The organism is Pseudobutyrivibrio ruminis, from assembly GCF_015057245.1.
GTDB classification, from domain to species: domain Bacteria; phylum Bacillota; class Clostridia; order Lachnospirales; family Lachnospiraceae; genus Pseudobutyrivibrio; species Pseudobutyrivibrio ruminis_E.
Genome location: NZ_SVET01000020.1, coordinates 1 through 45824 on the forward strand (window position 1 = coordinate 1; position 45824 = coordinate 45824).

The 45824-nt window shown below is 40.8% G+C and carries 38 protein-coding genes and 1 pseudogene; 3 read left to right on the forward strand and 36 right to left on the reverse strand.

Features of this window, described 5'->3' with window-relative positions; all coding sequences use genetic code 11:
- Positions 1-102: 102 nt before the first annotated feature.
- Genes E7274_RS12600 through E7274_RS12610 form a run of 3 tightly spaced genes read right to left on the reverse strand, consistent with a single transcriptional unit; the run spans position 103 to position 1995 of the window.
- The gene (locus E7274_RS12600; protein ID WP_304176351.1) at positions 103-990 is read right to left on the reverse strand and encodes a DUF362 domain-containing protein; all 888 of its coding nucleotides are present in this window, start codon (positions 988-990) and stop codon (positions 103-105) included.
- A 47-nt stretch (positions 991-1037) separates the two neighbouring features.
- Positions 1038-1658, reverse strand: a complete 621-nt coding sequence (locus tag E7274_RS12605; protein WP_304176353.1) for a TetR/AcrR family transcriptional regulator — start codon at positions 1656-1658, stop codon at positions 1038-1040.
- A 10-nt stretch (positions 1659-1668) separates the two neighbouring features.
- Positions 1669-1995, reverse strand: a complete 327-nt coding sequence (locus tag E7274_RS12610) for a putative quinol monooxygenase (protein WP_304176354.1) — start codon at positions 1993-1995, stop codon at positions 1669-1671.
- A gap of 199 nt (positions 1996-2194) precedes the next feature.
- Here E7274_RS12610 and E7274_RS12615 point away from each other — a divergent pair, with 199 nt between their 5' ends.
- On the forward strand, positions 2195-2908 hold the full coding sequence (locus E7274_RS12615; RefSeq protein WP_033151870.1) for a zinc metallopeptidase: 714 nt from the start codon (positions 2195-2197) through the stop codon (positions 2906-2908).
- Here the strand turns inward: E7274_RS12615 and E7274_RS12620 are convergent.
- Positions 2905-3765: a YitT family protein gene (locus tag E7274_RS12620; protein ID WP_304176356.1), complete on the reverse strand. Its 861-nt coding sequence runs from the start codon at positions 3763-3765 to the stop codon at positions 2905-2907. The two genes, E7274_RS12615 and E7274_RS12620, sit on opposite strands and share 4 nt — an antisense overlap.
- 92 nt (positions 3766-3857) lie before the next feature.
- The gene (locus E7274_RS12625; protein WP_304176358.1) at positions 3858-4859 is read right to left on the reverse strand and encodes an alpha/beta hydrolase; all 1002 of its coding nucleotides are present in this window, start codon (positions 4857-4859) and stop codon (positions 3858-3860) included.
- Positions 4860-4986: 127 nt separating this feature from the next.
- On the opposite strand from E7274_RS12625, the gene E7274_RS12630 reads away from it, so the two are divergent.
- Positions 4987-5430, forward strand: coding sequence for a MerR family transcriptional regulator (locus E7274_RS12630; protein ID WP_033151876.1), 444 nt, complete (start codon positions 4987-4989; stop codon positions 5428-5430).
- Positions 5431-6032: 602 nt separating this feature from the next.
- On the opposite strand, the gene E7274_RS12635 is transcribed toward E7274_RS12630, so the two are convergent.
- The 14 genes from E7274_RS12635 to E7274_RS12700 all read right to left on the reverse strand — a co-directional run bounded on the left by E7274_RS12635 (position 6033) and on the right by E7274_RS12700 (position 27199).
- Positions 6033-7277 (reverse strand): nucleotide sugar dehydrogenase, encoded by a 1245-nt coding sequence (locus tag E7274_RS12635; protein WP_304176360.1) that lies wholly within the window; start codon positions 7275-7277, stop codon positions 6033-6035.
- A 1-nt stretch (position 7278) separates the two neighbouring features.
- Entirely contained in the window at positions 7279-9744 is a 2466-nt protein-coding gene (locus E7274_RS12640; RefSeq protein WP_304176362.1) for a glycosyltransferase family 2 protein, read from the reverse strand.
- 37 nt (positions 9745-9781) lie between these two features.
- Complete coding sequence (locus E7274_RS12645) at positions 9782-13312, reverse strand: rhamnan synthesis F family protein (protein WP_304176364.1); 3531 nt, start codon at positions 13310-13312, stop codon at positions 9782-9784.
- Positions 13312-13800: a hypothetical protein gene (locus E7274_RS12650; protein WP_033151882.1), complete on the reverse strand. Its 489-nt coding sequence runs from the start codon at positions 13798-13800 to the stop codon at positions 13312-13314. The genes E7274_RS12645 and E7274_RS12650 overlap by 1 nt, the downstream gene beginning before the upstream one ends.
- 12 nt (positions 13801-13812) lie before the next feature.
- The gene (locus E7274_RS12655; protein WP_304176366.1) at positions 13813-15096 is read right to left on the reverse strand and encodes an ABC transporter ATP-binding protein; all 1284 of its coding nucleotides are present in this window, start codon (positions 15094-15096) and stop codon (positions 13813-13815) included.
- Between the two features lie 127 nt (positions 15097-15223).
- A complete protein-coding gene (locus E7274_RS12660) occupies positions 15224-16045 on the reverse strand; it encodes a glycerophosphodiester phosphodiesterase (RefSeq protein WP_304176367.1) in 822 nt (273 codons plus the stop codon).
- A 119-nt stretch (positions 16046-16164) separates the two neighbouring features.
- A complete protein-coding gene (locus tag E7274_RS12665; protein ID WP_033151887.1) occupies positions 16165-16974 on the reverse strand; it encodes an ABC transporter permease in 810 nt (269 codons plus the stop codon).
- Between the two features lie 7 nt (positions 16975-16981).
- Entirely contained in the window at positions 16982-18757 is a 1776-nt protein-coding gene (locus tag E7274_RS12670) for an HAD-IIIC family phosphatase (RefSeq protein ID WP_304176370.1), read from the reverse strand.
- A 15-nt stretch (positions 18758-18772) separates the two neighbouring features.
- The gene (locus E7274_RS12675; protein ID WP_304176372.1) at positions 18773-20764 is read right to left on the reverse strand and encodes a hypothetical protein; all 1992 of its coding nucleotides are present in this window, start codon (positions 20762-20764) and stop codon (positions 18773-18775) included.
- The gene (locus E7274_RS12680; protein WP_044935422.1) at positions 20764-21345 is read right to left on the reverse strand and encodes a thymidine kinase; all 582 of its coding nucleotides are present in this window, start codon (positions 21343-21345) and stop codon (positions 20764-20766) included. The genes E7274_RS12675 and E7274_RS12680 overlap by 1 nt, the downstream gene beginning before the upstream one ends.
- 88 nt (positions 21346-21433) lie before the next feature.
- Complete coding sequence (locus tag E7274_RS12685) at positions 21434-23041, reverse strand: GGDEF domain-containing protein (protein ID WP_304176374.1); 1608 nt, start codon at positions 23039-23041, stop codon at positions 21434-21436.
- Between the two features lie 150 nt (positions 23042-23191).
- On the reverse strand, positions 23192-24046 hold the full coding sequence (locus E7274_RS12690; RefSeq protein ID WP_304176376.1) for a VanW family protein: 855 nt from the start codon (positions 24044-24046) through the stop codon (positions 23192-23194).
- Positions 24047-24162: 116 nt separating this feature from the next.
- Positions 24163-24645 (reverse strand): hypothetical protein, encoded by a 483-nt coding sequence (locus E7274_RS12695; protein ID WP_074789896.1) that lies wholly within the window; start codon positions 24643-24645, stop codon positions 24163-24165.
- 304 nt (positions 24646-24949) lie between these two features.
- Positions 24950-27199 (reverse strand): glycogen/starch/alpha-glucan phosphorylase, encoded by a 2250-nt coding sequence (locus E7274_RS12700; RefSeq protein ID WP_304176378.1) that lies wholly within the window; start codon positions 27197-27199, stop codon positions 24950-24952.
- A 123-nt stretch (positions 27200-27322) separates the two neighbouring features.
- On the opposite strand from E7274_RS12700, the gene E7274_RS12705 reads away from it, so the two are divergent.
- Entirely contained in the window at positions 27323-28192 is an 870-nt protein-coding gene (locus E7274_RS12705) for an AraC family transcriptional regulator (protein WP_304176380.1), read from the forward strand.
- Positions 28193-28229: 37 nt separating this feature from the next.
- Here E7274_RS12705 and E7274_RS12710 read toward each other — a convergent pair whose 3' ends face one another.
- The 17 genes and pseudogenes from E7274_RS12710 to E7274_RS12790 form a co-directional block, all read right to left on the reverse strand.
- A complete protein-coding gene (locus tag E7274_RS12710; RefSeq protein WP_304176382.1) occupies positions 28230-30458 on the reverse strand; it encodes a zinc ribbon domain-containing protein in 2229 nt (742 codons plus the stop codon).
- A 15-nt stretch (positions 30459-30473) separates the two neighbouring features.
- On the reverse strand, positions 30474-31595 hold the full coding sequence (locus E7274_RS12715; RefSeq protein ID WP_304176384.1) for an ABC transporter permease: 1122 nt from the start codon (positions 31593-31595) through the stop codon (positions 30474-30476).
- Positions 31596-31597: 2 nt separating this feature from the next.
- On the reverse strand, positions 31598-32839 hold the full coding sequence (locus tag E7274_RS12720) for an ABC transporter permease (RefSeq protein WP_304176386.1): 1242 nt from the start codon (positions 32837-32839) through the stop codon (positions 31598-31600).
- 4 nt (positions 32840-32843) lie between these two features.
- Positions 32844-33509, reverse strand: a complete 666-nt coding sequence (gene ccmA / locus E7274_RS12725; protein ID WP_304176388.1) for a heme ABC exporter ATP-binding protein CcmA — start codon at positions 33507-33509, stop codon at positions 32844-32846.
- On the reverse strand, positions 33509-34582 hold the full coding sequence (locus E7274_RS12730; protein ID WP_304176390.1) for a hypothetical protein: 1074 nt from the start codon (positions 34580-34582) through the stop codon (positions 33509-33511). The genes ccmA and E7274_RS12730 overlap by 1 nt, the downstream gene beginning before the upstream one ends.
- An 8-nt stretch (positions 34583-34590) precedes the next feature.
- Complete coding sequence (locus E7274_RS12735) at positions 34591-36114, reverse strand: MBOAT family O-acyltransferase (RefSeq protein WP_304176392.1); 1524 nt, start codon at positions 36112-36114, stop codon at positions 34591-34593.
- Between the two features lie 130 nt (positions 36115-36244).
- On the reverse strand, positions 36245-37522 hold the full coding sequence (locus E7274_RS12740) for an O-acetylhomoserine aminocarboxypropyltransferase/cysteine synthase family protein (RefSeq protein ID WP_033151909.1): 1278 nt from the start codon (positions 37520-37522) through the stop codon (positions 36245-36247).
- Between the two features lie 116 nt (positions 37523-37638).
- Complete coding sequence (locus E7274_RS12745; protein ID WP_304176394.1) at positions 37639-38256, reverse strand: superoxide dismutase; 618 nt, start codon at positions 38254-38256, stop codon at positions 37639-37641.
- A 116-nt stretch (positions 38257-38372) separates the two neighbouring features.
- Positions 38373-38630 carry a DUF2442 domain-containing protein gene (locus E7274_RS12750; protein WP_304176395.1) on the reverse strand — a complete coding sequence of 86 codons (258 nt, stop codon included), beginning with the start codon at positions 38628-38630 and terminating at the stop codon, positions 38373-38375.
- 630 nt (positions 38631-39260) lie between these two features.
- Complete coding sequence (locus E7274_RS12755; RefSeq protein ID WP_330598849.1) at positions 39261-40436, reverse strand: DegT/DnrJ/EryC1/StrS family aminotransferase; 1176 nt, start codon at positions 40434-40436, stop codon at positions 39261-39263.
- 194 nt (positions 40437-40630) lie between these two features.
- On the reverse strand, positions 40631-42163 hold the full coding sequence (murJ, locus tag E7274_RS12760) for a murein biosynthesis integral membrane protein MurJ (RefSeq protein ID WP_304176398.1): 1533 nt from the start codon (positions 42161-42163) through the stop codon (positions 40631-40633).
- Between the two features lie 12 nt (positions 42164-42175).
- Positions 42176-42547, reverse strand: a complete 372-nt coding sequence (locus E7274_RS12765; RefSeq protein WP_074789868.1) for an EamA family transporter — start codon at positions 42545-42547, stop codon at positions 42176-42178.
- A complete protein-coding gene (locus E7274_RS12770) occupies positions 42540-42932 on the reverse strand; it encodes an EamA family transporter (protein WP_304176400.1) in 393 nt (130 codons plus the stop codon). Before E7274_RS12770 ends, E7274_RS12765 begins: the two co-directional genes overlap by 8 nt.
- A gap of 74 nt (positions 42933-43006) precedes the next feature.
- On the reverse strand, positions 43007-43495 hold the full coding sequence (locus tag E7274_RS12775; protein WP_304176402.1) for an antitoxin: 489 nt from the start codon (positions 43493-43495) through the stop codon (positions 43007-43009).
- 10 nt (positions 43496-43505) lie between these two features.
- A complete protein-coding gene (locus E7274_RS12780; RefSeq protein ID WP_304176404.1) occupies positions 43506-44360 on the reverse strand; it encodes a DUF3990 domain-containing protein in 855 nt (284 codons plus the stop codon).
- A gap of 121 nt (positions 44361-44481) precedes the next feature.
- Positions 44482-45525: a polysaccharide biosynthesis protein gene (locus E7274_RS12785; RefSeq protein ID WP_304176406.1), complete on the reverse strand. Its 1044-nt coding sequence runs from the start codon at positions 45523-45525 to the stop codon at positions 44482-44484.
- A 2-nt stretch (positions 45526-45527) separates the two neighbouring features.
- Positions 45528-45824: pseudogene (locus E7274_RS12790) on the reverse strand (UDP-N-acetylglucosamine 2-epimerase (non-hydrolyzing)); the annotation flags it as partial.

Below are 45824 nucleotides of genomic sequence, written 5' to 3' on the forward strand. Positions count from 1 at the left end.
AATGAAAACTCCCGCAAAAATCTGGCTTCGCCAGATACGCCTTTGCATAAATGCAAAGCCTAGTCAAATACGATTATTGAAAAACTGATGTTTTTCAATAATCTATAATTCAATTAATTCATATTCAAGACTTCCTACGCCAAGCTTTGCAGCTGTAGCAGGTGTGTGCTCACCATTTCTGGATGTAACTCTCTCAAGGAAGTGGTCACGTCCAACATCCTTTGAAGCGTATACCAAATCCAGACAAGCTCTATCGATTGCAACCGGATCCAAGCTTGCAAGGATACCGATATCCTTAAGGCATGGGTCCTCAGCTACTGCACAACAATCACAGTCTACTGACATATTTGCCATAACATTGATAAATGCAATGTTCTTGCCAAAGTGGTCTACTACTGCAGATGCAGCCTCTGCCATACTTTCAAGGAAAGCGTTCTGCTCTGGCAAGTCGTTCCAAACAATATCCTGCTCACTGGCTTTATTGTATTTGCCAGCTGAGTGGATTTGTACCTTGCCTGCACATGATGCACAGCCAATTGAAAGCTGCTTTAAAGCTCCGCCGTAGCCTCCCATTGGATGTCCCTTAAAATGAGAAAGTACAAGCATTGAATCGTAATTAAGGAAGTTCTTTCCCATTATATCAGTCTTAAGATGGGTACCGTTTTTGACTGGAATTTCAATATCTGGTCCTTCAGCATCCATCAAATCAACATCAAAAAACTCATTCCAGCCATGTCTCTTTAATAATTTGATATGCTTATCTGTGTAGTTTCTTTCACCTTCGTAGGCTGTGTTGCACTCTACAATAGTGCCTTTCACATGCTCTACCATTGGTTTCCAGAATTCAGGCTTTAGATAATTCTGATTACCTTCCTCACCAGAATGCACCTTTACGGCAACCTTACCTGGTAATGCGATTCCAAGCTTATCGTACATTTTTACTACAGCTTCTGCTGTAACGTCTTTAATAAAATAAACTTTAGATGCCATAGATACCCTCCTATAAATCATTTTATATTTTTATTTTAGTTTATTATTTATTCAAAAATCAATTTCAAAAAATCGTATGACATGTTGTAGATGGTAGTCTTTGCATATGACAGCTTTACCTGGTCCATAGCCTCCATCTGCTTGTCCGTAGGGTAAACATAAGGATATATGCCATACATGTAAGGGAAGAATGCATATCTAATCTGCTCGCATTTTTTCTTATCAATCCCCTCTAAATTCTTTGCCAGGCACTCTTCGAAAATATCTACAGATTCCTTGAAAGCACTTTTAAACTCTGCCAATAATTCCAATCTGCTGTTATCCTCAATCTCATAGAGGTTCATTGCAGATATCTTTAGAAGTGTTTTTCTATCCTCCATTGTCTTTGCAATGGCCTTAGCCAAATTATCTGCATCAAGCTTCTTGCCGCCGTCAATAATTTCCCTCAAGGCTTCGTTCCATTTTGAATATTCCCTAGTGAGAATCCCTAAGAAAATCTCTTCCTTAGTTTGGAAATAATTATATATAGATGGACGAGAAAAACTGGTCTCTGTGCTAATGTCCTTTATGGTGATGCTATGAAAACCTTTTGTTTCATAAAGCTTCTCGCAAGCATCCATTATTTCTTCTCTTCTTTTATCAATAGTTTCTTTTAATTCAACTGCCATTTGGCCACCACTACTTTCTTATAAATGACTGATCATGCTCAGGAAGCTCATCTGAAGTAAAACGCTCCACTGTCATATGCAAATCATATTTTTCTCTGAGCTCTGCAATTTTAGCCATCATAGGTGATTCATGATGCACATCAATTGCTTCCTGGTTCTCCCAGCTATCTATCAACAATACTGTCTCTGGGTCATCAAATGAAGTGTAATATTCGTATCGAAGATTACCAGCTTCCTCCCTGATTTTCTGAACAGTACCACTATTTATCATTTCCTCAGCAAACTTCTTTGCTGCACCATTTTCACCTTTATATCTAAGATTTACTGCAATACTCATAGCACCCCTCCAATCTGATGACACCATGTCAATTATCTATACTATAGCATCACGCTGACACAATGTCAATTCAAGCAACCAAAAGCCTTTCATTTTCCTGACATCCTTTAAATTAATAATCTTTTTAGACTTTTTAATTAGTAAAAATCAGTGGATAGATTTATACTAATAAAAAAGATTATTAATAGGAGGAATAATAATGTACTACGGATATGGATACGGTTATGGCATAGATCCAACACTTATTCTTGTATTGATAGGTGCTGCTATCAGTGCGCTTGCATCTATGAATGTTCAGGGCACATTTAGCAAATACAATAGAATTAGAAATTATCGAGGACTTACATCTAATCAAGTGGCAGAACATATACTTCACTCCGCTGGTATCTATGATGTAAAAATAGAACGTATAAGAGGAAATCTGACTGATCATTATTCACCAAATGAAAAAGTACTTCGTCTTTCCGATGCCACCTACGGGCAGACAAGTGTCGCTGCAATCGGTGTAGCCGCACACGAATGCGGTCATGCCATTCAACATAAAGAGTCATACGCACCACTTAAACTTCGCGCCCTTTCAGTGCCGCTAGCGAATATTGGTTCAAAAGTTTCATGGCCAATTATTCTCATCGGTCTTTTACTAGGATACTCTACAATTGCAGAACTTGGTGTTTACCTTTTTTCATTTGTAGTTATTTTTCAGTTGATTACTCTTCCAGTGGAATTTGATGCTAGTGCTCGTGCACTTAGAATTCTCGATGAGGATAGATTATTAGAAGAAGATGAGCATAGAGGTGCAAAAAAAGTGTTGAAGGCAGCAGCGCTTACCTATGTGGCAGCTTTATTTACTACTATCCTTCAACTACTTAGATTAGTTTTGATTGTAAGCAGAGTAAGTCGTGATGACGACTAAAACACTCTTTCCGGCATACTTTTTGATTGATATTGCATATAGCTAACTTTATAAACAGTAACGAATGCTTTTGGGTCTACCTTATCTATATAGGCCATGAGCTTTTGGAATTCGCCTTTATCAACAATAGTGATGATTTCATCGTGCTCTTCCATTCTGTAAGCTCCTGTCACCTTGTAAACGCTGGCACCACTGTGAAGCTCATTTAGAATGTAATCTCTAATTTGAGCTTCATATGGTGAAACTATACATACACGTCTTTTTAATTTCTGGTCAAATATAAAATGATCAAGCACCATTCCATTTAAATATGTTCCAAGTATACTTAAAACAACTGTCTTTGAATCATAAGCCAGTGCTGAAGACAATGCTATGCATAGTCCCGCAATAGACATGGCTTTTCCAATATCAATTCGGAAATATTTATTAAGAATCTTTCCAACTATATCAAGTCCACCCGATGATGCATTTCTATTAAATAAAATTGCGCTACCAATACTAACCACAAATATGTAGCAAACAACATCAAGAGTAGCATCACCTGTGAGAGATGTGTAATCTGGCAACATTTTTTCAAATACACCAATTACAACAGGAAGTAAAATTGATGTATATACTGTCTTGTAACCAAATTCTGGACCGCAAGTGATAAAGCCAATTATGAGCAATACCACATTAAGCACCATAGTGATTTGTGACACTGAATATGGAATAAAATTTGTCAGCACAATGGCAAAGCCTGAAATACTGCTGACTGCTGCATGACTTGGCATCATAAAAAAGAATACAGCCGAACCTATAATTATGCTGGCAATTGTAAGAATGAAAAGTTCTTTGATAACGGATTTAACATTCATATTGTTTACCTACCCTATAATATTAATCCTTGTTTTAATTAACTAGGCGACTAATAGAGTACGGCTTGTATTCCCAAATGTCAATATGATAATTACTTCAAATTTTCTTCGAAGAAACTCTGTAACTTATCAAATGGGATATAGTTGTTATCGCCACCATCATAAAGATCTGTATGGCTTGCATTAGGAATAATCATGAGCTCTTTGTTTGCAGTATATTTACTGTCTTTTGTCATGTTCTCATATGCATCCTTGCCGAAGTAAAGGGAATGAGCTTTCTCTCCATGTATAATTAGAACTGCGCTTCTGATTTCATTTGTATACTTTAGTATTGGCTGATTCATGAATGATTCACATCCAATCACATTCCATCCACCATTAGAATTAAGGCTACGCTTATGGTATCCTCTGTCAGTCTTGTAGTAATCATAGTAATCCTTAACAAAGAATGAGGCATCCTCTGGAAGCGGATCAACAACTCCGCCACCAAGCTTATACTCTCTTGCTTTCAAATCCTCCAGACGTTGTGCGCACATGGCAGCCTTTTTCTGATATCTAGCTTCTTCATTATCCTCAGAATCGAAGTAGCCATTTGCATTAACTCTTGTCATGTCGTACATAGTAGCGGCTACAGTTGCTTTGATTCTGGTATCAAGAGCTGCTGTATTAAGTGCCATTCCGCCCCAACCACAGATACCTATGATGCCGATTCTATCAGGATCTACCTTTTCATTTAATGAAAGGAAATCTACTGCAGCCATGAAATCCTCTGTATTAATATCAGGAGACGCCATGTATCTAACATTTCCGCCAGACTCACCTGTAAATGATGGATCAAATGCAATTGTAAGAAATCCTCTTTCTGCCATAGTCTGAGCATACAAGCCTGAACATTGCTCCTTTACAGCACCAAATGGGCCAGATACTGCAATTGCTGGAAGTTTTCCCTCAGCATTCTTAGGTACATACATATCTGCCGCAAGAGTGATGCCATAGCGGTTTACAAATGTAACCTTCTCATGGTCAACCTTATCGCTCTTTGGAAATGTCTTATCCCAATCTGTTACTAAATTTAAACTCTCAACCTTAATCATTTTAAATACCTCCATTTGCTATTATAAATTGAATTTATTTCAAAATCGTGATACGATGGTTGTATGTTAATACCTAAAGTTAACTTTAAGTCAAGCTTTAATTTTAAAAAATTTTGGAGGAAAGTTTATGTACTCAATTGGACAAGTTTCAGAAATGTTTAATATACCTGTATCCACACTTAGATACTATGACAAAGAAGGCTTCTTCCCTAACATGGAACGCCAATCTGGAATCAGGAAATTTTCAGATAGAGAAATTGGAGCTCTCCACATCATCGAATGTCTAAAAAGCTCCGGCTTAGAAATAAAAGAAATCAAGCAATTTATGGAGATGACCACCAAGGGTGCCGAAACCTACGCCGACAGAAAAGCTCTTTTTGAAGCCCGCCGTGATGCAGTAGAAGCCGAAATAGCCAACCTTCAAAAGACTCTAGACATGCTTAAATACAAATGCTGGTACTACGAGCAAGCCATGGCCGACGGCAGCGAAGACCGCATCAATGCCATGCTCCCCGACAAGCTTCCACCAGAAATCCAAAAACTCTACGATAGCGGAAACGGACGCCACTAGGCGTCCGCCAGTATTCGCGATTGTATACGTGGTATCCCTTACTAGCCAATACAATCGCAGATTTAGGATTACCTAAATGTGTAGTCGCCCATACTTATTAGTAGGTGTTCTTACAAAGTTTTACAATTCTATCGGTAAGGTATGGGTGGGACGGACAAACACTACACTAAGTAATCATCAGTCTTAAACTAGCTTTGTATTATTACTATTTGCTTTGGAGCGAACTTAGAATAATAAAAACAGGTTTTGTAATAGATAAGCATGAGGCGCCAAGGACGGCGCCGAGAGCCCGACAACGAAATGGACTGAGTTTAAGGGCGGTGCTTATGTATACAAAACCTGTTTTTTAATTATTCTTGGTGAACGGAGTAGCAAAAGTAATAATACAAAGACTAGTTAAGACAAGATGATTATATAAACTACATTGTCCGTCCCACCCATACATTACCTTCGAATAGTAAAAGCTTCATAAGTACACCTACATATGGGCGACTTTACACATTAAGGTAATCCAGAAATCTGCTCAAATGATATTGGCTAGCAAGGGATACCACGTATACAATCTCCCTACATAAAAAGGACGCCGTGTGGCGTCCTTTCCTTTAGTCTCTAGAGAATACGTCTCTGGTGTATACTTTGTCTTTTACGTCGTCTAGGCATGTGTCGTAGCGGTTTGCAATGATTGCATCGCTCATGGCCTTGAACTTTGAGAGGTCGTTAACGACCTTTGAGCCGAAGAATGTTGTGCCGTCTTCGAGGGTTGGCTCGTAGATTACTACTGTGGCGCCCTTGGCTTTTACACGCTTCATAACACCCTGGATTGATGACTGACGGAAGTTGTCTGAGTTAGACTTCATTGTAAGGCGGTAAACGCCGATTGTAACTTCCTTCTCTGCTTCCTTGCTGTACTGGTTGGCTTCTTCGTAGCCATAGTAGCCAGCCTTTTTAAGAACCTGGTCAGCAATGAAATCCTTACGTGTACGGTTTGATTCTACGATTGCTCGAATAAGCTCCTGTGGAACATCGTTGTAGTTTGCAAGAAGCTGCTTTGTATCCTTTGGTAAGCAGTATCCGCCGTAACCGAATGATGGGTTATTGTACTGGTCTGTGATACGTGGATCAAGGCATACGCCCTTGATGATAGCCCGTGTATCAAGGCCCTTTGTCTCTGCGTATGTATCAAGTTCGTTGAAGTAGCTAACACGAAGAGCAAGGTATGTGTTAGCGAAAAGCTTTACAGCCTCTGCCTCTGTAAATCCCATAACGAGTGTGTCGATGTTTTCTTTGATTGCGCCTTCCTGAAGAAGTGCTGCAAACTCGTGAGCAGCCTTAGTAAGCTCAGCATCACTTTCGTCTGTACCAACAATGATACGGCTTGGATAAAGGTTGTCGTATAAAGCACGAGACTCGCGAAGGAACTCTGGGCTAAATAAGATTTTGTCTGAGTCCATCTTTTCACGGATGCGCTTTGTATAACCTACAGGAATTGTAGATTTGATAACCATGAATGCATTTGGATTTACTTTCTTAACAAGCTCGATAACTGCTTCTACTGCAGATGTATCGAAGTAATCCTTTGTGCTATCGTAGTTTGTAGGTGTTGCGATAACTACGAATTCTGCATCCTTGTATGCAGCCTCTCCATCGAGAGTAGCTGTTAAATCAAGCTCCTTGTTTGCAAGATAATCTTCAATCTCTGCATCAACGATTGGGGACTTTCTATTGTTAATTAATTCAACCTTTTCTGGAATAACATCTACTGCTGTTACATGATTGTGCTGCGCAAGCAAAGTAGCAATTGAAAGACCTACGTAGCCTGTACCAGCCACTGCAATTTTTCTATTCATTTTATTCCTCCTTTAAGCGATACCAGCCATCCAAGATTGAAAGATTTGGATTGTAATATGGATCGCCTTTTTCTAAAATATCAGGCCAAAGCTTTTCAAGCTTTTCTACTTCTGAATTGAAACGAGCAACCTTCTCGCCTGTGTCCTCGTATCCACGAGATTTTGACTCGTAGTGATAAAGCTCTGCGTGAGGATTGTAAACTACTAAGTATCCTTTATCGCGAACCTTCATACAGAAGTCTACGTCATTAAAGGCAACTGCCAATTCTTCAGTAAGTCCCCCTACCTCTTCAAATACATCTTTGCGTACCATCAGGCAGGCTGCTGTAACTGCTGATAAATCCTGAGTAGTTACTGCACGGAACATGTATCCTGGCTCGCTTCTTTCAAGGCCAACAAATGTGTGACCTGCGATACCGCCGATTCCCATAACAACACCGGCATGCTGCACTGTGTTGTCTGGATAATAAAGGAGTGAACCACATATACCAACATCAGGGCGAAGGCAAACATCAACCATTTCCTTGATGCAGTTTTCATTGATAATCTCTGTATCGTTATTTAAGAGCAAATACATCTCACCGTTGGCTGCCTTGGCACCGCAATTGTTGATTGCAGAGAAGTTGAAGCCTGGTGTTTCGTAACGAACGATTTTAACATCAGGACGATTCTCGATGCTCTTGTAATATTCGAAAGTTTCTGGCTCTGTAGAATTGTTTTCTACAATGATGAACTCAATATTTTTGTATGAACTACGGGCATCGATTGATTTGATGCACTTATCCAAATCATCTGTATGATCCTTGTTTGGAATGATGATAGAAACAAGTGGTTCCTTGCCCCAGTTATATACTGTGCGATATGTGCCATAGAAGGTATCCTGCTCAACCTTTGCAGGGATGCCCATTCTGTCGTAGTGAGCTTGCACAGCCTTGCAACCAGCATCGAAAGCATAAAGCTTGCTCTCTGCGCTCATGGCTGTAGATGCTGCATGACTACGCCAGTGATAAAGGGCTTTTGGCACGTGATGGATGTTCTTTGCGGCCTCGCAATATCTCAAAATCAAATCGTGATCCTGAGCTCCATCGTACTCTTTATTAAAGCCGCCAACTGTGTCATACAAGCTGCGCTTGAAGATGAAAAGATGGCAGATGTAATTTACTGAACAAAGTAAATCCAGATTGAAATCCGGCTTAAAGACTGGCTCAAAGTATTCCTTAGAATCCATTGAGATTTTGTCCTCATCAGTGTAGATAACATCTATGCTGCGGTCTTTGTTGATTGCAGCAACACACTCGTACATTGCATTTGGAGCAAGTGTATCATCGTGATCTGAAAGGACGATGTAGTCACCTGTTGCAAGTGCAATTGCGGCATTAGTGTTTTCAGAAATACCAAGGTTGTCATCTAGGTGTGTGTATTTAATTCTGCTGTCAGAACCGTATTTTTTATTAATGAACTGGCCCAGTGCATCATCAGGGCTTCCATCAGCAAGACAAAGCTCCCAATTTTGATATGTCTGAGCAACTATGGAATCAATGAGCTCCACAAGGAATTTCTCAGGAGTCTGATACATTGGAATTACAATACTCATCAGTGGATTGTATTCGAATTTCTCATCTCGCTGACGCTGAAGCTCTACCTCTGTAGGACCAAAGCTTGTAAGGAAATCCATGTATGTGTATTTAGGAGCATCTGCATCCTTCAGCTTATCAATGGCATGCTTGATAGTAGCCCCAAGACCGTTGTCCTGACGGTAAAGCTCGATACGCTCCCAAAGAGTCTTCTTTGGAAGAAGGTTGCCTCCAGTAAGAACGTGCTCTGTATCAACCTTGCAATCATAAACCTGACCATTTGCAGTGATTGTCATACGAAGCTTTTTATAGTTGCCTTTGTCAAAAACAATCTCAAGACCAGAATCACATTTTTCTGTAAGCTCAGGATAAACTCCATAAACATCCTTTCTGAACATACGCTTAACAGAGATTGGAATCTCTTTATCCCCATCATAAAGATGGAACTCCTCTGGAACATTTCCGATTGCCCATCCAAGGATTTGAATCTTGTCGTCTGTGACTGCTGCACGCTCAAGATTGTATTCGTATTCTTTTTTAAGCTTTATTAAGTCCTTGCCAGTAGCCTTGTAAACCACTGAACGAACCTGATTTTTATCGCCTGCCTCTCCAAGAACACAAATAAGCTTCAAGCTCTTTACCTGTCGCAAATCCTCTGGCAAGTTAATCTCACCAACGTATTCCTTGGAAACACTTTTGTGAGCGGCAATGTATCTACGACGAACTTCATTGCCTTCGTTGATGGTCAAATCCAAATCATATGGCTTGCCATTCATCTCACAAACAAGACTATATCCCTTTGGATTATCAAATGGATAAAAGCCTTGGAATAATAATGTATTTTTCTTTAATAGGTGATATCTGATGAATACCACATTAAAAGTATCTCTCAAAATATATTTCCTTCTAAGTAATTATTTGGTGCAGGGATTATTTAACAACCCAGGTACCAGTTTTTACATCAAATGTCTGGACGCCACCACGGCTGTAACCATCCTCAACTGTAAGTGTGGATACAATCTCTTCTGTTAACGTACCGTCTGCAATTATATCATAGAATAAATCTTCTACAAGTTTTGCATCAGCTAAAAGACCATCTGACAGATTTCTGCTGGCATTTGCATACTGCTTGACGAAGTCCAGAATACCAGACTGAAGCATTTTCACATCGTCGCTGACATAATCGTCGTCCTTGAAATGAGGAGTAGGTACGCCATTTTCCATTGTGAAATTGATAAGCTGACCAAATGGCGCTGACAAAGCGCTCTCCAAAAACAGTTGATATTTAAGAAGCTTGCTATTTGGAATCTCCTTTGGATCAGTGATGGTGTAGATAGCATCTGCTCTTCCACCGATTCTCTCAGGCTTATTTGAATGTAGTGCCAAATAATGACCTGCTATATCTCTGCCTGTAAGCTTCATCAAAAAGTACTGAATTGTACCTGAGAATCCCACATCAACAACAGCTAAATCAGATGATGTTGCAAGGAATTCACTGGCATAGTTCATGTATGCGTTCTTTTCAGTTTTGCTTCTTTCAAAGATTTCTTCTTTGTATGGCTGAATAGCCTTCATAAGCTCGTCTGTGTCTGTCTCGTAATCGAACTGCTTATCCTCATCACCCTCATGAAGCTGGATACCAAATCTTTCATTCAAAAGATTGCTGAAGCTTCCCTGATATTTCTGAGAAAGGAGCTCTCGAATATCCTCGTCATTTTCAAGAGCAGGCACTGCGCATGCTCTTCTGGATGTAAGGAAGTAATGGATATCAGGAAGTGCCTCACCCTTCTGATTGCAGTATTCCTTGATGAGCTGTTCAAGCATGTAGCCCTCACGAGATAACAGAAGAAGGCTTTCTTTTTCGCTGGCATTTTTATTAACCAACCACTGAACAAATCCTGCCATCAATGGTCCCATTGTTGAATAACCGAAGTCGTAGTTATTCTTGAAATGGAGGCCTCCCTTTTCATCAAAGGCAAATGGAGAATTGAAGATTCCTCCATTGATAACCTGGCCTAACACAAGTGAGTTTGCTATGCTCTTGCTAGCATATTCTTTCAAATAGTCGAAGTCTGAAAGCTCAAGCATAGCCATTGGATTGAGAACGATATGGCTAGCCACGCCCTTATCCATAAGGATTTGTGAATCAGAACAGAAATTGTCTCCAACGTGAATAAAGCTTGAAGGGTTTATGCCTGTCAAAAGCATATTCCACATTGAGCCATCGTCTTTTCTGGCACCTACTTCGCATGAGATGAAGAGCTCGTCATATCCACCAATTCCGCACTTGTGAAGAAGTCCAACGACCTGTGCACGATTCAGATACATATCGCTGACAAGGATAACATGACGTCCCATGGATTTTACTGCGTTGAACACATCCACCATATCTTTACGAGGGACGCAAAGTCGTGTTTCGATGTCCACCTCAAGCTTTTTAATATCCATAGCGAAATCGCCGAGAGTTCTGTCCTTTGCCACCTCAACATAAATTTTGTCCAAAGTAGTCATAGGACCAAACTGAGCTGTTGCAGCTGCCTCAGCATTTTTTCGAATCTTAAGGAAATCAACTTTCTTGCCGTACTTTTCAAGAATAATACGGCTCATAAGATTGAATACATCATCTGGCTTGAAGATGGTGCGTGTAATCAGTGTATCGAAAATATCGAAGGATACCACATCATATCCACCAAGCTTCATTGCAAGAAGCTCTTTATCCACCTTGAATGTGTTGAAAAATGGGCGAAGGCTCTTGTTCTTAACAGTGTCCTCCGAATCAAGATAAAGGATGAAATCATCATATCCCTGCTTTCTTGAAACGAATGGAAGAATACGCTCCAAGGCGTGAGCAAATGTACCATCTGTCTGGCCCTGCTCCCTTGGGAAATCATCGTATGTGTATCCCTTTTCAAATAGTGGACGAAGTGCATCTGTTCTAGCCCAGAAGAATGAACCGGCTGGGTAGTTGAATACAGATGGCATATCCCCTAGATCAAACTCTTCAAAAAGTTCCTTGGCAATGTCTGCATTTTTCAACCATGAGTAAGCGATGGTTGGAACCTCTTCCTGAATGTCAGGATAGATAAGACCAGCATTGCTGTTTTTGAATAAATCAAAAATCTGATTAATCTTGTCTGGAGAACCAAGTAGTAGCTCAAGAGAAAAGCGTCTCCATCCTCCCTTTTCCTCACCTGAATACAAAGATTTCTTTGAATGGATGTGAAGGAAATAATCGTGATTCAGAATCTCTGGGCCAAACTTAACATACAAAGGTGCAAGATCTCGGCCTCTGTTTGGAAGGTTACGGATATCGATTTTCTGAACCTGCTTAAGTTCCTTTAAGCCTGCCTTGATTGCATTTACATCTGCATCCTCCTGGCAGGAAATATATAAATCAAACTTGAATGGGATGTTTGCAAAATAGCTAACAAACTCTGGCAACAAATCTACATAGAAAAGATGAAGATGCACTGCCACAGATGGCATTGGCTCGCCCTGAGCAGCACGTCGCTTTGCTTCTTTGGCTGCTGCCTTGGCACGCTTTGCCTCCTCTTTGGCTGCACGCTTTGCCTGTCGAGCAGGAGTATCCTTGCCTGTCAAAAATGATTTGAAAGCACGGATATTTTCAAGGGTCTTGTAGCCTCTAGTATTAACTGTATTCTCGTAAATTGTACGAAGCTCGGCATTTACAGCCTCGATGTTTCTGATGTGAACATCCTTTGCTTCGATTAATTCCTGAAGCTGCTTAATCTGATAATCACGGCTGGCAATGGCAAAATCTGCACCTGTCTTGCTACGACTGTTTGCATGCTCTCTAAGCTCGTGAAGATTTTTGACATCCTTAAAAATATATTTTGACTGGAAGTGGTCTTCCATCTTTTGATATGCTTCTCGTTCTGCATCTGGAATGTCTACCAAATGCTCTGGCAAATCGCTGAACTTGCAGGCTCTATAGAACACATAGTTGATTGGTACCAAAAAGTCGAAAGTCCACTCATAGTCGATAATCTCCCAACCCTTGGCTGTCTTGATAACATTGTCAAAAATCAAATCAACATCAAGGTATTTTGCTGCAAGAACACCTCGTGGCAAATCAACATCTCCAAAGACCTCTCTGAAGCCATCTGAAATAGCAAATTCCTTTGCATTTTTCATGTAGGCATTTTTGACAGCCTCAATAAACTGCTGAGCATCGGCTGATGTGAGATGCTCACCTTCAAGGAATTCACTTTCGATTTTGTCATCAACCAAACTACTTTCGTTAACGCAAAAATCAGAGCCTTGCAATGCATCCTGCAAGCCTCTGTAACTATCAAAAACTCTTTTTATATGTGCTATTCCTTGTTCATCGTAAGGGCGTTTAATTACTACCTTTCGTCCATCCCTTTCCACGATATCAGTGATGATATTGTACTTTGGGTTACGCTCGTTCGAAAGCTTTTCATATAGTAGTCTATCCATTATTTTGCAATGAGCAGATAGTCACCTGCTCCTCCCCCTATATAATCCTCAGCATAAATCTCTGTTGTAAACAAATAATCTGGGCTGACGCGATATGTGGTGATTTCACTGAAGCCTGCTTCCTTTAAAAGGCGCTTTGTGAAATCTGCAATTCGATCCTTTTCTGGCAGGGCATATACCAATCTGCCATCCGCTGAAAGCATCTTTTTAAGAGTGGCTGGTGTTTCGTTCAAATGACCAAGGCTTATTATGATATTAAATGTACCTTTAATATCCGAAAGCATTTCTGTAGCAACCTCAGTAACCTGTGTTGCCTGCTCCTTTAGCCATTCAACCAAAGCTTCGCTATCTGGATCAATGATGAGCACGTTGTCTCCTTCACCTATTCCTACTGGCGACAAAACATTGCTTCTCAGGTGAGAAAGCCTAAGGATGGCATCCTCTGTTCCCTCATCAAAAATCCTTCTATTGTACTTTTCCTGAATCATAGCCGCTCCCCTTTACTTAACCTGGCTTACGCTAACTTTTGAATTCATATCATAAAAACCAACAGTGTTTTTAGTGCTAACAACTGTGATATTCATTACATCGTACAATCTATGATAAGCAACAAAATCAACACCATCAAAACCAGTACAGCTAATAGACATCAGGTACTCGCCGCCCTGCATATCCATTTTCTGAGTAAATGTAGCAACGTATTCGCTACCCTCTTTGCAAAGACCCACATCGCACTTTTCGTACATGGTGTTTGTGCCAGTAACATCAATACCCTTGAGTGTCTTGAATGTAAGTGTGAAGATAGGATTTTCAATATCTGTATTGAAGTGCACCTTTGACTTAACAGTAAATGTGCTGCCCTTCATAATCGCATTTGTATAATTACCGCTATCATCGATAACTGCAAAATCTACGATAGTAGCACGGCCATCGCCATACTCGTTAACATTAGGATTGAGCTGATAATTAGACTTCCAATTATCGCCAGAATTATCATCTGCCCCACTGAATGAAGCAAGTGTATCTACCTTGCTATTAAGCACAGGCTCCTGGCCAACCAATATCTTTTTATAGATATCAATCATATCCTTTGGAGCACCCTCAGCAACCTTATCACCTTTATTGATAAGCACTGCTCTATCGCAATACTTACTGATGGCACCCAAATCGTGGGAAACGAAAAGAATTGTCTTTCCGGCTGCCTTGAACTCTTCGAACTTTTTATAGCACTTTGCCTGGAAGAAAACATCACCAACAGAAAGTGCCTCATCAACGATGAGAATCTCTGGATCGATGTTGATAGCCACGGCAAATGCAAGTCTAACGAACATACCGCTTGAATATGTCTTCACTGGCTGGAAAACGAAATCTCCGATATCAGCAAATGACAAAATATCATCAAGCTTCTCATCAATTTCCTCTTTGGTATAGCCAAGCATGGTACCATTCAAGTAGATATTCTCCATACCTGTATATTCCTGATTGAAACCTGCACCAAGCTCCAACAAAGCAGAAATACGGCCGTCCACTGTAACCTCACCTCTAGTAGGTGAAAGCACACCAGTAATAATCTTTAAAATGGTGGACTTTCCCGAACCATTAGTACCGATAAGTCCAACACACTCGCCCTGCTTCACCGCAAAGCTCATATCCTTCAAAGCATAATGCTCTCTATAATTCTTCTTTCTAGTAAGGCCCAGTGTATCAGCCACCCTAGCCTTATTGCTATCGTAGAGCTTATAGACCTTGTCCACATGCTCCACATTTATAACGTAATCGCTCATAACGTCTCCTAAAAAATCTTGCCTTTTATCCCAACATTTTACCATAAAACCCCGCATCCGCAAAGTCCGAAGGGGATGGTCGCGGGCATAAAAAAAGCACCGCGGATGCGGTGCTCGGATGTTTTTGTTAGATTGCGGATAGGTCGGCGAAGTCGGTGATGACGCCGTCCACACCTAGGCGCTGGAGCGAAAGCATTTGGCCCTTGGTGTCTGGAGTGTAGCAGTAGACCATGGCCCCGGCTTCGTGGATAGCGCGAACAGTTTTAGGTGTGAGGGTCTTCATGTTGACTCCGTAGTATTCGGCTGGGTATCGGGTTGGTAAAGTTGATTTACCGAAGGATGCCAGCATCATGATTGGTTGATCAGGTGCGATCTCCTTGATTTGTGAGAGGTAATCGTACTTGAATGAAAGGAATACTACGCGGTCTAGAAGATTATATTCTGCGCATTTTTCATAGACTTCGTTGGCGAAATCAGGATCCTCACCGATGTCTTTGAGTTCGCAAAAAATCCGCATGTTAGTAGCTTGCAAAAGAGCTAGGGTTTGATCCAGGGTTGGAATGCGCTCGAGGCGGTATTCTCTGCCGAACCATTCTCCTGCGTCAACTTGCAATAGTTCTTCGTATGTATAATCAGCGACTGTTTTATCGTCGCCTGTTAGTCTTTCAAGAGTGTCGTCGTGGTAGATAACCAGCTCTCCGTCTTTGGTTTTTCTGACGTCAAATTCAACTGTTTTGGCGCCACATGCGTAGGCTCCAGCGAAGGCACTAAGGGTATTTTCGGGGTACATACCTGAGTAGCCTCTGTGAGCTACTACCTGCACCACAATATCCTCATCAGCATTTGCTGGTAAATAATAGAATTCGTTTAAGAAAACCAGAGACAATAGCAAGGTCACCATGCTGACAGCGACGGCTCTTCTTGCTTTGAAAAAACGTGGTATTTTCATATTCAGGCCCCCTTCATCAAGTTACTTATATTTTACCACTAATTCAATTGTCTGACAGTAGGCCTTGAACAAAAATATTATCCGAAATCTGTCATTATAATTTATACAATTTGTAGTCTTTACAAAGCGTCTGCAAACTGAGGCTGGAGCTTCTTAAATACGTGTGTTCCAAGAAGGAAAACAACGATTGTAAAGCACCAGAAATAAAGTGTTAAGCCCGGCTTTTCCCAAAATCCTATCTGACCAATAAAGCTGTCACGATAGCCACTTGTGATGTAGTACATTGGGTTGAGCTGGAGAACAATGCTTAACCAGTTTGGAATTTTGTCTACCATTGCGTCAAAGTTCCACATGATTGGTGTTGCCCAGATACCTACCTGCAAAAGTATGTTTACAAGCTGAGCCATATCCTTGAAGAATACGCAAAGTGAGCTTGTAAGATAAATTAGTCCAATTGTAAGTACCATCATGGCACATGAATAATAAAGGGCCTGTAAAATATATGGTGTAATTGGAAATCTGTATAACAGATAAACAAGCAAAGTAAATAATACAAAGAAGCCGTGTACAAAAAGGGATGACACTGCTTTTACAACAGGCAAAACGTTGATAGGGAATACAACCTTTTTAACAAGATAATTGTACTCATGAAGAACAACGGTACCTGCTGAAAGTACCTCGCTAAAATAGAACCATGGAACGATACCAGCTGAAAGCCACAGTACAAATGGAGCGCTGATGCCAGCCTTTGTGCCCTGTGTTCCTTGATTAAGAGCCTTATCAAAAACAATCCAGTATACAAGGATTGTAATGATTGGCTGAACGAAAGCCCAAATAACACCAAGTGTTGAGCCTGCAAACTTTTGCTTGAAATCGTTCTTAGCAAGTTTCTGTATTAATTTTTTGTTTGTTAAAATGTCTTTAATCATAATATTCCTAATTCATTTTTATGTGCTTATTCTGATTCTCGTAACCACTTAAGTCAAGAGTCCAATCTGATGAGCCATCTTCCTTTTCTTCCACAAGTGTAAATCCCATATCTCCATAGAAGTTCTTAACCATTTTGTTTTTAGCTGTTGGAAGATAATGACCTCTAAGCTCCTTAACTCCTCTAGCCTTAAGGCGTGCTACCAATTCGTCCATCATAGCAAACTCCATGTCTCGCTTAAGTACGCGACAGCTCATAAGCCAAAGATCAATATCACATGCCTCTCCATCAACATGGCCAATAGCAACAGTAACAACACCATTGTCACCAAACTTATCAATAAGCTTTCCGTAAAGAGTGACATAGTTTGAATCAGCTGCAGTCTCCTCGATTTCAGTTTGAGTGAAACGCTTTGTTGTAAGGTTGAACTGATTTGACTTGTTTGTAAGTTGAGCAATACGAGCCATATAAACTGGCGCAAAGCTATCTATTTCTGCCTGCATCTCTAATGAGTCAAGATACTGGCCATAATCAGTGAAGCTGCTCTGAAGCTTAGCTCTTGCAGCGTTCTCCTGATACATTTCATTTCTCTTTAAATCGTCTGCGGAAATGTTTGTTGCTTCAAAGAAGCCTGAGCGGTCGATTGTCTGGATATAGTGAACCACATTATCAAGCTCTGGTGCGCATACACCCTTAAGCTGTTCTGTTACAATGTGGCGCTCTGCTGGATTGTCATCAACAAATACCAAGCTTTCTGGAAGAAGGGTAAGCTCTGATGCAATGTCTGCAAAGTTTTTATCCTTTGGATCCCAGTTGGCCTTGATTGAAATGAAATCCTTTTCCTGGAATTCACTATCCGGATGGTTAATGCCAGCTATAGCGTTTTCCATATCATTTTTTGAATCTACATTTAATATTATACCAAGCTGCTGATGTGCCTTAAGGTAACGCTGGAACTCTGTGTATGCCTGTCCCTCAGCTTCCTCTGGGCCAAGGACAATGCCATCAACACCATCGTCACCAATAACGCCGCCCCAAAGAGTGTTGTCCAAATCAAGAACAAATCCCTTTTTGTTCTTTCCAAGAAGTGACTTGATAATATTGGCCACATTGAAAGAAAGTGATGGGATTGCTGGAACGCACATAGCGTATTTGTACATGTACCAGTAGAATGGATCAGACCATTCCTTTAAACCGTAATCTGCTGAGATGTAATTGATATCGCAGATATAAAAATTCTCTGTAGACATGGCGTAGTCATACATGCGCTGATTTAAGCGTGTGATGAAGTTCATGGAACCACGGTAATCGTATGCATCTCTGTTGCCAAGAAGTCTAAAGAGAGGCATTTCGAAATTGTTCTGGATGATTGGGCAATTGTACTTTTCAGCAAGTGTCTTCCAGATTGTTTCGAACTTTGCATACTGTGCATCTAAAAGCTCATCAACTGCCGCCCTATCCATTGCAAGATTTGGGTAGCTTGTGATGTTGCGATTGCTAGTGCACACATAAATAATATCAGGTGCAAACTCTTCCAATTCAGGATTAGGAAATACAGCATCCTCGTAATACTTGTTGTATTCACTCTCGTAAAACTCTGGACGAATGCCATTGTTAAGCAAGAACAATTCAAGCATAAGAATAATATTGGCAGTAGTACCTCCACCAAGAACAGCTATCTTCTTGTCTATAAACTTTGTATCTGTAGCAAGAAGCTCTTTTTTAATTCTCTTTTTCTTTGATAGTAAATAATCGCTATCAAATGGATACTCTAATTCCTTCATAAGCACCTCTCATAATTAATTGTTAACAGCAGACATGCCGCCGTCAGAATAATATCTATAAATGCTAACATCGTCATTTGTAAAAACTAGTTTTAACTTTGGGCTGTTTTCCCAATAGTCCGGATGATTTAATTCGGTAACAACCAGATAATCAACACCACTCATTTCCATAGCCGCTTCTGCAACTGCAGTATCCTCGCTATAGAATTTTTCATTGATGGAAAGCATGGCCTCAACCTGCTTTTCTGTGATGTCAGAATAGTCGTAGCCTTCTATATATACCTGACGTTCAGAAAAAGCACTGCAATAGAAATAGATACTTCTGTAATCTAAATCCTCTGTAAATCTATCAACAGCCACCATCGCATCCTCTGGTGTGTTGTCTCTGAGCCATAGATAAGCTTCCATGGTACCTGCAGATACCAAATCCTGACGGTCTCCTGCCTCCGATTCATAAACAGCCTCTTGCTTGATATCGTCGTAGCAAAAATATCCAATATCGATTATTAAAAATGCTGTTCCAACACCAAAGAAAAGATATGTGACATATGAAATCAATGTCTTTTTGTTTTCTATGAGATATTTCATTGCACCATAGAAAATGAATGCCGCATTTGTAATAACGAAATATCCCTGAGACAATCCTGGCACGCTAACTGAACAAAAGGCAGCAACGCCAATAATTACAGAGCCTATTGCGAACCAGTCAAATATATCTCCAATAACTTTTTCTTTGATAAGTGTTCTGAACTTGCTGTATGCAAAAGCTGTGAACGCTAAAATGCAAGGACCAACAATACATACAATGCAAAGAAGAACAGCAATAATCACCCATGGGAAAGCCATGTAATCAAGGCCAAGCTTTGTAAACACCTGACCTACACGACTGGCATCAAGTGTGCCTGCTGGTGTAACTTCCATTGCTCTGTTGTTTGAGCCAGATGGATTTAAACCTACTGTAACTATCAAGTAAGTAAGAACAAAACCTAGTGATGCACAAAATACATAGAAGAATCTAGGCATGTGAATCTTTTTAACCAGGATTGACTCAATAATAAATACTGACCAGGAAATTGTCACAAGGACGATTCCTGTTGTCCCCTTGAAACCAGTGGCTGTAGCTGCTAAAAGATAGATTGCTATCATCACTCTGACAGAGAACTTGTCGTACCAAACATCTACTAAAACATCTACCAAAAGGACTGTGATAGAAAGAGCAAGCCCCATGGCATTGCCATTTCCAAACAAATGATTATTCAACCATGATGTTGGAAGCTTTGCTCCCACAACATTTACAGGAAGCAAGCAAATGCAAGACACAAGCATTCCTGCATAGTAAGAATAATATCTAACGCCACGAATGCTTCTGTCACCGCGAAGTCTCTCGCCTACAATCATCATGGCAAGAGTAAGTGGCCAAGCACAAATTAACGCATTGCCATTCATGTATACTCTGAAGGCATCCATGCCAAAGATGTGCTTGCACATGGCAAAAATAAGCTCATAAAAATAATGATAATAAAATGTAAGGCCAGAGATTCTAATATCTCCATTTGGGAAAGAGCGACTCAAAGATACAATATTTCCTGTATGGAAAAGGAAATCATGGTAAACCTGAGTAGTCTGTCCTGATAAGGCGCCTGCATATTTAAGCTGAAAATTGATAGTAGAAACTATAAAAATAAATCCAAATATAATTATTCCAAGCCATTTAAAATGTTCGTAGGCATTGTAAACTGAAGGGCGTCCCTTTTTGAAATAACGGATAAAAGCTATCACAGAAAGTACTGGACCAGCTATGGCAATAAGGCCATTAACGCCGATTATTGACTCGATAAAATAAATGGTAGCAAGACAGATGAAGCCTAGAAAGAATCCAGATAAAAGTCTGGTGTATGCCTTTAATCGTCTAGGCAAAAGAAAGTCCACAAGGAGCATTCCTGGCACCTGTATCCAAAAAATAACATATAACCAAAATATTACTGTAATTGTAAAGCTAAAAGTCATTAACTCTCCTCTTTCTCATCTGGGGCAAGCTGTCCCAGTTTAAAGTGCTTGCGGCAGAGTGCCACATAGGAGTCGTTTGCTCCAAGCATAACCTGTGGGCCTGAGCGTACAACTCCGTTTTCATTATATCTAGTGTTGCAGGTGGCTTTACGTCCACACCAGCACACTGTTTTAACCTCGTGAATAACATCGGCGATTGTGATAAGTCGTTCTGAGCCTGGGAAGAGCTTATTTCTAAAATCTGCTCTAAGGCCATAAGCAACAACAGGCACATCCATAAAATCAACTATGTCAGATAGAAAATCTACCTGTTCTGGGGTTGCGAACTGTACCTCATCAACAATGATGCAATCATATTTTTTGATTTCCTCCTCAGGCATTTTTATTAAATCCTCAAGGAAGACGCATTCGTTCTCCAAACCAATTCTAGAGCGAACAATTCTCTCTCCGAATCTGGTATCCATTTCTGGCTTAACCAAAAGTGCATTCTGACCAACTTCCTGATAGTTGAAATGAGTCATAAGGGCATTAGCTGTCTTTGAAGAACCCATAGCTCCATAATAATAGTACAATTTTGCCATACAAAAAACCCCTTTACATAAATTGACAGAAGACCAAGCTTAGCCTTCTGTCTGGTTATAAATATTTTAATAATTACTTGTTTAAAAGTCAAAAAACTTTGTCCCATGCAAGAGTCTCTAATTCTGTGGCTCTGTGGATAATTCGAGCATTAGCCTTGCCATGGTTCTTAACAAAATACAATGCTAAATCTGCAGCATTCATATAATCCCACGCTCTATTGAGTGGTCTAGGAATATGATTAACAATTCCCTGGGAAACTGTGACCTTTCCAATTCCAAGGGCCTCACCTGCGATTTCCATAGACCTTTGTATATGACGAGCAACTTCTTTTATCTGCTCATCTGTCATGTCGTAGTAGTAAATGATGAATTCGTCACCACCGTATCTTGCAACGAAGATCTTGTCATCTTCAACACTCTTCAAGATGTTTGCAAGCATCACCAAAAGCTCATCGCCCTTGGCATGACCGTATGTGTCGTTAACTTCCTTGAAGTAATCGATATCCATCATCTCTACTGCAAGTGTTTTACCCTGCTCATTTGCCAGCACAAAAAGCTCATCAATAACTGTATTAAGCTTGAGTCTGTTTGCGATTCCTGTAAGAGGATCTGTCTCTGCGGCAGCCGAAAGAAATAGATTCTTTGTGCGCTGCTGAGCAAGCTCTGAGCGAAGACGAAGAGTGGTCAAAAATGAACGCTTATTATCAACTGTTTTGATAGTGTTATATCTATAGTAGTTGCTGTAGCTAGCCATGAGACGTTCTTTATCGCCCAATGCTTCGTACATCTTAATCTTGTACTCCTCAAGGAATACTCTTAGGTTTATTAAATCGTCTTTTGATAAAACCTGTTCAGTCCTATCAAACATCTTTTGAAGTTCCTGATAATCTTTTTCTTCTGTGAGTATTTCAATAAGCTGCTTAGTCTCATCGAAATAAACAATATATTCCTGACAAGCATAGAATGACTCCAGGCAAAGAGCCTTCATTTCCTGAATCTTTGCTGTGTCATTTTTAAACTTGTAGTATACGTATCTGGCAATTCTAATATCGAAAAGATCATTTATCTCTGGGTATTTTGCAATTATCTTTTCCATCTCAGCAAGTGCCTGATCTGCGCTTTCCTCATCCTTAAGGATTACATATAGCTTTACAATAAAAGCGTAATCCCCTGCCATAAGGCTAAGCTTGAAATCTTCGTCATCTATGAAACTGCAACATTCAATGGAACGATAATGATATTCTAGTGCTCTCTCGATAGCATCCATTTCCTCGCATAAAGAAGCAAAATTAGAACACGCCATAGCTTCAATGGCGTACAATCTGTGTGCCCTAGCGATTTCCATGGCATTTATGAAATACTCTTCACTAGTGATGAAATGACCTTTACTTCTGAAAATAATACCCAGCTCATTGTAGCATACGCATGTAAGCTGATATTCGTCTGTTTTGGCAAGGCCTTGAACACCTGCCGAAATGTAATATAAAGCTTGCGAATAGTCCTGATTTTGGCAACATGCATCGCCAAGAGCACAGCTTGCATAATCCTTTAAATCCTCGTTTCCGCATTCCTGTGCTAAATCAAACAAATCGCAAGCAAAACTAAGGTGTTTTTCGTTATCCACCTTTCGATACTTTTTTACGTTTTTGATAAGTTCCTGTACTTCCGGAGCTTGCTTACTCAACAATTCTTCCACTTATTCTTCCCCTCGGTCAAAATCCATTTTGCAGCCCTAAGCTGTACAGGGGAATCCTTTCCCCTACTGGTAAAATCCGAATTTTACCCTGTTGGGGCGTATTATAACATGATTCTTAGACCGTGACTACAATTAATTGTGCGTAAAGTTTTAATTTTGCAAATAAAGTGCCGCTGTAAGATGTCCCTCATCTGCAAAAACAAAAACTACTATATTTGAATCGTATGTATTCACAAACTTAAGATCTAATGAGCCCCATGAAATTGTGGCATCCCAGCCCTCTGGCAGATAGTAAACTGGAAGAGAATGAGGATGTCTTTCAGTTGCTTTAATTCCTGCAGTCTTCATGGCTGCATATATAGTTGAAGAAACCTGGCAGACGCCTCCGCCGATTCCTGTAGCGTGCTGCTTATTGATAAATACTGGTGCCTCAACAAAACCATTTGCCGATGTACGCTTACCAATTGAATTTGATGCTGAGAAAGTTGCACCTGGTGCCACCACGGTACCATCTACCTTTTCTGCAGCTACTTCGATATTATGGCCTCTGGCTGCATTTGGATCGTACTCGGTAGTGTAGGCTCCAAGCAAAGTGTAGCTCTGTGGCATATCCGTTGCCAAGGCTCCTACAGAAGGTGTTCCATCACGTCCCTCTGCCTTTCCAGACAATACATAGTGAACAACGTATGCTGGCATGTTATTTCCAAACACTGCAGCAAGGTCAGGATTCTTGATCATGTAGTCGGTAGCATTGAATGTGCCGCTGGCGTTTCGGCCCTCGTACACACCATATTTGATGTAATGCTCAAGGTAATATATGTAACTACCATCTGCCTTTGCCGCCACATCCGGGTTCATAGCTGCATAGTAATCAGCATTTAAAACCTGCGAAAAAATCTGGTATTCTTCCTGGGTAGCAGCCTTTGCATCGATATGTGGCATAAGCACAATAGCAAAAGCTAAAACAAAAAGTGACAAAATGGCTTTATTAATCTTTAAATTCATCCTCGTTCCTCCCAAACTAAGTTGTCTGAAAATTATCTTAGTAACGCCATTTTATCACTTTTCTTGGACAAATAAAACACCTCGGCCATTTTTTAGCCGAGGTGTTAATAAAAAACTTATTTATTCTTTCTTGTTTCCTGATCAAGCTCCTTCTGCTTGCGTAGTGCCCAAGCACGAAGTCCCTTTTTCTTCTTTGTATCCTGAGTAGCATTGCCACCGCGGATGCCCTTTACCTTTGTGATGTAAAGACCAGAAACTGTAGCCTTAACTTCCTTCTTTACAGGAACCTCATCAAAGATTTCTGCATCGCAGATAAGAGTCATCATCTGTGGGCCAACCTTAGCCTTAACAACTGGAATCTTTGAATTCTTAGCATACCATGGTGTAGCAGCAACAACTGCCTCTGGAAGACCAGCTTCCTTAAGCTTCATGCGCTTCTTATCAATGATAAGCATTGAAACCTGCTGTGCAACTGCATCCATCTGATCCTGCTGCTCTGCACGCTTATCCTGTGCCTTCTTACCAAGAAAATATAATACAACGATTGCGGCAACCATAAGAACCGCAATAACGATGAGTACAATAGTCACTGTGCTCATAAAAACATCCTCCTAATCTCCGGCTCCCCTGAGCCACAACTAGAAGCTATTTTACCATGCACTCCCCTCAAAATCAATATCTAGGCCCCATCTTACCTGCCCTTTTCCATCTATCTGCACTGGCCTAGCCAGCCCTCCCCTACAGGCCCGACCACCAGGTCCCCCTACGGGACATCGCATGAATATTATGTTTTTCTAAAGCACAAGGAGAACACACTTATTTACAGGTGTCTTTTGCAGGTCTGTACATTTTCTGAATCGGTATGTCTGTGGACGGACACACAGCTCTTGAGCGCCGCATGGTTTATAGGTGCCAGATGTCGGCGTTGTACTGGGCGATGGTGCGGTCGCTTGAGAAGAAGCCGGCGTTGGCGATGTTTTTAACCATCTTGCGTCCCCATGTGAGGCGGTCTTCGTAGTCGGCGAAGGCTTTCTCTTTGGTCTGGCAGTAGTCCTTGAAGTCAGGGAAGGTCATGAACCAATCCTTGTTGAGGAGTTCGTTGTAGAGACGCTCAAGGTTCTCCTTCTGACCTGCTGCAAGAAGCTCGTCTGATACGATGAAGTCTACGCACTTCTTGAGGTTTGCATCCTTTTCGTAGTAGTCGCGTGAACAGTAGCTTGCATCTGCGTAGCGCTTGATTACTGTATCTGAATCTTCGCCAAAGATGTAGATGTTGTCATCACCTACGAATTCGTGCATTTCTACGTTGGCGCCATCCATTGTTCCGATTGCTACGGCTCCGTTGAGCATGAACTTCATGTTTGAAGTACCAGATGCTTCTTTTGAAGCGAGTGATATCTGCTCGTGGATATCGCAGGCTGGGATAAGCTTTTCTGCAAGTGTTACGTTGTAGTTTTCAACCATAACAACCTTGAGATATGGGCTTACCTCTGGATCCTTTGCAATGATTTCTGATAAGCAGAGGATAAGGTGAATGATATCCTTTGCGATAACGTAAGCAGGTGCAGCCTTTGCGCCAAAGATAACTGTGATTGGACGAGCAGGCTTTTTGCCTTCTTTGATTTCAAAATATTTGTTGATTACGTAGAGGGCGTTCATCTGCTGACGCTTGTACTCATGAAGTCTCTTAATCTGAATGTCGTATACGCTGTTGTCGTCGATTTCGATGCCCTGTGTCTTTGCAAGGTAGTTCTTGAGAACAGTCTTGCGTGTGTTTTTAACATCAAGGAAACGCTGAACAACTGCATCGTCATTCATGTACTGCTCGAGCTTCTTAAGCTCTGTAGCATCCTTCTTGAAGCCAGGACCAATAAGCTCTTCAATAAGCTTAGAAAGCTCTGGGTTGCAATATAGTAACCAGCGACGGAATGTGATTCCGTTTGTCTTGTTGTTGAACTTTTCAGGATAGAGTTCATAGAATTTATGTAGCTCTGTCTCCTTTAATATTTCAGTATGAAGTGCAGCAACACCATTGATTGAAATGCCATAGTGGATGTCCATGTGTGCCATGTGTACAAGACCATCCTTGATAATGGCTACATCAGGGTCTGCAACCTTCTTTGCAATACGGTTGTGAAGCTCGCGAATGATAGGCATGAGCTGTGGAACAGCCTTCATCATAAAGTGGATCGGCCACTTTTCAAGGGCTTCTGCGAGGATTGTGTGGTTTGTGTAAGCTGTGCACTTTGAAACCACATCAATTGCCTCGTCCATTGTAAGCCCACGAATCTGAAGGAGTCGAATGAGTTCCGGTATAACCATTGATGGGTGTGTATCATTAATCTGAATTACAGCATAATCTGCTAAATCATAAAGGTTTGAGCCCTTTTCTACAGCTTCATCAAGGATGAGCTGGGCAGCATTTGAAACCATGAAATACTGCTGATAAACACGAAGCAATCTACCATTGTCATCAGAATCATCTGGGTATAAGAACAATGTAAGATTCTTTGTAAACTCGCTCTTATCGAAATTAATTCCATCTTTAATAATTGATTCATCTACTGTTTCTACGTCGAAAAGATGAAGCTTTGTTGTAACAGAATCATAGCCAGTTACATCTATATCATACATGCGAGATGTTACGTTGAAGCCACCAAAATCAACCTGATATGTGCGTTCTGTCTTTGTCATCCAGCTGTGTTCTGACATCCATGGGTTTGGTTCTTCATTCTGAAGATTATTTTTGAATACCTGCTTAAAAAGTCCCATGTGGTATGCCAATCCAACACCATCACCATTAAGACCAAGTGTTGCAATTGAATCAAGGAAGCAAGCTGCCAGACGACCAAGTCCACCATTTCCAAGTGAAGGCTCAACCTCGATTTCCTCTATTTCTGCAAGAGACTTTCCACAAGCCTCAAGCTCAGCCTTAACCTCATCATATATTCCAAGATTAATAAGGTTGTTTGAAAGGAGCTTACCAATCAAAAACTCAGCGCTGATGTAATAGAGCTTCTTCTTGCCCCCAGCAATCTCCTTGCTCTTAGCCTTATCTTTTACATACTCAAGTAAGCCAACATAAATCTCTTCATTTGTGCACTGATCCATGTGGCGACCAAATCGAATCTTAATATACTCATTTGCAGTCATAATTACCCTCCTAGGTGATTAATTAGTTACCATTTACTTGGATTATACTGCTCATATATGGGCTATTACTTGCACAAACCCACTATAAAGTGATACTATTCTATCAAAATAGGAGATAGACACATGATTAATATTAACGATTATCAGTCCATACATGAGGTTACTAGCCACTTTGACTACAACATTCCATACAACACATATCCTTGTACTATTCCGCTGGATTTTGATTCGGTGCCACTACACTGGCATGAGGATGCCGAATTTATCTATATAAAAAAGGGTGCAGGAATCATTATCATCGACGGAAATGAGAACACTGTAGCTGCCGGGGATATTGCCTTTATACTGCCAGGCAAGGTTCACGGAATCTATCAGCTTTCGGATAATTCTATGGAGTACGAAAATATAATTTTTGATTCAAAGATGTTTGCCTCTAACTTAGACGAATTCTATGACAGATTTCTCAAGCCATTTTTCGAGAACACCGTGGATATTCCCCAAGTTTTTAGGCCTGGTGTCACCGGATATGAAAGTATAAAAAAATATCTAGACAGCAACGACAACATCTCCAGCCACCGGGAAGGTGCCTGGGGACTTGCCATCAAAGGCAATCTCTATCTGCTTCTATTTAATTTGGTTACGCTTTATGAAAATAAGATTGATACAAAGAATAAGAAAAAAATCGACAAGCTAAAGCCTGTCATCAAATATGTAGAATTGAATTATGGTAATCAAATCACCGTTGCTGAAATGGCAGATTTGGCAGGTTTTTCGGAATCTCATTTTATGAGATTTTTCAAGGAGGCCTTCGGCGTAAGCTTCATCACATATCTGAACGACTACAGGCTTTCCATGGCATCCCGCCTGCTTTTGGAATCAGAGGAAACAATCCTTACCATATCCCAGCAGGTTGGCTTTGAAAATCTTTCCCACTTCAACCGTCAGTTCAAACGTAAATACAATAAAACTCCCAGAGAATATAAAAAAGCATAGCAGCCGTAACTGCTATGCTTTATCTTTTCATTTCTAATTAGTACCAACCAAACGAATCGTATGATTCATCCTCATAGTAGTAATCATCGTAATAGTCATCATCATAATAATCATCGTAGTAATAATCATCATAGTAATAATCATCATAATAGTAGCTATCATCGTAGTAGCTATCATATCCATACAATCCAAGAACCAACGAATAGATAGCTTCATCATCGCCAGACTTTAATGTCTCGCTGATTGTCTTGAGAACCTCAACGTATTCGCTAGGTACCTTTGCTGCCTCAAGGTTGCTAACTGTTGATGACAAATCAACGATTTTGAGAAGATCAATCATCTCTTCTCCATCCATATTTTCAAGGTCGTAAACTGTTCCGGCCTTTGCCATATCTGGCACATCTTCCATTGAGTATGAAAGATTTACCTGAAGAAGTGAATCGTTGTCTGCCATGACGTTCATGTCGATTTTACCAGTAGTACCTTCTGTCTGAACAACGAAATCGTACTGAGCAAGTGCAAGGAACTGCATGTCATCCTCATAGATTGACTCTGTCATTCCTTCGCCAAGTGTAACAAGGAACTCTGCGTTTACACCACGTGTCTTTCTATATGTCTTCTGATCAAAGTTCTTAACATCAATAGTAAAGTACTCTTCGTCATCTAATGCAACTGTGTATGTTCCGTTTAAGAACTCATCCTGTGATGTGCCCTTACCATCAATTGTAAGTGCCTCGCCTTCAGTATTAACAATCTTTAGCTTAAGACCTGAATCAGCGCCATCCTCTGGCATGTATAATGTAAATACTTCGCCTTCAGCATCATCGTCATATGAGATACCCTTGATGTTGAATGCGCTATCAAGGTAAACATAAAGAACACCAACATCCTTGTTCTTCTTAGGATTCTTTTCAATCTTCTCTAATGTCTTCTTTGCATCCTTCTTAGCATCAGAAACATCTGATGTAATGTCATTCCAGTACTCTTCTGCATCTGCATACTCTGAATACTCGTCTGACTGAATCTCTGCCTCAAGGAATGGCATAAGCATTTCCTTAAGATCATCATCTTCCTCGAATGCTTCTGCTAAATCATATGTAAGCTGAGCATCTGTCTTTGCGTCGATTGTGATAGCAAGCTCTGTGTATGTAGCCTTTACGCCGCTTGCTTTGATTTCCTTTTTGTCCTTTGTGATATCTGCGCCTGCAAGATCCTTCTTGATGATGCTTGCGTAGTTATCAGCTGTTGTGCTCATCTGAGCAGGTGTTGGATATGTCTCTGCGTATGTTGAAAGCTGTGTTGTGTAATCAGCGATTGCCTCAACAATTTCCTGCTTGTCAAAATCTGAGCCAGCAATGAATGATGCATCAGAAACGATTTCTGGGGCTGAGACGTAAGCCTCGCCTGCATTTGCATCAATAAGTGCCTGGAATGTAGTGATGTGTGTTCCATTGATGCTTGCATCTACATCAAGTCCTAATGACTCATCCTGAACATCCATAGCGATTGTTGCACCTGCGCTATTGAACCAAGAAATATCAGCAGCAGTCATGCCCATTTCGTCTGCTAAAAGGCTCTTGATTTTGTCGCCAAGTGTAAAATCTACTGAAAGAGTCATATCTCCATTTAAATCAGCGTATGATTCCTGGATTGAATTGTAGCTAACTTCATATTCCTCAACAAGGCTACCTGACTGATTGTCGATTGCTTTAGAAAGCATCTTTGCAGGGTTGTTGATGAATTTATATGCGAAGAATCCGCCTACTGCAAGAAGTGCAATTACAACCACTACAACAATAGCGATGATAATTCCTTTCTTGCCCTTCTTAGGAGCTGGAGCTTCCTCAGCTGGTGGAATTGGTGACCACTGTGGAGCTGGCTCTGGAGTAGGCTGCTCTACTGGAGCTTCTGCTGCTGGCTGCTCCTCAGCCTGGGCAGACTGCTCAGAAAGCACTTCATCTACTGTAAGAACTTCCTCTGTATTTTCCTCTACTGGAATTTCCTCTACTTCAGGAGCTTCTTCTGTCTCCGATACTTCCTCTACTGTCTCTTCTACAACTTCTTCTACTGGTTCCTCAGCCTGAACCTCTTCTACTTGTGGCTCCTCTGCAGGAGTTTCTTCAACTTCTGGAGCAGCCTCTACAACTGGCTCCTCAACAGGGGCTTCCTGTGGTGCTGGAGCTACAGGCTGCTTTGCTGGAGTTCCACACTTTGGACAGAACTTTGCTGTGGCGCTAAGTTCAAATCCACATTTAGTACAAAACATAAATCTTCCTCCCTCTCACTTTGAGTGTCGCTTGATGGTATTAATTATATACCATAAAATTAAAAAAGCAATACCATAAATTAATAAACTTTTTAAATAATATAAATCATGGATGCTATATAAATAGTGGAATGTTGGGCAAAATCGCTGTAAAATACGGCCTTCTTTGAAGTCGATGAATACAGGGGAAAGTATTGCCGATGCCATGATAAGAATCGGTGTAACGATTCCAAGTCCCTTAATGCTATGAATGATTTCTCTGATAAAAATAGCCACCACGATGACTACAAAATCATATGCAGCAATAGTCGCAATCTCTCTTCCCAGGGAAGTGAACACACCTCCCCAGCGCAAGCCAACAAGTACCATTATTGTCGGAATAAAAATTATAACTAGATAGTAAAGCAAATCTCTTAGTATAAAGAACCTTGTCTTCCACCAAATAAACAGGCCTTTTGCCTCATCCTCAAGATAATACATGGATGCTGCTATTCCACAAAGGAGAAGCCACAGCGCCAGGATTCCACGAAGAGGCATCATCAGATAATTAGTATCTTCAGATGAATTGTCTGTGCCATCAACATAGCCCATCTCAAAAAGATTGCCATTAATCTCGTAATTATCATATGTTTCGATGATGTGGTTCAACTGATCCTCGGTAGGATTGTCACCGTAAACATTTTTTGAAATATAGTAGATAGCCATTTGTCTGGCAATCATAGGGTAAACCCTACTGGAGAGGACCTCCCTGCCAAGCATGTGTGTAAGACCACTTTCACGGATAATGATTTCTATCTTTGTTTTGGTCTTGCCCTTTGTAGCCATGTTATCCACAAGAGTATCCAAATCTTCTGGCACAATCCACCCTTCAGTAAGCTGCTGTGACTCCACATCCTTCACTACTTCATCTGCATCGTCATAAAACTTAAAAAGCAGACTACCTGGATTGGATTCCAGATTCTCTTTCAGCCATTTTGAGCAGCTGTCATCACCTGGGATGTAGACGCCAATCGTCATGAGCCCCGATGGTGCAGCACTCATAGCATTTAGCATGAGCACCATCAATGGCACCACCAAAAGCATGGCTATGTAACTTTTCTTTTTTAATAACCTTTTTAATAGTAGTAAATATTTCATCCTTATTTCATCTTCTGTCTTCTCACAACCATTGCAATTCCAAGGAATGCCACGGTGTAAGCGCACATAATCCAATAGTATAATCCTGTCTCATCGTCGGTAATCACACCGCCCATGTATGAAAACGCCACACCTGACGGAATGAACTCGCCAATTCTTTGGACGATTGAAGGGAAGAATGTCTTTGGATAGAAATATCCAGACACGTATCCCATTCCAATGTAAAGCATAAATGCCACCAGAATTTTGTTGATGACACCTACCAGAATCTCAAAAATCATAAATCCTAATGCAGCAAACATGATGGATACTGGAAGCAATTTGCCTGCAATTTCTCCTAATGTCTTCATCAGATTTACATCTGTCTCCACAGAATCCAGCACGCCAAAATGAATAGCCGCTGCCATCAGTCCAAATATCACTGCCATGCAAATGATGTTGATGGTCAAAAATGGGATATACTCACCAAACACCTGGGCCACAGCACCGATGCCTTTTGATTTCATGAACCTGATTCTTCCATCCTTTTGACCAAGGAAAAATGAGATGGCACAGAATGAAAGCAGAAGCATGAAGAACAATAGTATTCCAAGGAAATAATAGGCTGGTGTGGATAGACCATCTGATAGGCCAAGCTCTGTGATTTCTGCCACATTGGTTCTGACGATTAGCGCCGAAATATATCGCATAAACAAATCGTTTATTTTCTCGGAGCGATAGTTTTTATCGAAGCCCTCTTCCTTCATCAATTGCCTAAGGGTAAGTATGCCTGTCTCGGAATAAATAATGATGTGAGTTGCAATTGATGAAATCTCGTCCATCATTACATTTGAAATACCTTTTTGACCTGATGTGGCATAGTATTTTAGCTTCGCATCATTTGTCATTGCATCAAGGGCATTGCTGAACTCTTCCGTAATTACGATATAGGCAGAAATATCAGCGTTTCTTAAAGCCTGCTTGGCAGCCTCTTCATCATCGTACTCTACCAGCTCAATCATGTAGCGGCTTTCATCCAAAGTGCCAATCATGTAGATTCCAAGGCTTATCATTTCATCGTCGGTATCACCAACAACACCAAGCTTGTATCGCTGCTGCTCTGATGCGTATGTGTCGCTATAGATAAGTGCATACCCTGTCACAGACAGCAAAAAAGCCACCACTAAAATCATTGCGAGTATTCCGGGTAGCAGTTTAAATATTCGTTTATATTGAATTAGCAAATAATCTTTAAACTTTACCATAACTCTATAATCTTCCTATCAAATGAGGAATGTCCCCGTCGTACTTGTAAGGCACAAGCTTGCCTTCCTTAAGAATGAAGCATTTGTCGCAGAGCTCTATCTCCTGCACCTCGTGTGTTGCAATAATCAAAGAACCCCCCTGGCGCTTGAACTGCTCAAAGTAAGTGTATATTCTCTCCTTGCACACCAAATCAAGAGCCGCTGTTGGCTCATCCAAAAGCATAAGCTTTGGATTGGAATTGATAGCGCAGCCAATTGTGAGACGCTTCTTCATGCCGCCTGACATTTGATTTACAGGAACCTTTATGAACTGGTCGATTCCAAGCATCGCCAGAAAGCCGTCCTGAAGCTCCTTCTTCAACTTGTCAGGTTTGTACCACATGCGCAGATTGTCCCAGGCGTTAAGCTCTGTAATCAGAGGTGTCTCCTGTGGAACGTATGCCACAAGCTCATTTCTTAATTTTGTATTTTTCAGCAAATCCTTGCCATCGATGTTGAAAAAGCCAGAATTAGGCTTTTGAAGTCCCGCTAGAATTGTAAGAAGTGTAGATTTTCCACTACCATTCTCCCCGAGGATTCCCACAATCTCGCCAGGCTCTACCGTAAAGTCGATACCTGCCAAGACTGTGTGCTTCCCATATTTCTTTTTAACATTTTTTATTTCAATCATTACTCAAATAGCCCCTTGTAATTGTAGGTTGTGTAAAAATCAAGCTCTACATTAATGTATTCCTCGTAGTTGTCCTTAGTAAGTTCATCTGTGCCAGAATACATCCAACCTAAAATCTGCAAATTAATCCAATCACCATGATGACACTCATCACTGTAATTGTCCAGATTTGTTGTAACATCAAACTCATTGTTGAATGAGAATAGATGGATATTGTCACACTCAAGCATTAGCTCGATTGCATATTTTTCCGCTGCTATCCATCTTTGAACTGTTCCAAGCTCGTTTTGCGAACCCCACCATGCAATGGAGTATGGTGTGAAATAATAGTAAAACTGAATGTCCGGATTGTCCTTTGCAAGCTGAACAACATTCTGTGTGATGTTTTCCTTAACCTGCTGCTTTACCTCATCAACGAATGGCTCTCTAGAGGTTGGCTCCGCAAATTCGGTTCTATCTCCCAAAACTACATCTGCCCCAAATTCCGCTGTGTCCATCCAGTTGGCATAGTCATCGAAGCTAGTGATGCCGGCTTCCTTTCCGGCTGCTGCATCTGCAAGCATTGGTATGCAGATATCGAACAGTACCTCTTTATTGAAGAAATAGTTTACGTCATTGAAGATGTTATCGTCGTAAAGATAATCTGGATAATCTCCCAAATCATCACGAATCCTGTTGGCATCATCCATAATGTAGGAATAATCCAGAGGACGAATCACAAGCTTAAGGTCTGGATTCACTTCAATGGCATTTGCAATGTTGTCGTTAAGCTCCTTGTAAGTGCCGCCAGCAAATGTGGTCTTAATTGAATTAACTCCAAACAGCTCATCCACTTCGCTAGTCTTGTAATTTTCCGCCATAGATGTGCCTATCACCATAGCATCATAATCAAAATGCTTGATGATTCCATCGTTTTGGCTTCGCTCATTATTCAATTCGTAATAAAGGCCTGAAAGTGGTCCGTGATAATGGAAGTATGGATCTACCACAATAATCACACTGGCAAATCCTACCAACAATATCATCAACACCGCAAGCATAGCGGCCATCCATCTTTTACTACTTTTAAACATATATAATCCTAAAAATTAAAATATAAAAATGTGCTGATTCCGCTAAGTGAGAAGATACTGAGGGCAATCAAAAATGCTGTCCAAAGCATAGTGCTTATCTTTAGCTGGAACTCCTGCATCTTTTGGTTTGAATTCTTTGCTCCAAGCACAATAAACAGTGCAAGGAAATAATAGATTCCAACATAAATAAATGGAAGTGAATTTGTAAGTGCGGTTCCATCCAGGAAGTATTTCAACACTGGTGTCTGGAATGCGCTAAGGATGTTCACATCGATGTTGGTGAAATCTACATATAAAATCTGCTTTATAAACTCGATTGCATCAACCATTGTATCTGCTCTGAAAAAGATAAGTGACATTGCGAAAAATACCTGTGTCAGCATCCATCCAAGGGCAGGGTGCATTTCATCGAAGGTCTTTTTGTTCATGCGAGTGATGATAACAAAGATACCGTTTAACACGGACCAAACTACAAAAGTCCACTGGGCACCATGCCAGAATCCACTGAGCAAGAATACGATGAAAAGATTGAAGCATGTTCTTACATTTCCACGGCGATTTCCACCGAGAGGGATGTACACATATCTGGTGAAGAATCGACCAAGTGTGGCATGCCAATGATTCCAGAAGCTTGCAATGTTGAGCGTCTTGTATGGGCTATCAAAATTAACTGGCAAATCTATGTTGAGCATCTTTGCAAGGCCTGTGGCCATGTCGCAATATCCGCTGAAATCAAAGTACAGCTGGAAGTAATATGCAATCATCACAAGGATTGCGTTGGTAGCTTTCAAATCTGCCACCTGGGTGTAGCCCCAGTTTACAGCCACGCCAAACACATCTGCTATCAATATCTTTTTACCAATACCCATGGAAAACATGTAGAAGCCCTTTGCCATGTTGTCCCAATCCACAGTCTTTTTACTTGGATTTAATAGCTGAGGAATCATTTCATCATGGGTAACGATTGGGCCGGCAACCAGCTGTGGAAAGAAGGTGACATAGCAAGCATATGTAAGGAAATCGTACTTAGGCACCTGTCCTCTGTAAGTATCCACGATAAATGAAATCTGCTGGAATGTGAAAAAGCTAATTCCAAGAGGAAGAGCAATATTCATAAATGGCCAGTCAGTTTTAAATATCGTATTTACGTTATCAATGAAGAAATCCATGTACTTGTAATAAAAGATTATTCCAAGATTTACAGCCACACCTAGTATCATCACCGGCTTGCAGGATTTCAAATAACCAACGTTATCTATGGTGACTGAATCCAGCTCCGAATTCATTGTAGTCGCTTCGAGTATGGCACCATTTTGCAATCTTTTCATCCACAGGTAAAACAAATAATTTACGATCACACTGGAGATGATAATCAGCAGATACCCCGGATTGAAATATCCATAGAACCACAATGACATTCCAAGCAGAAAAACAAGACCAAGCTTGTACCGCTTAGTCTTATTAAGTAAAAAATATCCTAGTATGCAAATTGGTAAAAAAACAAAAATAAAAATATAAGAATTAAATAACATCTACTTCCTAGTCCGCAAGTTACGGATACAAGCCTTGGTATTGCTTCGTTCCGAGATTGGTCACTTCAGCAACACCAAGAGCTTGTTTCCTACTTGCTCATCTAAATATTATATTTTTTATTAACCACCGTTAGTGGAGAGCCTGCGCTATGTCGGCGATGAGGTCTTCGCTGTCCTCGAGGCCGCAAGACACACGGATAAGGCCTGCTGGGATGCCAGCTGCCTCAAGCTGCTCATCAGTCATCTGACGATGTGTAGATGTAGCTGGGTTTAAGCAGCAGCTTCTAGCATCAGCAACATGTGTCTCGATAGCGATGAGCTTGAGCTTCTTCATGAATGATTCTGCTGCAGCTCTGCCTCCATTGAGCTCGAATGAAACTACGCCACATCCTCCGTTTGGAAGATATTTCTGAGCCATCTCATAATATTCGTCTCCCTCAAGGTTTGGATAAGTAACCTTCTTTACCTCTGGGCATGACTGAAGGAATTTTGCAACAGCAAGTCCGTTTTCAGCATGGCGAGGCATACGAACGTGAAGTGACTCCAATCCAAGGTTGAGGATGAATGCGTTCTGTGGAGACTGGATGCTTCCAAGGTCACGCATAATCTGTGCAGTAGCCTTTGTAATGAAAGCGCCCTCCTTGCCGAACTTCTCTGCGTATGTGATTCCATGGTAGCTATCATCTGGAGTGCAAAGTCCTGGGAACTTATCTGCATAAGCCATCCAGTCAAACTTTCCTGAATCAACGATACATCCACCAACGCCTGCGCCGTGGCCATCCATATACTTTGTTGTAGAGTGTGTAACGATATCTGCGCCCCACTCGATTGGACGGCAGTTTACTGGTGTTGGGAATGTGTTATCAACAATAAGTGGAACGCCATGAGCGTGTGCCACCTTTGCAAATTTTTCTATATCTAAAACTGTAAGGGCTGGGTTTGCAATTGTCTCGCCAAACATTGCACGTGTGTTATCCTGGAATGCTGCGTTCAACTCTTCCTCTGATGCATTTGGTGAAACGAATGTAACATCAACACCCATCTTCTTCATTGTAACAGCGATAAGGTTGAATGTACCACCGTAGATTGATGAAGATGCAACGATGTGACTGCCGCACTCACATACGTTGAATAATGCGTAGAAATTGGCTGCCTGTCCGCTGGATGTAAGCATTGCAGCTGTACCACCTTCAAGTGCTGCGATTTTTGCAGCCACGTAATCGTTTGTAGGATTCTGAAGTCTTGTATAGAAATAGCCTGATGCCTCAAGGTCAAAAAGCTTTCCCATATCCTCACTAGTGTCATACTTGAAAGTTGTAGATTGTACAATTGGAATCTGTCTTGGCTCACCATTTCCTGGTGTATAACCTGCCTGCACACATCTAGTTCCAATTCCCTGCTTATTCATGTCTTGCCCTCCTGAAATACTAAAATACAAAAATGGAGTATGAGGTGAATAATAACATGATTTCACCACATACTCCTAAACTTTACCATATTAAAGCGGCATTTTAAATATTAATTCTATCTAATTATTTCATCATAACGAGCTGAAACCTTGGACCAATCAAGGACCTCCCAGAATGCTTTGATGTAATCTGGGCGCAGATTCTTGTACTTAAGATAGTAAGCATGCTCCCAAACATCAAGTGCAATGATTGGTGTCCAGCCTTTGCCCTCCGATAATGGATTGTCCTGATTCAAAGAATTTGATGCATGAAGCTCTCCATTTGAATCTACCGAAAGAAATGCCCAGCCCGAACCAAACTGAGCTGCTGCAAGTTTTGAAAGTTCTTCCTTGCAAGCTTCCACACTGCCAAAAGCTTTGTTTACTGCATCAGCAAGCTTGCCTGTTGGTGCCTTTACCGCATCAGGAGAAAACATTTCAAAATAAAGATTATGATTATAATATCCGCCACCCTGATTTCTGATACCCTTGCGCAATGTCTCATCTGAAATCTTATCTAAGTTTGCAAGGACTTCTGCTGCTGGCTTGTCCGCCACACCAGCTTTAGCTGCAAGATCATTGAAATTGTTTGTATAGGTTGCATGATGCTTGCCATGATGAGTCTCGATTGTGAGTTTATCAATATATGGCTCCAAAGCATCTGTCGCATAAGGCAATTTGATTTGTTCGTACATGTGTATTCTCCTTTCGTTTTCAGCTGGCTTCCGCCAGTTCCCTTGGATTTGTATACACATTTTAACATATTGCCTACTCAATTATAATCAAATCTATGTAAAATATTTCTATATTTTTAGCTAGCCTTAAGTCGCTTCCCATTATCCCATAATTCATCACAGGACAAATCTAGATCATCATTCCAGATAATTCCATATCCACCAACATCAACTGATACTGATTCAAATAAAGAACTATCCTCCATTAGTTGATTAAAAGCTGGTATTGTCTCTGCTAAATCTTTAATACTATATTCCTTTGTCTGACCTTCAACAAAATGAACTTGTAATTTATAATCAGGCATCGCCTTTACATCTTTTATCTTATGAAACATATTTACCTCCTATTCAAGAGAACGTTCCTCTTTTATGGAAATATATCACTATACTTTGACGTGAACAAGAAGAATATTTCCCTCTTCCGCTCCAAAAGTATTGAATTAATCATATCTAAAAATTTAATACTTAAGATTCTATATTTTTATCACAAGGCTTCCCACAATCCTTATTAATTCAGGAGCTTGTGATAAATTATCTTCCATTTTCCTCTTTTTTTATCACAAGACTTCTCGCAATCCTTATAAATTCATTAGCTTGTGATAAATTATCTTCCATTTTCCTCTTTTTTTATCACAAGACTTCCCACAATCCTTATTAATTCAGGAGCTTGTGATAAATTATCTTCCATTTTCCTCTTTTTTTATCACATAACTTCCCACAATCCTTATAAATGCGTTGGCTTGTGATAAATGGCCGCCAGCCCCTCCTTTTAATGTGACTTGTGGCTTTGCCACAGTCCCAGTTTCAAGCCTGCTTGACTAACATTTATCTGCCAAAAGTTATGAAGTCAAGGGAGCGAAGCTCCGAAGGCTTGCCCTTGACTGAAATAACTTGGCAGATATGATGTGTCTAGCAGGTTGAAACAATAAAAAAACACCTCAGCCTTAGCTGAGGTGTCATAATCATTACTCTGTGTATGCGTTCATTGCGTCAATGACCTGGTTGATTTCGTCGTCGGTGAGCTCTGGGAACATTGGGATTGTTACGCCGTGCTCTGCGAGGTCCTCGGCAACTGGGAAGTCTCCGTGCTTGTAGCCGAGCTTGCCGAAGCATGCCTGCTCATGCATTGGAACTGGGAAGTAAACGCCTGTAGCGATGCCCTTTTCTTCCATGTATGCTCTAAACTTTGCTCTGTCGTTTACGCGAAGTGGGTAAACGTAGAAGATATGCTCGTTGAAATCAGCAACTACTGGCTTTGCGAAAGCTGTGTTTGTAATCTTTTCGTTGTAGATTGCTGCGATTTCACGGCGGCGAGCGTTCCAATCATCAAGATGTGGAAGCTTAACTGAAAGCATTGCTGCCTGCAGTGCATCAAGACGAGAGTTGAAGCCGACTAAGTAATTGTAGTACTTTGGAAGATTTCCGTGGAAATCAACCTTTGACTCGTCGAACTCCTGGCCGTTTAATCTAGCGTATGTGTAAGCGCCGTTGAGACCTGAACCGTGAACACGGAAAGCCATAGCAGCCTTGTATAAATCTTCGCTGTTTGTAACGATGATACCAGCATCGCCTGCTGCACCAAGGTTCTTTGTAGGGAAGAAGCTTACGCATGCCATATCACCAAGTGAGCATGTGCGACGTCCCTTATACTTAGCGCCTGCAGCCTGTGCGCAGTCTTCGATGACAAGTGCGTTGTGGCTGTGAGCGATTCTGCAAATCTCATCCATATCTGCAGCCTGACCGTAGATGTGAACTGGGATAACTGCCTTTGTCTTTGATGTGAAAGCAGCCTCAAGCTTGCTTGGATCCATTGTGTAAGTCTCTGGTGTGATGTCTACAAATACTGGAGTTGCACCAACCTGAGCAATTGCCTCTGCTGTAGAAACAAATGTCATAGCTGTTGTGATAACTTCATCACCTTCACCAATGCCTGCTGCAAGAAGTGCGATTACAAGGGCATCTGTACCATTGCCAACACCTACTGCATACTTTGCACCACAGTATGATGCAAATTCATTTTCAAAATTCTGAACCTTTGGTCCTAAAATATATCCGCCTGAGTGAAGCACCTCAAGTGCTGCTGCATCAAGCTCATCCTGAAGAGACGCATACTGTCTCTGCACATTCATAACTGGTATCATAATTTCCTCCTTATACGCGAGCTCTTTTAGTTTCTCATGCTCCCGCAGGGCACCCTCCATACCTTCGCATGGGGCCTCCCCGCCGGCGTGGGTCCCCACCATGCTTGGCATGGTACTTCCCTGCTCGCGCTTACCTAATTTAATTAGCTCGCTCACAACTATTATATATCTTAGCTACAAGCTATCTCTACTACTTAACTATGCCTACTTAGTCGGCTTAGTACTTTATCCTTTACGTATTCCACCTCTTCGATGCGCATCATCATGAGGATGACGATGTAGCCACCGATGCCGATTACGGCTGAGAGGCCAAAGATAAGGATGTTGCTATCAAATAAATGCTTCATCAAAAGCACAACAAGGACTACAAATATAGCTCCTGGAATCTGCTTTAGCAGAACAGGTATGTGTTCAAGGAATCTGTAATCTTTGATGTGGCGCTTTAGCATCTGTGAGTTAATCAAAAAGTTGACTGTCAAGCTGATGGAGCTGGCAATGGAAATACCCATAACTCCAATGACATGTGACAGCGCAATACTAAAGATGATATTGGCGCCCACAGCGAAGATTCCTGAAATCATCGCTCGCTTGGTGTCCTTAAAAGAATAAAGTCCTCTTAAAATAATATCACGTACGCCCATACTAGTAAAACCTACTGCATAACCGATGAGAGCTGCACTTGTAAGGGCGATGGATTTCTCGCCGAAGTTACCTCGTCCAAAGGCGATAGTAACGATTTCCCTTGCACACATACAGGTGACAAGTGTGATTGGAATCATGATGCAAATCATGACGTTGATAGCTTTTTTCATGGTACCGATAAGGCTATCGTAATCACCCTCGGCTGTGTATGTGGAGAAGTTTACATATAAAACATCTACCAGGTTGTTTACCAGGATGATTGTTACGAAATCTTCCAGGGATACTGAGTATGATAATGCCGATACATTTCCGTGGCCAAGGCCTGTGGAAAGAGCACTATCAACAAGCTTGTTTATCTGTGAAACGGAGTTGCCGATGAATAGGGGCACCGCCGTCAAAAGTACTGTTTTAATCTCGGGCACATCCTTGAATGCTACGAAGGTGAACTTGAAATATCTGCGTCCACGAATCAAAAGCAATGAGCCAAAGATGATGTAGCTTAAATACTGAGCAATGATCAGTGATGTAACTGCCTGCACATTGTAGAGAATCAGGATGCACAAGATGGTTGTGATACTGGTGATTGCTGATTCTGTACGACTGACTACGAAGTCTTTGTTGGCGTCCATCATAGATGTCCAAACCAATGTGACTACCGCAAACAGGAAGAATGGATAGCAAATCTTAAGATATTGCTGTAAGTATTCCAGCTCTGTTGGTGTGTAGCCCTGGCCAAGCGCTGATGCGATGTAAGGTGTGATCATGTAGACAATCAGCAACACAAAAAGCACCACCGGAAGCAAGATTTCCAAGCATGCGCTCATCAGCTTTGACGCCGCTTCCCTACCACGCTGCACCAGGCAGTGGGTGTAGATGCTTACCAGAGAAATGGTGATGGCCCTGATAAAAGCAGATGAAAGTGTGCCTACGAAATTGAAGGCTACGAAATATATATCTGTTTCAAATGTTGTGCCGAAGAAATAAGCTATGACCATCTGCTTAACGAAGCCAAGTAGCTTAAAGCACAAAGTAAGTATCGTAATTACGATAGTTGTGCTTACGATACTTTTTGTCTGTTTACTCATATTTAATTCCTACTAGAAAAGTGATGTGATTGCTGTAAGGATATCTGAGCCAAAGCTTGCAATAACGATACCGAGGATGATAACTAACAATCCTGTTGCTTTCTTCGCTCCGATTTTTTCCTTAAGAAAAATCTTTCCTAAAACTGCTACCCAAATGTAACCAGTTGCCTCAAGGATTGGGCCTAAAGATAGATCTACGCCCTTGTAACCGATTACTGAGCAAAGTGATGCTCCAAAGAAAACGATGTATGCTCCCATAACCATTGGGTTAAGGTACTCTGCAATTTTGCTTGGATATTCTTTTTCAGCTGCCTTCTTTAAAACGATTTGTGAGCAAGAGGCAATGAAAGTACCAGTAAGCATGATTAACATAAATTTATTCATTGCTGCTTACCTCCTTTTTGCCAGCTTTTCCGTTGACTTCCTCATCACCGCTAACTACAAGATATACGCCGATGATAACAACGATTGCACCGATTATTTTCTGAACAGTAATCTGCTCGCCAAAAATCAATGCGCCCCAGATGAGGCCCCAAATTGTAGTGGCTGCTTTATTAGCATATGTAGTGATAAGTGGCAGATGCTTAAGAACCTGCTGCCAAGCAATAGCATAAAATCCAAGGATACAAACAACAAGCCCATAGAAGATAATCCACTTGAAGCTTAAAAACTGATAGCCTGAAGCCATCTTGGAACAAATGCTATTTACTGAAAATATCAAAATAATTACATGTAAAATGGCGAACCACTTTATAGTATCTTTTTTCATGAATTTGTCCTACTTTCTTAATTCTTATAAACCATTACAGTATAACGCTAGCTATGCGGAAAATCTAGTTTTGATTATTTCAAACGATATTTCTTAAATATTTCATACTGCCTTTGAAGCTCGGTTTCTTCATCTGTCAATAAGCCTTTTGCCTCCAAAACTCTTTCAATGGCCTGAGATACATCGAGTGTATGATATGGCAAAAACAGTCCTCTCAGTTCCTTAGGCTTTACAATTTTATAGGCTCTTGATGAAGAGATTTCATAAGAATAGCAAAAATATCTGTAGAAATACCCAATCCAAAACATTTCGTTATTTGAGTATTTCACTGATCCATAATTGGATGTTCCATACTGCTCATTTACTGATTCTAAGATATCACTCGCTTGTAGATTGGTTTCCAACAATGAACCATTATCCAGCTTTTTCGCAATATCACTATGCATATATCTTCTGATGAAAATTTCTGAGCTTGAATTCATTTTTTCTATCGACAATTCAAATGTTTTTGCCTGTATATCACATAGCAATAAGCCATCTTTATCAATTTTTCTTGCATTCATATTTCATCTCCTACTCGAGAATTTCATCTATATATTTACCCAGACCTCTGTAAGTTCTTCTGGCCAACTTTACCTTATCATCTCCAAGTTTGGCCTCTTCTGTTCTTATCTTTTTATAATAATCCCTCTCGCTTTGTGAAACATAACAGCGTTCCAACAACTTTATATGACTAACAGCTTTCTCACTGATAAACACATATTGATTTCCAAGATTTGTAGCTGCCAGGCAATGTTTGCACTGTTCATCAGTGATTTCACCATTTATAAAGGAGTTTATTATTTGGAACATCCTATTGTCGGCTATTGGGGCAACAATGTAATCACATTCTCTGGATTCTTCAATTATCTTTTTAATTTTAGGATGATTCTTATATTCATCTAAAGCTCCTCGATAATAGGCAATAGTCATCATCCATTCCTGATTCACCTTGTATTCCTTAGACATTAGTCCTTCAGGATTAAAATCTATAATATATGCTGAAGATTTATCAAATCCCGACACGAAAGATACAGCCTGCTCATATTTTTCTCCAGTATAAAACCCTTTGCCAAAATCATTATTATCTCTTCCATAGCAAACGTCTATTTCACCTTTAATCTCACTTTTCGCTCCATGAAATAGCTGCTTATGATTGATAGGCAAATTATCTCTGCATAACATTTCTTTCAGTCTATTAATCTTTATATTATTTTTAAATGCATATTCATATACCATCTCCAATAATTGCTCACTAGGATTTGTAACACCACTTTCATTACGTGATAATGTTATCTGCTGTACACCTAACTCCTTAGCAAGTTCTTCTTGGCTGATACCTAGAATTTCTCTTATAGACTTTAAATCTTGTGAAAAATTATACTCCATTGTGTACCTCCAACTTATTTATATCACATTACTTAAAGAAGTTCAATAAACTTATTTATATCACATTACTTAAAGAAGTTTGGTTTCCAAATAAAAGCGAGGCCTGCGCCTCGCTTCCTTTTTACTTATTCCAGTTTGCAAGCATCTCACGTACGTAATCTGTAGTCATGATTTTATCTACTGTGCCCTGTACGTCGAGACGATTTGTGTTGTGTGATGTGTATGCATCAGAAGCCATTGTGTGAACCTGGCCATCTACGAAGAACTTGTCGTAGTTGAGGTCACGGCCGTCTGGAAGTACACGATAGTAGTTGCCCATATCTACGGAACGAACGCACTCTTCGTTTGTCATAAGTGTCTCGAAAAGCTTCTCGCCGTGACGTGTTCCGATAATCTTTGTGCCTGTGTCGCCGAAGAGCTGCTGAACAGCCTTTGCAAGGTCGCCGATTGTAGAAGCATCAGACTTCTGAACAAAAAGGTCACCTGGCTCGCCGTGCTCGAATGCGAACATAACAAGTGCAACTGCCTCATCAAGATTCATGAGGAAACGAGTCATCTCTGGATCTGTGATTGTGATTGGGTTGCCTGCTTTGATCTGGTCGATGAAAAGAGGAATAACTGAACCACGTGAGCACATAACGTTGCCGTAACGTGTGGTGCAGATTGTAGTCTTGCCGGCTGCAACACGGGCGTTTGCACCAATAACCTTTTCCATCATAGCCTTTGAGATACCCATTGCGTTGATTGGGTACGCAGCCTTGTCTGTTGAAAGGCAAACAACTCGCTGAACACCTGCCTCTACTGCTGCATGAAGAACATTATCAGTTCCCTCTACGTTTGTACGAACTGCTTCCATTGGGAAGAACTCGCACGAAGGAACCTGCTTTAATGCTGCTGCATGGAAGATGAAATCAACACCTGGCATAGCATCCTGAACTGAGCGCATGTTACGAACATCGCCGATGTAGAACTTTACCTTGCCTGCAAGGTCTGGGTGCTCAGCCTGAAGCTGATGTCTCATATCATCCTGCTTCTTCTCGTCACGTGAGAAGATACGAATCTCCTTGAGGTCAGAATCAAGGAAGTGCTTAAGAACTGTACTTCCGAATGAACCTGTTCCTCCAGTAATCATCAAAGTCTTATCTTTAAATAATTCACAATTCATTTCTAAAATTTCCTCCACACCATCTTGTTAACCACGCCGGTGTAAGACTGAATAATCTTTACTACCTTTGTGGATACATTTTCCTCTATATAATCAGGAACAGGAATACCATAGTCCTGATTCTCGTTCATGTCAATTGCAGTTGTTACCGCCTGTAATAAAGAATGCTCGTCGATTCCAGCCAAGATAAAGCAAGCCTTATCGAGAGCCTCTGGGCGCTCGGTAGATGTACGGATGCACACTGCTGGGAATGGCTTGCCGATGCTTGTAAAGAAGCTTGACTCCTCAGGAAGTGTACC

Coding starts and splice junctions, on each gene's coding strand:
- E7274_RS12600 (WP_304176351.1), bottom strand. CDS start 990: ATGGCATCTAAAGTTTATTTTATTAAAGACGTTACAGCAGAAGCTGTA.
- E7274_RS12605 (WP_304176353.1), bottom strand. CDS start 1,658: ATGGCAGTTGAATTAAAAGAAACTATTGATAAAAGAAGAGAAGAAATA.
- E7274_RS12610 (WP_304176354.1), bottom strand. CDS start 1,995: ATGAGTATTGCAGTAAATCTTAGATATAAAGGTGAAAATGGTGCAGCA.
- E7274_RS12615 (WP_033151870.1), top strand. CDS start 2,195: ATGTACTACGGATATGGATACGGTTATGGCATAGATCCAACACTTATT.
- E7274_RS12620 (WP_304176356.1), bottom strand. CDS start 3,765: ATGAATGTTAAATCCGTTATCAAAGAACTTTTCATTCTTACAATTGCC.
- E7274_RS12625 (WP_304176358.1), bottom strand. CDS start 4,859: ATGATTAAGGTTGAGAGTTTAAATTTAGTAACAGATTGGGATAAGACA.
- E7274_RS12630 (WP_033151876.1), top strand. CDS start 4,987: ATGTACTCAATTGGACAAGTTTCAGAAATGTTTAATATACCTGTATCC.
- E7274_RS12635 (WP_304176360.1), bottom strand. CDS start 7,277: ATGAATAGAAAAATTGCAGTGGCTGGTACAGGCTACGTAGGTCTTTCA.
- E7274_RS12645 (WP_304176364.1), bottom strand. CDS start 13,312: ATGGATAGACTACTATATGAAAAGCTTTCGAACGAGCGTAACCCAAAG.
- E7274_RS12650 (WP_033151882.1), bottom strand. CDS start 13,800: ATGATTCAGGAAAAGTACAATAGAAGGATTTTTGATGAGGGAACAGAG.
- E7274_RS12655 (WP_304176366.1), bottom strand. CDS start 15,096: ATGAGCGATTACGTTATAAATGTGGAGCATGTGGACAAGGTCTATAAG.
- E7274_RS12660 (WP_304176367.1), bottom strand. CDS start 16,045: ATGAAAATACCACGTTTTTTCAAAGCAAGAAGAGCCGTCGCTGTCAGC.
- E7274_RS12665 (WP_033151887.1), bottom strand. CDS start 16,974: ATGATTAAAGACATTTTAACAAACAAAAAATTAATACAGAAACTTGCT.
- E7274_RS12670 (WP_304176370.1), bottom strand. CDS start 18,757: ATGAAGGAATTAGAGTATCCATTTGATAGCGATTATTTACTATCAAAG.
- E7274_RS12675 (WP_304176372.1), bottom strand. CDS start 20,764: ATGACTTTTAGCTTTACAATTACAGTAATATTTTGGTTATATGTTATT.
- E7274_RS12680 (WP_044935422.1), bottom strand. CDS start 21,345: ATGGCAAAATTGTACTATTATTATGGAGCTATGGGTTCTTCAAAGACA.
- E7274_RS12690 (WP_304176376.1), bottom strand. CDS start 24,046: ATGAATTTAAAGATTAATAAAGCCATTTTGTCACTTTTTGTTTTAGCT.
- E7274_RS12695 (WP_074789896.1), bottom strand. CDS start 24,645: ATGAGCACAGTGACTATTGTACTCATCGTTATTGCGGTTCTTATGGTT.
- E7274_RS12700 (WP_304176378.1), bottom strand. CDS start 27,199: ATGACTGCAAATGAGTATATTAAGATTCGATTTGGTCGCCACATGGAT.
- E7274_RS12705 (WP_304176380.1), top strand. CDS start 27,323: ATGATTAATATTAACGATTATCAGTCCATACATGAGGTTACTAGCCAC.
- E7274_RS12710 (WP_304176382.1), bottom strand. CDS start 30,458: ATGTTTTGTACTAAATGTGGATTTGAACTTAGCGCCACAGCAAAGTTC.
- E7274_RS12715 (WP_304176384.1), bottom strand. CDS start 31,595: ATGAAATATTTACTACTATTAAAAAGGTTATTAAAAAAGAAAAGTTAC.
- E7274_RS12720 (WP_304176386.1), bottom strand. CDS start 32,839: ATGGTAAAGTTTAAAGATTATTTGCTAATTCAATATAAACGAATATTT.
- ccmA (WP_304176388.1), bottom strand. CDS start 33,509: ATGATTGAAATAAAAAATGTTAAAAAGAAATATGGGAAGCACACAGTC.
- E7274_RS12730 (WP_304176390.1), bottom strand. CDS start 34,582: ATGTTTAAAAGTAGTAAAAGATGGATGGCCGCTATGCTTGCGGTGTTG.
- E7274_RS12735 (WP_304176392.1), bottom strand. CDS start 36,114: ATGTTATTTAATTCTTATATTTTTATTTTTGTTTTTTTACCAATTTGC.
- E7274_RS12740 (WP_033151909.1), bottom strand. CDS start 37,522: ATGAATAAGCAGGGAATTGGAACTAGATGTGTGCAGGCAGGTTATACA.
- E7274_RS12745 (WP_304176394.1), bottom strand. CDS start 38,256: ATGTACGAACAAATCAAATTGCCTTATGCGACAGATGCTTTGGAGCCA.
- E7274_RS12750 (WP_304176395.1), bottom strand. CDS start 38,630: ATGTTTCATAAGATAAAAGATGTAAAGGCGATGCCTGATTATAAATTA.
- E7274_RS12755 (WP_330598849.1), bottom strand. CDS start 40,436: ATGATACCAGTTATGAATGTGCAGAGACAGTATGCGTCTCTTCAGGAT.
- murJ (WP_304176398.1), bottom strand. CDS start 42,163: ATGAGTAAACAGACAAAAAGTATCGTAAGCACAACTATCGTAATTACG.
- E7274_RS12765 (WP_074789868.1), bottom strand. CDS start 42,547: ATGAATAAATTTATGTTAATCATGCTTACTGGTACTTTCATTGCCTCT.
- E7274_RS12770 (WP_304176400.1), bottom strand. CDS start 42,932: ATGAAAAAAGATACTATAAAGTGGTTCGCCATTTTACATGTAATTATT.
- E7274_RS12775 (WP_304176402.1), bottom strand. CDS start 43,495: ATGAATGCAAGAAAAATTGATAAAGATGGCTTATTGCTATGTGATATA.
- E7274_RS12780 (WP_304176404.1), bottom strand. CDS start 44,360: ATGGAGTATAATTTTTCACAAGATTTAAAGTCTATAAGAGAAATTCTA.
- E7274_RS12785 (WP_304176406.1), bottom strand. CDS start 45,525: ATGAATTGTGAATTATTTAAAGATAAGACTTTGATGATTACTGGAGGA.